A 55,802-nucleotide genomic window follows, 5' to 3' on the forward strand; every position below is an offset into this window, starting at 1 on the left:
CGCCCTCCGGGGCGTGCCTCACCGGCCGTGGTGTCAACCATCTCCGCCCTCGTTCCGTCCGTTCGCCACCAAGTCCCACCCCGTACGGCAGCCCCGTCCGTCTCGCTCGGTCGGACGGCGGACGGGGCTGTTCCACACTCGTGGATCCGCGCGTTCGCGGTGCGGCGAGCATGCGGACCACAGCGAGGCTACCCCACCCCGAGTTGTGTCCCGACTCACTGTTTTCGCAAGGGAATCGGGGGTAGACGGGCCATTTTCGCGCGGTGTTCGGGCGGGCCGGGGCGGCGGTGCGGCGCGGCACGCGTCCTCCGCCGTGCCGCCCGGTGCCGGAGGGCGTCACGGCGTGCTCTGGCGTCCGTCCCTCGGTCCGAAGGCCGCCAGCACCTCGGCGTCCGTGGCGCGCGCGTGCAGGAAGTAGTCGGCCCACTCGGCGACCTCGGGGTAGGAGGACTCCCGGGTGAGGCGGGCGATCGCGGCCTCCACGTCGTACTCGGTGGTCCGCAGCTCGACGCCGGGGCCCAGCAGCGCCCAGTGCGCCCCGGCCCGCCCGTAGGGCATGCCGACGCTGCCGGGGTTGACCACCAGCCGTCCGTGGGCGAGGCGGACGAACGGCATGTGGGTGTGGCCGCAGACCACCGTGCGGACGCCGTCGTCGAGGCCGTCGAAGACCTCCCGCCAGCGGTCGAGCCGGGAGTCGACGAGGACGACCTCCTCGTCGTCGCGGGGCGTGGCGTGGCAGAACAGCACCTCCTCCAGGCCGTGCACGGGCAGGGTCGCCGTCGCCGGCAGTCCGGCGAGGAGGTCGAGGTGCCCCTCCTCCAGTTGCTCGGCGGCCCAGGGGGCGATCGGGTCGGGGATCGTCTCGCGTCCCCCGCGGCGGTACTCGACCAGCTCGCGGTCGGCGTTGCCGCCGATCCACACGGCCCGGTCGCCGAGTCCGGCCAGCAGGTCGAGGACCTGGACCGGCTGCGGTCCGGCGGCGAGGTCGCCGGTGAGGACGACGCGGTCCGCGGCGGCGACCTCGGGCTCGGCGAGCACGGCCTCCAGCGCGGGCAGGACTCCGTGGACGTCGGACAGGACGGCGACTCGGTTCGGCATGGGCGTCACTGTGGCGCACGGCCGGCCTCGGGGCGAGGGCGTTCGCGGGGCGCGTACTCCGCCGGACCGCGCGCGGCCGTCCTCTCCCCCTCCCCCTTCACGCTCCTTCCGCCCCTCTCGGTCCCCACGCTCCCCTCACTCCTCCAACGCGAACGTGCCGTAGCGGGGCCGCCCCGCCGGCCGGTAGGTGTGGATCGCGACGCCGGCGCCGGTCGTCCTGGAGTCCGTCAGCTCCAGCGCGGTCGGCACGGTCCCGTCGGCGAACAGGCGCTTCCCGCCGCCCAGGACGACGGGGTGGACCAGCAGGCGGTACACGTCGATCAGGCCGTGCGTCATCAGGCTCCGGGCCAGGTTCCCGCTGCCGTGGATCTGCACCTCCCCGTCCAGGCGGTCCTTGAGCGCGGCGACCTCCTCCGCCACGTCCCCCTTGAGCAGGGTGGAGTTGTGCCACTCCGCCTTCTCCAGGGTCCGGGAGGCCACGTACTTGGGCAGGGTGTTGAGGCGGGACGCCACGGGATCGTCCTCGTCGGTGACGCGGGGCCAGTGGGCGGCGAAGATCTGGTACGTCCTGCGGCCCAGCAGGAAGCCGGTCGCGGCGCCGAAGACCTCGTCCACGAACCGCCCCAGGTCCTCGTCGGCGTAGGGAACCAGCCAGCCGCCGTGCTCGAACCCGCCGTCGCGGTCCTCGTCGGGGGCTCCGGGCCCTTGTACGACCCCGTCCAGGGTCAGGAACTCGGTCAGTGTCAGCAGTGCCATGGTCCTCCTCCTCTCCGCTCGGCCTCATGGGGGTGGACCCGCCGGCGCGTCGGAACTCATCGGTCCCGCGCACACGTCCTTCCGCGCGCCGCTCTGCGCCGCGAGCGCCCGTCCGGGTGAGGATGGAGTCATGCTGCTGGCCGACGTCGCCCGGGTCTCCCGCCGGGTCTCGGAGACCTCCTCGCGCACGGAGAAGACCGCCCTGCTCGCCGGGCTGTTCCGCGAGGCCGACCCCGAGGACGCCCCGATCGTCATCACGTATCTGGCGGGCAGGCTCCCGCAGCGCAGGATCGGCGTCGGGTGGCGGGCCCTGAGCGCGCCGCCGGCCCCGGCGGCCGAGCCGTCCCTGTCCGTACGGCGGGTCGACCGGGCCCTGGACGGGATCGCCGCCGTGTCGGGCAAGGGCGCCCAGGCCGAGCGCGGGCGGCTGCTGCGAGAGGTGCTGTCGGCCGCCACCGAGGAGGAGCAGGGGTTCCTGATCCGGCTGCTCGGCGGCGAGCTGCGGCAGGGGGCGCTGGACGCGTTCGCCGTCGAGGGGCTGGCCGCGGCGGTGGGCGCGGAGCCCGCCGAGGTGCGGCGCGCGGTGATGGTCGGCGGTTCGCTCGGCGCGGTCGCCGAGGCGCTGCTGGCCCGCGGCCCCGCCGCCCTGGTCGACTTCCGGCTCGACGTGGGGCGGCCGGTGCTGCCGATGCTGGCCCGGACCGCCGGGGACGTGGACGAGGCCGTGGACCGGCTCGGGCCGTGCGCGGTGGAGGAGAAGCTCGACGGCATCCGCGTGCAGGTGCACCGCGACGGCGAGGTGGTGCGGATCTTCACCCGCACCCTGGAGGAGATCACCGACCGGCTCCCGGAGGTGGTCGCCGCCGCCCGGGAGCTGCGGGCCGAGCGGGTGGTCCTCGACGGCGAGGTCGTCGCGCTGGGCGAGGACGGCCGGCCCAGGCCCTTCCAGGAGGTCGCGGGCCGGGTCGGCTCGCGGCTGGACGTGGAGCGGGCGCGGGCGTCGCTGCCGCTGTCGCCCGTCTTCTTCGACCTGCTGTCGGTCGACGGCCGCGATCTGCTGACGCTGCCGGTCGCCGAGCGGTACGCGGAGCTGGCCCGGGTGGTGCCCGAGCCGATGCGGGTCCTGCGCGTGGTCGTGGACGACCCGGGGGACGAGCGGGCCCGGGCCGCGGCCCGGAAGTTCGCCGACGAGGTGCTGGTCCGCGGCCACGAGGGCGTGATGCTCAAGGCGCTGGACTCCCCGTACGGCGCGGGGCGGCGCGGGGCGTCCTGGCTGAAGGTGAAGCCGGTGCACACCCTGGACCTGGTGGTGCTGGCCGCCGAGTGGGGACACGGGCGGCGTACGGGGAAGCTGTCCAACCTCCATCTGGGCGCGCGTCGGCCGGACGGCTCCTTCGCGATGCTCGGCAAGACCTTCAAGGGCCTCACCGACGCCATGCTGGCCTGGCAGACCGAGCGGCTGCTCGAACTGGCCACCGACGACGACGGGTTCACGGTGACGGTGCGGCCGGAGCTGGTGGTGGAGGTCGCCTTCGACGGGGTGCAGCGCTCCCCGCGCTATCCGGAGGGGGTGACGCTGCGGTTCGCGCGGGTGCTGCGCCACCGGGAGGACAAGACGGCGGCGGAGGCGGACACCGTGGAGACGGTCCTGTCCTTCGCCGGGTGAGCCCGGCGGGCCTCCCGGACCGGCCGGGCGGCCGTCCGCGCCCCTACCATGGCCGTGTCGGGTCGAGAGCCACGGCACGGCCGCGTCCAGGGAGGAGCCCACCGTGACCGAACGCAAACCGCCCGGAGTGAGCTTCGAGACGTGGGTGGACCGCCAGATCCGTGTGGCGGCCGAGCAGGGCGAGTTCGACAACCTCCCGGGGGCCGGCAAGCCCCTTCCCGACCTGGACGCCCCGTACGACGACCTGTGGTGGGTCAAGAAGAAGATGGACCGCGAGGGGCTGTCCTTCCTGCTGCCGGCGCTCGCCCTCCGCAAGGAGGCGGAGGACGCCCTGGAGGCCGCCCTCCGCGCCCCCTCGGAGGCCCGGGTGCGGCGGATCGTGGCGGAGATCAACGAGAGGATCCGCGCAGCGCGCAGGATGCCGCCGCCCGGCCCGCCGCTCGGGCCGGCGCCCTTCGACGTCGAGCAGGTGGTGCGCGAGTGGCGCGAGCGGCGCTCCCCGGGCGGGGACTCCCCCGGCACGGGCCGGCCGCACGCGGACCCGCCGCCCCGGCGGTCCCGGTTCAGGCTGTGGCGAGGGCGCCGCTGAGACCGCGGGCGGCCGGCCGGGTGAGGTCCGCCAGGATGCGGGGACGGCGGAAACGGCCCGCCGGGCAGGGGGTGGGCAACACCTTCTCGGGCGGGTCGAGTCCGTCCCGGTGCAGGTGGGCGGCCTCCGGCAGGACACCGCCGTGGCGGAACCTGCCCGTCTCGGCCGGCGCCGGGCCGCCTCCTTCCGGGGTTCCGCGTCCCCCACCCTCCCCGCACGGGCACGGGCACGGGCACGGGCGCGCCCGCGGGCCCGGCCGACGGTTCGGGGCCGGGCCCGCGGGGTCCGCGCGGGGAGGGCGGTCAGGCCCCCGCGCCGGGGTCCGGCGGCAGGGCGCCGTCGCGGACCACACGGGCGTACCAGTGGAAGCTCTGCTTGGGGATGCGCCGGCGGGTGGCGTAGTCGACGTACACCGCGCCGAACCGCTTGCTGTAGCCGTGCCCCCACTCGAAGTTGTCCAGCAGGGACCACAGGAAGTAGCCGCGGACGTCCACCCCGGCCTCGATGGCCCGGTGCACCGCGGCGAGGTGGCCGTGCAGGTAGGAGATCCGCTCCGGGTCGTGCACCCGGCCCTCGGGGTCGACGTAGTCGTCGAACGCCGCCCCGTTCTCGGTGATCACCAGCGGCAGTTCGGGGAAGTCGCCCTTCACCCGCAGCAGCAGTTCGTACAGACCGTCGGGGTCCACCGCCCAGCCCATGGCCGTGGTGGTGCCGGGCGACCGGTGGAACGCCACGTCGTCGGCGCCCGGCCAGGGGCTGTGGTCGCTCACGCCGTGCCCGTCGGCGGTGTGGGAGCCGGGGCCGGAGGCGGCGGAGACGAGGGTGGGGCTGTAGTAGTTGACGCCCAGGAAGTCGAGGGGCCGGTGGATGGTCTCGGTGTCGCCGTCGCGCACGAACGACCAGTCCGTCAGGTGCGCGGTGTCCCGCAGGACGTCCTCGGGGTATTCGCCGCGCAGCATGGGTCCGGTGAAGATCCGGTTGGCCACGCCGTCGATGCGGCGCGCCGCGTCGCGGTCGGCGTCGCCGTCGGTCAGGGACCGCACGTGGTGGAGGTTGAGCGTGACGGACGTCCGCGCGCCCGTGGGCAGCCGGTCGCGCAGGGCGCGGGTGCCCAGGCCGTGGGCGAGGTTGAGGTGGTGGGCGGCGCGCAGCGCGTCCGCCTGGTCGGTGCGGCCGGGGGCGTGGACGCCGGAGCCGTAGCCGAGGAAGGCGCTGCACCACGGCTCGTTCAGCGTCGTCCACGTCGTCACGCGGTCGCCGAGGGCGTCGGCGACCAGCCCCGCGTAGTCGGCGAAGCGGTGCGCGGTGTCGCGCTCCGGCCAGCCGCCGGCGTCCTCCAGCTCCTGGGGCAGGTCCCAGTGGTAGAGGGTGACGACGGGCTGGATGCCCTTGTCCAGCAGTTCGTCCACCAGACGGCTGTAGAAGTCCACGCCCTTGGGCGACGCGGGGCCGCGGCCGGTGGGCTGGACGCGCGGCCAGGAGACGGAGAAGCGGTAGGCGCCCACGCCGAGGTCGGCCATGAGCGCGACGTCCTCGCGCCAGAGGTGGTAGTGGTCGCAGGCGGTGTCGCCGGTGTCCCCGTTGCGTACCCTGCCGGGCGTGTGGGAGTAGGTGTCCCAGATGGAGGGGGTGCGGCCGTCCTCGTCGGCCGCGCCCTCGATCTGGTAGGCGGCGGTCGCGGTGCCCCAGAGGAAGCCGGGCGGGAACGCGCGGACGCCTCGGGTCTCCGGGTCGGGCTCGGCGGTGCGGGATGCGGTGGCCAAGGAAGGTCCTTCCTGGTCGGCGGTGGTACGGATGGAGAACGAGAGGAGGTGCTCGGGGGGAACGCCCGGGGAGGTCAGCCCTTGACCGCGCCCTGCATGATGCCGCCGACGATCTGCTTGCCGAAGACGACGAACACGACCAACAGCGGGAGGGTGCCGAGCAGGGCGCCGGCCATGATGAGCGACTGGTCGCGGATGTAGCCCGAGCTGAGCTGGGTCAGGGCGACCGGGATCGTGGGGTTGGTCATGTCCAGCACGATGAACGGCCAGAAGAAGTCGTTCCAGGCGTGCACGAACGTGATCATGAACAGCACGGCCATCGCCGGTCTGGCGACCGGCAGAACGATGCTCCAGAAGATCCGCAGGCTGTGCGCGCCGTCCACGCGGCCGGCCTCGACGAGTTCGTCCGGCAGCGCCTCGGACAGGTACTGCCGCATGAAGAACACGCCGACGGCGCTCACCAGGGTGGGGAAGATGACCGCGGGCAGCTTCTGCCCCCACCCCAGCTCGGTCATCATCATGAACAGCGGGACGACGCTGAGCTGCGGCGGCACCATCGTCGTCCCGATGACCAGCATCATCAGGATGTCGCGTCCGCGGAAGCGGAGCTTGGCGAAGGCGAAGCCGGCCAGGGTGGCGAAGAGCACGGTGGACAGGGCGATCGTCGTGGCGACGATGAAGCTGTTGATCAGGGCCTTGCCCATCGCCGCGTCCTCCCACGCGGCCGAGAGGTTCTTCAGCAGGTTCGGCCCGGGCAGGAACGGCGGCGGCGTCTGGGAGACGCGGGTGTTGTCGGTCGAGGCCGCCACCATCGTCCAGTACAGCGGGAACAGGGAGAGCAGCGCCGCCACGGCGAGCAGCGCGTAGGCGACGGGCCCGGCCTTGTGCTGTTCTCCGGCCCTCGGCCGCAGGGACAGGCGGAGCCGACGGTTCCGGGGCGGGGCGACGCCCGTGAGCGGCTCGAGTGCGTCCGCCCGGGGGCGGGCGGTGTCGGTGGTCATGGGTTTACCGCTCCCTGGTCAGGACGTACGGGACGTGAGGCGCTTGACGACGCGTTGCAGGGCGAAGACGAGGATCAGCAGGAGGAACATCGCCCAGGCGACCGTGGCGGCCCGCCCCATCTCGTAGTTCTTCCAGCCCTCCTCGTAGAGCAGCAGGCCGAGCGTCTGGTACTGGTTGTCCGCTCCGCCGCTGACGCCGTTCGGGCCCTGGCCGAAGATCAGCGGTTCGCCGAAGAGCTGGGTGGCTCCGATGGTGGACAGCACGATGGTGAAGACGACGGTGGAGCGGATGCCGGGGATGGTGACCTTGGTGAACTGCTGCCAGCGCGACGCGCCGTCGATGGCGGCGGCCTCGTACCGCTCCCGGGGGATGGCCTGCATCGCCGCCAGGTACAGCAGGGCGTTGTAGCCGGTCCACCGCCAGATCACGATGGAGGAGATCGCGAACTGGGCGGGCCACTTGGCGTTCTCCCAGTCGACGTCGTCGACTCCGAACAGGCCGAGGAACCAGTTGATCATTCCGAAGTCGCGCTCGAAGAGCATGGTGAACACCAAGGCGGCGGCGCCGATCGAGGTCGCGTAGGGCGTCAGGGCCGCGACCCGGAAGAAGCCCGAGCCCCGCAGCCTGTAGTTGAGCAGGTGGGCCAGGCCGAGGGCCATCAGGAGCTGCGGGACGGTGGAGATCACGCCGATGGTGAAGGTGTTCGTCAGCGCGTTCCAGAAGCGCTCGTCCCGCCAGAGCTCCGTGTAGTTCCCGAAGCCCTCCCACTGCATGACGTCCATGGTCGCGAGCTCCACGTCGTGGAGGGAGATCCAGGCCGTGTAGAGCAGCGGGTAGAAGCTGAAGGCGGCGAAGACGACGAAGAAGGGGGCGACGAACGCGTAGGGCGCCGCCTTGATGTCGAACCGGTGGAGGAGGGTGCGCCATGCCTGCCGGGGGTTCGCCCGGTCACGGCCGGAGGGCTCCTTGGCGGGGCCGGTCGGGGCGCTCTGCCGCCCACCGACGCCGGGTGCCGGGGTGGAGGTGGCCACGGAGGGCTTCCTTCCTGGAGTGCGTGGTGGAGAGGAAGTCCCCGCCGGCCGCGCGGGGAGGCACCGGCCGTCGGGGACCTCGCGGGTGGGCGGGCCGGGTCAGTCGACCGCCTTCTTGATGCGCTCGTCCGTGGTCTTCCACGCCTCCTCCGGGCTCTTGCCCTGCTCGACGAGCTGGAGGCCCTGGGAGAAGGTGTCCTTGATGGTGCCGTCCTTGGGGCCGAGCACCTGCTCGTCGGGGATCTCCTTGGCCGCGGCCCCGAAGATCCGCCCGATCGGGGCGCCGCTGAAGTACTCGGACGTCGCCTCGGTCACCGTCGGGGACTCCAGGGCCTCCTCGGAGGAGGGGAAGTTGCCGATCTCCTTGAAGATGTGCTCCTGCTGCTCCGGGGCGGTCAGCCAGGCCACCAGCTTCTTGGCCTCCTCCTTCACCGGGCTGTTCTCCATCACCCCGAGGAAGGAGCCGCCCCAGTTGGCGCCCTTGGGGGCCCTGGCCACGTCCCACTTGCCCTTGTTGGCCTCGCCCGCCTTCTCGCTGATGTGGGCGAGCATCCACGCCGGGCAGACGGCGGTGGCGAAGGTGCTGTTGGCCAGGCCGGGGTCCCAACCGGGCTGGAACTGGCGCAGCTTGGCCGTCAGCCCGTGGGTGGCGGCCTCCGAGGCCAGCTCCCAGGCGTCCTTGACGACCGGGTTGTCCTGGTGGATCAGCTCGCCGGCCTTGTTGTAGAACTGCTCGGAGTGGCCGTAGATCATGGCGTTGAACAGGCCGCTGGCGCTGTCCATGTAGGCGACGCCGTCACCCTTGTACCCGGCCTTGAAGTCCCGGCCGACCTCGACGTACTTCGACCAGTCGCCCTCCCACAGCTTGGCGACCTCCTCGCGGTCGGTGGGCAGGCCCGCCTTCTCGAACATGTCCTTGCGGTAGCAGACCGCCATGGGGCCGATGTCCGTGCCCAGGCCGATGACCTTGCCGTCGCCGGTGGTGACCTGGTTCTGCTTCCAGGGCAGGAAGTGGTCGGTGTCCGGGACGGCGGAGAGGTCGACGAACTTGTCCGCGCGGGTGTCGGCGAGCTCCTTGGCGCGGCCGATCTCTATGCCCTGGATGTCCTTCAGTCCGCTGCCGGCCGCGAGCCGGGTCTGCAGCGCCGTGTAGTAGGTCTGCTCGTCGCCGGCCACCTCGGCCTCGATGACGATGTCCGGGTTCTCCTTCATGTACTTCTCCAGGAGCCCGGTCTCCTTGATGCCCATGACGCCGAACAGGCCCATGGTGACGACGGTCTTGCCGTCCTTCGTCCGTCCGCTCGCGTCGTCGTCGCCGCCCGAGCAGCCCGCGACGAGCGTGAGGGCGGCGGCCGAGACGACGGCCACGACTCTGGTGCCGAACAGTGTGCGGGCCCTGCCCATGGCGTCCTCCCTGCGGCGGCGCCGGAGCGCCGCGGTGCGAACTCGTCGGGCCGTCCCCTGCCCGACGATGGTGGTGGGAACGTTCCCATTCGCAGGTGGGAGCGTTCCCATTAGGTTGTGGAAGACTCTCGGTCCGGAAGGTCGATGTCAAGAAGGGGGAGACGATTCCGGTTCGGAGGCGCCGTCGGGCACCTCGCCTCCGAACCGGCCGCGGCTCCGTCTTCTGGCACAATGCGCAGGTGAGCGCTGTACTCGGCGTGACGGGACGAGGAAGGCGGACAGGCCATGGGGGCCACTCGGCGGCCGACCATCAAAACCGTGGCTGCGCGGGCGGGGGTGGGACGCACCACCGTCTCCCGGGTCCTCAACGGCTCTCCTCTGGTCAGCGACGAGGCCAGGGCGGCGGTACAGGCGGCGATCGCCGAACTCGGCTACGTGCCCAACTCCGTGGCCCGCTCCCTGGTCACCAGCAGGACCGACTCCATCGCCCTGGTCGTCCCCGAGTCGGAGAGCCGGCTGGGTTCGGAGCCCTACTTCTCCGCCGTGATCCGCGGGGTGAGCAACGCGCTGGCGGGCACCCAGATCCAACTGCTGCTCACCCTCGTCCGGGACCGGCGCGAACTGGACCAGCTCACCCGCTTCCTCGCCGCGCGCCGTGTGGACGGCGTCCTGCTGGTCTCGGTGCACCGCGACGACCCGCTGCCCGGTCTGCTGGAGGAGTTGGGGCTGCCGACCGTGCTGGCCGGCCGCCGGTCCCCCGCCGAGTCGCTGAACCACGTCCACTCCGACAACGTGGGCGGCGCCCGTGCGGCGGTCCGCCATCTGCTGGAGCGGGGCCGGAGCGGGATCGCCACCATCGCCGGCCCCCTGGACATGGACGTCGGCAACAGCCGGCTGCGCGGCTGGCGGGAGGCCCTGCGGGACGCCGGCCGGAAGGTCGACGAGTCCCTGGTCGAACCCGCCGACTTCACCGAGGAGGGGGGCCGCTCCGCCATGCGCGCCCTCCTGGAACGCCACCCCGGGCTGGACGCGGTCTTCGCCGCGTCGGACGTGATGGCCGCGGGGGCGCTCGCCGAACTGCGCGGACACGGACGACGGGTTCCGGACGACGTGGCGGTGGTCGGCTTCGACGACTCGATCGTCGCCCGGCACACCGACCCGCCCCTGACCAGCGTGCGGCAGCCGGTGGAGGAGATCGGCCGGACGATCACCGAGCTCCTGCTGCGGGAGATCGAGGCGCCCGGGAGCGCCCGGCACCACGTGGTCCTCCCCACCTCGCTCGTCGTCCGCGACTCCACCTGACGGGCCTCGCCGCCCCTCCCCTCCCGGCCCTCGCGGGAGCCCGTCGGCGCGCCCGTCCGGGCGCCGCGCCCCCGCCGACCGGAGCGCCTCGTTCCGCGGCGGACCGTCCACGGTGCGCACAGCCTCTTGACACGCCTTCGAACAGCTCGCAGACTCCCCTGCGCCGGTAGTTTCGAATTAAAGTTCACCAGGCGAACATCTGCCCGCCCCGGTGCGGCCCGGGGCCCTGCCCCGGTGCTGAGCGAAGGAGCTCTCCCATGTCCGTACACCGCAACCTGCTGATCGACGGCAAAGACGTGCCGGCCGCATCCGGGCGCACCACCGAGGACGTCGACCCCTTCACCGGGAAGGTGTACGCCACCGTCGCCGCGGGCGGGCCCGAGGACGTGGAACGGGCCGTGGCGGCCGCCGAGGCGGCCTTCCCCGCGTGGGCCGAGGTCGGCCCGTTCGAGCGGCGTTCGCTCCTGCTCAAGGCCGCCGACCTGCTCCAGGCCCGCGGGGAGAAGGCCGTGGAGCTGATGGCGGGCGAGGCGGGCGGCACCCTGCCGTGGGCGATGTTCAACGTGCGGCTCGCCTCCGACATCCTCCGCGAGGCCGCCGCCTCGGTCACCGCGCCCCGCGGCGAGGTGCTGGCCGCCCAGGAGCCCGGCGCGCTCGGCCTCGCGGTGCGCGAGCCGCTCGGCGTCGTGGCCGCGTTCGCCCCCTGGAACGCCCCGCTGATCCTCGGCGTCCGGGCGGTGGCCGCCCCGCTGGCGGCCGGCAACACGGTGGTGTGCAAGCCCAGCGAGGACGCCCCGCTGGCCTGCGGCTACTTCGTCGCCGACGTGCTGCGCGAGGCCGGACTGCCCGACGGCGTGCTCAACGTGGTCAGCAACGCGCGCGAGGACGCCGCCGCGGTCGCCGAGGCGCTGATCGCCGCCCCGGCGGTGCGGGCGGTGAACTTCACCGGCTCCACCGGCGTCGGACGGATCATCGGGACCCACGCCGCCCGGCACATCAAGCCGGCCGTCCTGGAGCTCGGCGGCAAGAACGCCATCATCGTGTTGGAGGACGCCGACGTCGACTACGCGGTGGACGCGGCCGTCTTCGGCGTCTTCATGAACGCCGGACAGATCTGCATGTCGGGCGACCGGGTGCTCGTCCACGCGTCCCTGGCCGAGGAGTTCACCGAGAAGTTCGTCGCGAAGGTCGCCGCGCTGCCGACCGGCTCGCCCGCCGACCCCGCCACCGTGGTCGGCCCCCTGGTCAGCGCCGACGCCGCACGGCGCGTCGCCGCCCTGGTGAAGGACGCCGTCGACAAGGGCGCGACCGTGCTGACCGGCGGCGGCGAGCCGGACGGCGCCGTCCACCCGGCCACCGTCCTCACCGGGGTCACCCCGGAGATGGACCTCCACCACGGCGAGGCGTTCGGCCCGGTCTGCGCCCTGTACACCTTCGCCGACGACGACGAGGCCGTGGCCCTCGCCAACGACACCGAGCACGGGCTCACCTGCGGCATCCTCACCGAGAACGGCACCCACGGGCTGGCCGTCGCCCGGCGGATCAGGACCGGCATCGTCCACGTCAACGACCAGTCGGTGGCGGACGAGCCGCAGGCGCCCTTCGGCGGCGTGGGGGCCTCGGGCCACGGCCGGTTCGGCGGTCGCTGGGGCATCGAGGCCTTCTCCGCCACCCGTTGGGTCACCCTGGCCGGCCGGCACGCCCACTACCCGTTCTGAGCCGGCCGGGGCCGCACACACCCTCGAACCCGTCGGGGTCGGGACGCCGCAGGTCCGCGCGGCGTCCCGACCCCCGGTCGGCCACACCCTCCTCCCCCCTTTCCTCCCTCTCCCTCCCCCGTCCCCGAGGATTCCCATGTCCACCTCACCCCCGTCTCCCGCGTCCGGCGCCGCGTCCGGCCGCACCCACAGCTTCCGCTCGGTCGCGGTGGTGCTCGCCCTGAGCTGGCTCGCCGTCTTCTTCGACGGCATGGACGTCAACATCTACGGCGCGGTCATGCCGCACATGCTCGACGACCCCGGCCTGGGCCTCACCCCCGGCTCGGCCGGCACCATCGGCAGTTGGACGACGTTCGGCATGCTGATCGGCGCGCTGGTCGCCGGCAACGTCACCGACTGGCTCGGCCGCCGGGCCACGCTGATCACCAGCATCGTGCTGTTCTCGGTCGGTTCCGCGGTGTGCGCGCTGGCCGGCGGTGTCGCCCTCTTCGGCGCCGGACGCTTCCTCGCCGGTCTGGGCCTGGGCGGTCTGATGCCCATCTGCCTCGCCGTGGTGCTGGAGTTCGCCCCGCCGCGCCGGGCGGCGCTGTCCACCGGCCTGCTGATGACCTCGTACCACGCGGGCGGCATGGCCGCCACGGGCCTGGGCCTGGCGATCGCGCCCGAGTACGGCTGGCGTCCGGTGTTCTGGGCCGGTGTGCTGCCGGGTCTCATCGCCGTGCCCCTGCTGCTGCGCTGGTTCCCCGAGTCCCCCGGCGTGCTGCTCGCCAAGGGCCGCCGGGCCGAGGCCGAGGCCATCGCCGACCGGTACGGCATGGAGCGCCCGCGTCCCGCCGAGGCCCCGCCCGGTGGCGCCAAGGGCCGTTGGGCGGCGGTGCTCGCCCTGTTCCGGCCGGGGTCGCGCTGGGCCACCCCGCTGCTGTGGGTCGCCTCGTTCTGCGGTCTGCTGCTGGTCTACGGCGTGAGCACCTGGCTGCCGCAGATGATGCGGGCCTCGGGCTGGGGCCTGACCTCCTCGGTCAGCTTCCTGATGGTCGTCAACGCGGGCGGCATCGTCGGCATGCTGATCGCCGGACGGACCGCCGACCGCTTCGGCGCGGTGCGGGTCTCGGCGATCTGGTTCCTGCTGACGGCCTGCGGCGCCCTGCTGATGGGGGCGCACCTGCCGCTGTGGATCACGTACGTGGTGGTGTTCGTCACCGGCATCTGGCTGTTCAGCGCCCAGACCATGGTCTACGCCGCCACCCACACCGTCTACGGGCCGGCCGAGCGGGCCGCCGGGCTGGGCTGGGTGACCGGCGTCGGCCGCACCGGCGCGGTCGTCGGCCCCTGGTTGGGCGGCATCCTGCTGGCCAACGGCGCCGAGGGGTGGGGCTTCACGATGTTCGCCCTCGCCGGGGTGGCGGGGGCCGTGGTGATCGCCCTGGTCCCGCTCGCCGGACGGCTGGGGCGGACCGCCACGGCGACCGACGCGGCGACCGACGCGGACAAGGCGGCCACGGGGGTGGCGCCCACGTCCTGACGGCGGGCCGGCCGTCCGCGACGTCGGACGGTGCGAGGCGGTGGGGCGGCCGAGCGGGCCGTCCCACCGCCCCGGCCGTGGGGCGACGGCCCGTTTCACACCTGTTTCCGGTGTGCCTTCACAACATCTCCATCACTCCCCGCCCACGAGATGTGGGCTTTCCGCGGTGAGGAAACGTCCCCGCCTGGCAGCATGGTTCCCCACTCGTTGAGTGCCGCCCTGTCCCCAACGCTTCTTCCAGGCGGGAAGGTTGTGAAGGCCCGGATGAGTCAGGCCAAGGAACCGCTGTCCACCAGGATCGACGTCAACGTGCCCACTGCCGCGCGCATGTACGACTACTACCTGGGGGGCAAGAACAACTACGCCGTCGACCGCGAGGCCGCCGAGGAACTCCTCAAGGTCGTCCCCAGCACCCAGGCGCTGGCGCTGAACAACCGCCGGTTCCTGCGGCGCGTGGTGCGCGTCCTGGCCCAGGAGTACGGCATCCGCCAGTTCATCGACCACGGCTCCGGCCTGCCCACCCAGGACAACGTCCACCAGGTCGCGCAGCGGGTGGACGAGGAGTGCCGCGTGGTCTACGTGGACAACGACCCGATCGTCCTGGCCCACGGCCGCGCCCTGCTGGAGGAGAACGAGAACACCACCGTCATCCAGGCGGACATGCGGGACACCGACGGCATCTTCGGCCACCCGGACACCCTCCGCCTGATCGACTTCGACCGGCCCGTCGCCGCGCTGTTCAACTCCGTGCTGCACTGCATCCCCGACTCCAGCGACCCGGCCGGTCTGATGAAGAGGGTGGCCGACCGGCTGGCGCCGGGAAGCCTCCTCGTCATCTGCCAACTGGTCAGCGAGGACCCCGAGACGCGCAGGGCCGTGACCGAGTTCATGGACAAGAGCACCGGCGGCAAATGGGGCAGGGTCCGGGAGCCCCAGGAGGTTCACCGGTTCTTCGAGGGGCTGGAGATCCTGGAGCCCGGTCTGGTGGAGGTGTCCACCTGGCGGCCCGACTCCGACATCGGCCCCAGGCAGCGGACCTGGGAGTGGCAGGAGTACGGGGGCGTCGGCCGCAAGCTCTGAGATGCGCGGCCTGCCGCGCACGCCCGCGGCAGGCCGCGCATCAGTCGAGCCGGTCGAGGAGTTCCTTCAGGAACTCCACGCTGCGCGCGGGTGTCTCGGCCGCGGCGCACAGCCGATCCATGATCGACAGGTAGTGGTCGACGTCCTCCTCCTTGTCCAGGTAGAGGGCGCTGGTCAGCTGCTCCAGATAGACGATGTCGGGCAGGTCCGGCTCCGGGAAGCGGAGTATGGTCACCGGCCCGCCCGCCGCGGCCAGACCGCCGATGTCGAACGGCGCCACCTGGAGCGTGACGTTCGGCCGTCGGGCCATCTCGATCAGATGGCGGAGCTGGTCGCGCATCACCCGGCGGTCGCCCAGCGGGCGGCGCAGTGCCGCCTCGTCGAGGACGGCCCACAGCCGGGGAGCGTCCTTCCGGAAGAGCAGTTCCTGGCGTTCCATCCGCAGCCGGACGCGCCGGTCGTTCTCCTCGGCGGAGGCGCGGGGGTGGCCCAGGAGGATCACGGCGCGGGCGTACTCCTCGGTCTGGAGGAGGCCGGGGACGAACTGCACCTCGTAGGTGCGGATCATCGCCGCGGCCTCCTCCAGACCGATGTGCCGGTCGAACCAGCCGGGCAGGACGTCGCTGTACTGGTGCCACCACCCGCGGGCGCCGGTCTTGCGGGTCAGGGCGAGGAAGTCCGCCCGCTCGTCCTCGTCCAGCACCCCGTAGAGCGTGAGCAGGTCCGCCACGTCACGTTCCTTGCAGGCCCCCTGGCCCCGCTCCAGTCGGCTGATCTTGGCGCTGGAACCGCGGATGGCCTTGGCCGCCTCGTCGAGGCCGATGCCGCGCTCCTTGCGCAGCCGCCGCAGCTGGGCACCGACCACCAGTCGCAGGACCGTCGGGCTCCCCTTGGGATGCTCGATGTAGCGCTTTATCGACAAGGAGTGGCTCGATTCGGCGGCCATGCGTGCTCTCCTGAGTGAAGGGACAGACACTCAGTGTGCCACCGTGGCCACCACCCCGTACAGCGACCTCCCCGTTCGGGTGCCGGTTCGCTCGGCCTTCCGGTCGCCCCCTCGTCCGGGTTCGCCCGGTTCACCCGACCATGTCGTCGAAGTCGCCGTCCTTGGCGCCCTGGAGGAACGCGATCATCTCCTCACGGGTGTAGACGAGGGCGGGCCCGGAGGGGTGGCGGGAGTTGCGCACCGCCACCGCGCCGTCCGGCAGCGCGGCCAGTTCGACGCAGTTGCCGTTGGGATTGCTGCGCCGGCTCTTCCGCCACGTCGCGCCCTCGATCTCCGTGGCCCGCATGCCGTTGACGATCTGCTGCATTGTCGCCCCTCACCGGCCGCGGCCCCGCGCTGCCCCCCTCGGATGCCCCTCAGGCAGAGCCGCGACCATGACGTTCCGTTACCGTGCGTCCAGGTGCCACGGCCGATGCAATTACATCTGTAAGTGCAGATGCGCTTGCAGCGGCGCGTGACAGTCGAGGATGGTAGCCCCAACAGGGCCGTTCTCGTGGGGAGTTCTCGACAGGACCCGTGGGAGGCCGCGATGACGGCGCATCCGACCACTTCGGCGAGTCACCCCTTGTCGGGCTTGTCCCCCGGTGGTCGGCCGGGGTTCGTCGGACGCCGCTCCTCCTTCCCCGGAACCGCCCACGGCGGCCTCCACCGCCCGGTGGGTTCGCGGCGTACGGCTTCGATCCCCGCCTCCGACGGGCCGCCACCGTCCGGGGTCCGCCGCGGGGCGCCCGGGCCGCGATGGGCGGGGACCGGACCTCGTGGCGGTCGGCCGACGGCGGGCGTCGGCGGGGGCGATCGACCGCGAACGCGGCGGCCGGCCCGACGGTGTTCGCGAGGACATGGTGTGAAGTCACCGCCCGGTGGCGCTACTGTCGGAACGGGCGACAGGCCGAGATCGAAACGAGAGGGCCGATGACAGCCGTCGACGGGCTCCACACCGTCGTCTTCTCAGCCAACGGCCGGACGATCGTGTCCGTCTCGGGAGAGGTCGACTTCACCACCGTTCCACGGTTGCGGCGCGCCCTGGACGCCGCGCTGGCCGGCGGACACGGCGCGATCGACGTGGACTTCGGCGCCGTTCCGTTCTGCGACTGCTCCGGGGTGAACGCGCTGCTGCGCGCCTGGCACCAGGCCCACGACGCCGGCATTCCCCTGCGCGTGACCGGGGTGGACGCGCCGGTCGTCGTCAGGCTGTTCCAGGTGCTCGGGGTCGAACGGCTGCTGGGACTGCGCCCGGCCCCCTGAGGCCCCGCGGACCCGTGCGGTTCCGGGGCGTACGCATCCGGGGCGCACGGGTCCGCGGGACGAGGAGGGGGTGCGGGAGGGGGTCAGGCCGCGGTGGCGGCGCAGCCGACGGTCGCCGAGGCGGACCCCGCGGAGGCGATGAATCCGAAGGACGTGCCGCTTCCCACGGCGAGGGCGCCGTTCCACGCGGCGTTGCGCACGGCGCCCGCACCGGCGTCCAGGGTGCCGTTCCAGACCTGGGTGATCCGGCCGCCGTCGGCCAGGGTGATCCGCACCGACCAGCCGGAGACCGGCACGGTCCCGGTGTTGCGGACCGTCACCTCGCCCTGGTAGCCGCCCTGCCAGGTGGACGTCGCGCGGAACGAGGCCGTGCAGGCGGCCTCTCCCTCCCCCGGGTCGCCCGGGTCGCCGGGGTCGCCCGGCTCCTCCCGGTCCAGCAGGTCGGCCAGGGCCGGGTACCAGCGGGCGGCGATCTTCTCGTCGCCGGAGGCGTTGGGGTGGACCCCGTCGTAGGTGTCGCTCGCGGTGCTGAAGCCGGTCCACTGGTCGACCGCGATCACCGGGGAGTTCCCGGTGCTCTTGCTCCGGGCCCAGTCGGGGATCCGCTCGTTGAGCGCGACCACGCGCCGGCCGCACTCGCCGCAGGTGTCGGGGTTCATCGGGATGATCCGCGCGACGAGGACCTTCGTGTTCGGGTTGCTCGCCCGCATCTGGTCCACCAGCGTGCCGTAGGCGGCGAGGATCTCGTCCGGCGACCGGTTGCTCCAGACGTCGTTGGTCCCGAAGTGCATGACAACGATGTCGGGCCGCGTGGCGGAGAGCCATCCGGGAAGCAGGTTCCGGCTCGCCACGTCGGTCACCAGCGCGCCGCCGTGCCCCTCGTTGTCGCCGTCGTGGGGCTGTCCGCAGCCCTGGGGGCCGAGCGTGCCCACGAAGTCGATGTTCGTGTACCCGGTGCTCTGGAGCCGGTTCCACAGCAGCGAGCGCCAGCAGCCCGGAGAGCCGGTGATGGAGTCCCCCAACGGCATGATCCGCACCGGGTCCGCCGCGGCCCTCGCGGGGACCGGGCCGGGGGCGGCGTTCGCGGTCGCCGGCCCGGCGCCGAGGAGCCCCAGGGTCAGCGTCAGGGCGGTCAGGACCGCCCGTAAGAGGTGTCTGTTGCGCATGACGTTCCTTCCGACAGGATGGGAGCGCTCCCATCGGGGAACATCAAGCCACCGCGCCGACGGGGCGTCAAGAAGCCGCGCTCCGGCTCCCGTTTCCGGCCGGCCGCGAGCTCTCCCGGACCACCAGCCGGTGGGGAACGGTGATGCGCTGGGGCGGGACCGTGCCTCCGGGGCTGTAGATGCGGTCGGCCAGGCACTGCAGGGCCCTCTCGGCGATCTGCGCCTTGTCCGGGCTGACGGTGGTCAGCGACGGGTTCGAGAAGCGGCCGTCCTCGATGTCGTCGAAGCCGACCACGGCGAGGTCCTCGGGAACCCGGACGCCGCGGTCGCGCGCGGTGCGCATGATGCCGAGCGCCAGTTCGTCGCTGAAGGCGAAGACCGCGTCGGGGGCCGGGCCGCCGCGGTCGAGCAGCTCCTCCATCGCCCGGGCGCCGGCGGTGCGGTGGAGCGTGGGCACCGGGACCTCCAGCGCGGGGTCGGGGGTCAGGCCGGCCCGGTGCAGCGCCCGGCGGTAGCCGGCCAGGCGCTGTTCGGCGGTGCCGTTGCGCAGCTCCGGCTGGGGCCCGATCGCCGCGATCCTGCGACGGCCGGTCTCCAGCAGGTGGCGGGTCGCCTCGTCGGCCGCCAGGACGTTGTCCACGGCCACGTGGTCCGCGACCCGGCGCGGGTCGCGCTCGCCGAGCAGCACCATCGGCGTGGGGCCCGCCTGCTCCGACAGCTCCGAGGCGTCCAGCGCCCAGGGGCTGATGATCAGGCCGTCGACGATCGGGGCGTGCGTCCCCTTCAACAGCCGGCGCTCCTCGTCGGCGCGGCCGTGCGTCTGGTCGATGATGACCGTCCAGGAGCGGCGCTGCGCGGCCTCCACCAGGAGCCCCGCCAACTCCCCGAAGTAGGGCGAGTGGATCTCGGGTATCACCAGCCCGATCAGCCCGGTGCGCCCCGCCCGCAGGCTGCGGGCCGCCAGGTTGGGGCGGTATCCCAGCTCGTCCAGGGCCTGTTGGACGCGCGCGCGGGTCTTCTCGGAGACGGAAGCCGAGCCGTTGACGACGTTCGACACGGTACGGACGGACACCCCCGCGCGCGCGGCGACATCTTTCAGGCTGCTTCTCACGCGGCCATGTTCCCATGCGCCCGCGGCGCCTCGGGGCGCGGTGCGGAAGTGACGCGCACGTGACGCGAATGTGACGTGGATGACTCCGCCACCCCTATTGCAACGTTGCATGCAACCACGGAATATGGCCTGCAACCCATCACCGCCAAGGGAGGCAGAGATGACGGCAGGAACGGATCACGCCCTGGACGTGGACGTCTCGGCGGACGTCGAGGCGCTCTACCGGGACGGCATCACCGCGCGCAAGGGAGCGTTCTCCCCCGAGTGGGCCGACCGGCTCGGCGAGGACATCGCCGCCGCGTTCGAGGAGGCCCTCTCCCGCCCCGGAGGCGCCGTCGGTCGCGGCCCCAACCGCTACTACGTGGAGATCCACCCCGAGCAGATCCGCGACTTCGTCGGCCTGGTGGACCACCCCTGGGTGCGCTCCCTGTGCACGGCCGTCCTCGGCCCCGACTACCGGATCGTCGAGCTCGGCTTCGACGTCCCGCTGGAGGGCGCCGTCAACCAGCCCTGGCACCGGGACTTCCCGATGCCCGAGGAGACCCGCAGGGAGCGCCGCTACACCTCGCTCGCCTTCAACGTCACCACGGTGGACACCGAGGAGGACATGGGCCCGTTCGAGATCGCGCCCGGAACGCAGTGGGACGACAGTCCCGAGTTCGAGCACGAGATGTTCCCGCCGAAGTCCGACTACCCGCGCTACGAGAAGCTGGCGGTGCGCAAGTACCCCAAGCGCGGCGACATCTCGGCGCGCTCGGCGCTGACCATCCACCGGGGCACGGCCAACCAGTCCGCCAAGTCCCGGCCGGTGCTGGTGCTCGGCGTCGACGGCCCGGAGGCGAACAACGACGAGCGGCACGACATGGCCGTCACCCGGGCCTACTGGGAGTCGCTCCCCCAGCGTGTGCGGGACCACCTCGCCTGCCCCGTGGTGGACGAGCTGACCCCCATCACGCAGAAGCACACCATCGAGGGTCTGGTCATGGGCGATGCCTGAGGCGACGACCGGTGGGGGCGTGCGGACGGCCGTCCCCGCCGCAACCCCGGGCGACGCCGGGGCCGGGCGGAGCCACCCCCTCCTGGTCTACGCCGTCGCCGCCGTCTCCGCCCTCGGCGGTCTGCTGTTCGGCTACGACACCGGCATCATCTCCGGCGCCCTGCTCTACCTGCGGGAGGACTTCGACCTGTCCTCCCGGGAGCAGGAGATCGTGGTCAGCGTCATCCTCGTGGGCGCCATGGTCGGCGCCCTGCTCGCGGGGAGGCTGTCGCAGCGGTACGGCCGCCGCAAGGTGGTGATGGCCGTCGCCGTGGTCTTCGGCGTCGGTGCCGTGGCCGCCGCCCTGGCGCCGGACGTGCCCACCCTGATCCTCTCGCGGTTCGTGCTGGGCCTGGCGGTCGGCGGGGCGTCGAACATGGTGCCCGTCTACATCGCCGAGATGGCGCCCCCGGCCATCCGGGGCCGGCTGATGGTCCTGTTCCAGCTGATGGTCGCCATCGGGCAGCTCATCTCGTTCCTGTGCGGATGGGCGCTGGCCGGCAGCGGCGGCTGGCGGATGATGTTCGGGTTGGCCGTGATCCCGGCGGTCGTGCTGGTCGTCGGCATGGCGCTGCTGCCGGAGAGTCCGCGCTGGCTGGTCGAGCACGGGCGGCGGGAGGCCGCGCGCGCCGTGCTGGCGAGGCTGCGGCGGCCCGGCGAGGACGTCGACGCCGAGATCGAGGACATCGCGGCGGTCAGCCGTGGCGAGGGCCGCGGCGGCTGGCGGGAGCTGCGCCGGCCCTGGGTGCGTCCGGCGCTGGTCGTGGCGATCGGCATCGCGGCGTTCTCCCAGCTGACGGGCATCAACGCGATCGTCTACTACGCGCCGACCGTCCTGGCGGACGCGGGCTTCGGGGACTCGGTGGCCCTGCTGACCGGCATCGGCATCGGGGCGATGCTGGTCGTCGCCGGTGTCGCCGGTGCCATCCTGGTGGACAAGGCGGGACGCCGCCGCACGATGCTGTGGTTCCTGCCCGGTTCCGGTCTGGCGATGGCCGTCCTGGCCCTGGCGTTCCTCGGCGACGGCGGCTCGGCGCTCCAGCGGTGGACGGTCGTCCTGTCGCTGTTCGCCTACATCCTCTTCAACGGCATCGGGATGCAGGCGGTCGTCTGGCTGATCGGCCCGGAGATCCTCCCGCTGTCCGTGCGGGGACCGGCGACGAGCCTGGCCACCCTGTCCGTGTGGGGCTTCGACCTGCTGATCGCGGTGACCGCGCTCACCATGATCGACAACATCGGGCGCAGTGGCACGTTCCTCCTCTACGCGCTGATGAACGTGGTCTGCATCGTCTTCGTGGTGCGCAGGGTGCCCGAGACCAAGGGTCGGAGTCTGGAGGAGATCGAGCGGGAGCTGCTCTCCTCCGGAACCCGGCCGGCCGCCGCGCGGTGACTCCCCCCACCGCGCACCGAGCGGGCCGCCGTACGCCGACGCGTGCGGCGGCCCGCCGCTCTTCTCCCCGTCCGTGTCCCCCCAACCGCGCGCTTCCCGCCCCGCCGTGACGGCGCCGGCGGTACGGTCCGTGGGGGGACACCTCCGTTCGGCCCATCAGCCCCGTCTTCCGGCACGCCTCCGGCCGACACCTGGAGGACCCTGGAATCACCAGTGGGTCGGGCGACGAGTGGGGAGAGTCGTGACGGCGAACGGCAGCGACGGCCGCGGACGGCGGTCTCGGTGGAGCGGACCGATACCCGTGCGGCTGCGCCGCGCGACCGCCGCGATGGCCCGTCCCCGCACCTCCCGCGCCCGGCTGGCGTGGCTCAACCGGGCGAGCACCATGATCGGGACGACGCTCGACCTGGAGCGGACCGCGCGGGAACTGGCCGACTACACCGTTCCGCAGCTGGCCGACGGCGCGGCCGTCGACCTGCTGGAGTCCGTCCTGCGCGGGGAGGGCGGCGCCCGCTGGACGGAGGCGAGGCCACCGGCCACCCGGGCCGTCGCGGTCAGCTCCCTGAAGGAGCTGGAGGACCTGGAGCCCGACGAGGTCGGCACGCCCTCCGTCCACCCCCACACGGTGCTCTCGCTCCACTGCCTGCGCGAGCGGGAACCGGTGCTCATCGGCCGGATGAGCCGCGATGACTACGAGCGGGTGGCGCCCTCCCCGAGCGCGGCGGCCAAACTGCGCGCGGCCGGGGTGCACAGCTACATGGCCGTTCCGCTGATCGCCCGCGGCGTCCTGCTCGGGGTCGCCGACTTCATCCGCGCCCCCGGCAGCCCCCCGTTCACCGAGGCCGACGTCGAGCTGGCGATGCAGCTCGCCTCCCAGGCGGCCGTCTCCATCGACAACGCCCGCCTCTACGGGCGCGAGCGCGAGCACGTCCTCTCCCTCCAGCGCAGCCTGCTCCCCCGCGGCACCCCGAAGACGCCGGGGCTGGAGGTCTTCACCCACTACACGCCGAGCCCCGATCCGAGCGGGGTGGGGGGCGACTGGTTCGACGTGGTGGCCCTGCCCGGCGGACGAACCGCCCTCGTCGTGGGGGACGTCATGGGCCACGGGCTGCCGGCCGCGGCCACGATGGGGCGGCTGCGCACGGTCGGCCGTACGCTCCTGTCGCTGGACATCGCGCCCGAACGCGTCCTGGCCCGGCTGGACCTGGCCGTCCGGGACCTGGAGGACGACCAGACCGCCACCTGCCTGTGCGCCGTCTACGACCCGGCCACCGCCAGTTGCACCATCGCCGGCGCGGGACACATGCCGCCCCTGCTGGTGTCCGCCGACGGCACCGCCACCCGCGTGGAGGTGCCCACGGGGGCGCCGCTGGGCTCCGGGGTGATCCCCTACGACCCGGTCGCCGTTCCGGTGCCCGCGGGAAGCCGGCTGATGCTGTACACCGACGGCCTGGTCAAGACGCGCGAGGGCGACCTCGACGCCCAGCTCGGGCGGTTGCTGGAGGCCGCCCCGACGCTGATGGACCGGCTGCTGGACTCCCGCGACCCGGCCTCGCTCCCCCTGGGGGACGCCGCGCGCCTCGACGAGTCCGTCCTGCTGGTGGCCGCCGCCGAGGACCCCCGGCCCGACGCCGACGTGTGCGTGTGGTCCCTGCCCCCGGACGGCACCGCCGCGTCCGTCGCCCGGAACCTGGTCGCCGACCGGCTCGCCCGCTGGGGCCTGGAGGAGCTGGCCGACGTCGCCGAGCTGATCGTCAGCGAGCTGGTCGGCAACGCCCTGCGGTACGGCAACGGGCCCGGGCAGCTCCGGCTGCTGCGGCACGACAGGCTGACGCTGGAGGTCTCCGACACCGGCCCCGACCTGCCCCGGATCCAGCGCGCGGACCTCAGCGACGAGGGCGGTCGCGGCCTGCAACTGATCAACATGCTCAGCCGCAACTGGGGGTCGTGCCGCACCTCCGTCGGCAAGGTGGTGTGGGTCGAGCAGGACATCCCCGCCTCCCTCGCCCCGGACGCGCCCTGAGACGTGCCGGTCCGCCGTCCCCTGGCGGGGGCGGCGGACGGGGTGGGAGCATGCCCGGCGTCGGCAGGCGGCGGGAGCGGGAAGGGGAGTGCGCGTGGGCGAGTCCGCTTACGTGAGGTTCCAGGCGGCGACCGGGAACGAGCGGGGCGTGTGTCCCGGGATCTTCTTCCTGGTCAACGGACTGGCCCGGGAGGGGAGGCTGACGGAGGCGCAGGAGCGCTTCCGCCGGGCGGCCAACGCCTGGTACGACGCGGCCTACGCCAATCCCGCCGAGGTCGACCCCACCGTCTACGACCCGGCGGTGAACCCGGGCGCGGTGGCGTGGTTCAAGACCTCGGCCCGGCACCTGATCGAGCGCGTGGACGGCTACCTGGAGATCCTGGACGCGCACGGCGTCGCGTACCGGTGTCTGCGCTCCTCGGACCCGGGGCGGATCGTCTACGAGGACGAGGTGCAGGTCGTCGCCGTGCCGCCCCGCGCGGGGTAGCGCGGGGCGGCACGGTGGATTCCGGGCGGGCTCCCGGTCGGTTCGCCGGGCGGTGCGGCCGGGCGGTCAGTACGGCCGGGCGGCGTCTCGGTGGGCGGGGGCGAGCTTGGACGCCCAGGCCCGGGGGAAGCTGATCCGCTCCGGGTCCCCGTCGGAGGTGTACCGCTCGACCTCGCCGTCGCGCAGTTTGTCCAGCCAGACCGTCGAGCCGTACGACGCGTCCGGGCCGGTGGTGTCCTGCGAGCGGATGCGGGGGACGGCCCCGGGGTCGAACCCGGTGGTGTAGGGCGAGGGGGCGGGGCCGGCGCCGGCCAGGTAGACGCCCTGGTGCCGGTAGCGCACGCCGCGGTACTCCCCCTCCAGCGCGAGGTTCCGGTTCCGGGGCATCGAGCCGTACGGGAGGGCCATCGAGACCACCGGCACTCCGGGCAGGGCGTGGGAGAGGGCCCACTTGTTGGCGGCGATGTCCCACCGGACCCACTCGTCGTCGGCCTTCCCCAGGAGGGTGTGTTCGAGGGTGTGGTTGCCGATCTCGAAGCCGTGGTCGTTGAGCCAGTCGAGCGTCTTCCGGCCGCCGGGGTCGTCGAAGGGGTCGGCGTTGACGAAGAAGGTCGCCACGGGGCGGAATCCCGGGTGGCGTTCCGCGACGTCCAGCAGGATGCCGACCGCGGTGTCGGGGTCGGGGCGCCCGTCGGCGCCGAGGCGGAACTGGCTGGGGCTGGAGTCGTCGAAGGTGAGGACCACGGGGTGGGCCCCGGCGGGAAGGTCCATCTCGCCGCCGGTGAACTCGCGGGCGGTGACCGGCACGTAGCCCTCGCGTGCCAGCCGTTCCAGTTCGGCGCGGAAGTCCTCCGGAGTGCGGTCGTCCACGCCCCGGGGGTCGTCGATTATTCGGTGGTACATCAGCACCGGGACCACGCCGAGTTCGTTGGCCCCCACCTCCGCCGGGTCGGCGGAGCCGGACTCCCACTCGGACCCGTCCGAGGGCATCGGAGCCCCGTTCTCGCCGGGCTCCTTGGGGGCTCTGTCGTCCAGCGGTGCCTCCACGGCCCGCTCCCTTGGCTGTCCGGTCTCGGTGGTGCCGGCCGCCGAGCAGCCGGCGAGCAGTACGGCGAGCGCGGCCAGGACCGCGCGGTTTCCCCGGTGACGTATGCGCATGGTGCTCTCCGGGCGTCGAGGAGGACGGCGCCCGGCGGTTGCCGGACCGTCTCCTCAAGACTCCGACAGGAGCACCGGCTTCTCTCGCCGTGTTCGGCCGATCGACGGACGGTGGCCGGCGGGACCGCGGGCCCCGCCGGTTCGGCGGGGCCCGCGCGGGTGTCGGCGGCGAGGGGGTCAGGGCCTCGGCGGGACGGGAGGCACGGGCAGCACCAGGGCCGCGTGGGCGTGCGCCGGCACGGCGGGCCAGCGCGGGGCGACCGGGCGCACCCGGACGTACGGTGTGCCCTGTGCGGGGCGGGGGTCCTCCTCGCCCTTGTTGGGCCACAGGGACATCGCCCGCTCGGCCTGGGCGGTGATGGTCAGGGACGGGTTGACGCCCAGGTTGGCGGAGACGGCCGAGCCGTCGACCACCGAGATCCCGGGATGGCCGTAGAGCCGGTGGTAGGGGTCGATGACGCCCTCCTCGGCGGAGGCCCCGATCGGGCAGCCGCCCAGGAAGTGCGCGGTCAGCGGTTTGCCCATCAACTCGCCGACGTTCGTCCCCGGGAACCCGTTGATCTCCTCGGCGACGAGCCGTGCGGCCTCCGCGCCCTCGGGGATGTGGTCGGGGTTGGGGGCGCCGTGGCCCTGCCGGGCCGTCAGCAGCCCCTTCCCCAGCCCCTTGGGCTTGCGGTAGGTGGTCAGGGAGTTGTCCAGCGACTGCATCACCAGACCGATGATCGTCCGCTCCGACCAGCGGTGGGTGGTGGCGGTGCGCGCCACCAGGATCGGGTGCCGCAGGAACGCCAGGGCCGCCGCGAGCGCCTTGGGCAGGGGTCCGTCCTGCCGGTACTGCGGCACGCAGAGCAGGGCCATCAGGTTGGAGCCCTTGCCGTAGCGGACGTTCTCGATGTGGGTGTTCTCGTTCGGGTGGACGGAGGAGGTGATGGCCACGCCCTTGGTGAAGTCCAGCTCGGCGTCGCGGCCGTGCTTGCGGCGGTAGCGGCGGGGGAAGGTGAGAGCGCCCACCAGCGCCTCGGAGTTGGTGCGGGTCAGCTCGCCCAGCCTCGGGGAGATCCGCGGCAGGACGCCGGTGTCGCGCATCCGGTGGAGCAGGGTCTGGGTGCCGTAGGTGCCGGCGGCGAGGACGACCTTCTCGCAGCGCAGCACCGTCCGCCCGCCCCGGCGGCGCCTGTTCGTCGGCACGGTGGTGACCGTGAAGCCGCCGCGTCCGTCCTCGGCCACCTCGGTGACGGTGGTCATCGGGTGGATGACCGCGCCCGCCTTCTCGGCCAGGTACAGGTAGTTCTCGGTGAGGCTGTTCTTGGCGCCGTGGCGGCAGCCGGTCATGCACGAGCCGCACTCCCGGCACGCCGTGCGGGTCGGTCCCGCGCCGCCGAAGTAGGGGTCGGGGACCTCCGCGCCGGGCGCGGCCTTCACCGTGCCGTCGGCGTCCTCGCCGTCGCCGAAGAAGACGCCGACCGGGGCGAGGCGGAAGGTGTCGCCCACGCCCATCCGCTCGGCGACCTTCTTCAGGTGGCGGTCGGCGTCCGTGGTGGTGGGGTTGGTCCGGACTCCGAGCATGCGCCGGGCCTGGTCGTAGTAGGGCTTCAGCTCCTCCTGCCAGTCGGTGATGTGGCCCCACTGGCGGTCCCGGAAGAAGGCCGGCGGCGGCACGTAGAGGGTGTTGGCGTAGTTGAGCGAGCCGCCGCCGACCCCCGCGCCCGCCAGGATCATGACCTTGTCCATCAGGTGGATGCGCTGGATGCCGTACAGGCCCAGCGCCGGGGCCCACAGGTAGTTCCTCAGGTCCCAGGAGTTCTTCGGCAGCGTCTCGCGGGTGAAGCGGCGGCCCGCCTCCAGGACGCCGACGCGGTAGCCCTTCTCGGTGAGCCGCAGGGCGGACACCGAGCCGCCGAAGCCGGAGCCGACGACGATCACGTCGTAGTCGTACTCGTGGCCGTCCTCGCGGCCGTGGCCGTGCTCGTTCCCGGACGCTCTCGGGGGTGTTTCCGTCATGGCGCAGACCTCCTCGTCCGCTCCGTGCGCCGTCCGCCGCGGCGCGTCACCGGTCGTAGAGGGCGTCGATCCGGTCCGCGTACGCGGCCGCCACGGCATGCCGTTTGACCTTCAGGGACGGCGTCAGCAATCCGTTCTCCTCGGTGAACTCCCCTTCGATCAGGCGGAACGCGCGGATCGACTCGGCCCGGGAGACCGCCTCGTTGGCGTAGTCCACGGCGCTCTGGACGGCGGCGAGGAGTTCGGGGTCGTTCTCCAGCTCGGAGAAGGGGGTGTCGGCGGGGCGCTTGCGCACCGCCAGCCAGTGCTCCAGGGCGTCGGCCTCCAGGGTGATCAGGGCGGCGACGAAGGGGCGGTTGTCGCCGACCACCATGCACTGCCCGATGAGCGGGCGGCTGCGCAGCCGGTCCTCCAGCACGCTCGGGGAGACGTTCTTCCCGCCGGAGGTGATCAGGATGTCCTTCTTGCGGCCGGTGATGGTCAGGTAGCCGTCCTCGTCCAGGCTGCCGAGGTCGCCGGTGGCGAACCAGCCGTCCTTCAGGGCCTTCTCGGTGGCCTCGGGGTTGTTCCGGTAGGCGGTGAAGACGATGCCGCCCTTGATCAGCACCTCCCCGTCGTCGGCGATCCGCACGGCGGTGCCGGGGATGGGCCGGCCCACCGTGCCGGGGCGCGGGTCCAGGGGCGGGACGAGGGTGGCGGCGGCGGTGGTCTCGGTCAGACCGTAGCCCTCGTAGACGATGATGCCGCAGGCGGCGAAGAACAGGTTGAGCCGCCGGTCCAGGGGGGATCCGCCGCTGATGGCGTAGTGGAGCCTGCCGCCGAGCTCCTTGCGGACGCGCCGGTAGACCAGCAGGTCGTACAGGCCCCGGGCCAGGCGGAGGGCGAGGTCGGGGCCGCGTCCGCCGCGGAACGCCTCCATGAACGCCTCGCCGTAGCGCACCGCGATGCGGTCGGCGCGGTCGAAGGAGGCGCCGCGGCCGATCTTCTCGGCCGTGGCCCGGCCGGTGTCGTGGATCTTCTCGAAGAGGTAGGGCACCCCGACGACGAAGGTGGGCCTGAAGTTCTTCAGCTCCGGCCGCAGTTCGTCGGGTTTGATGCCGGGGCAGTGGCCGAGTTCGATGCGCGCCTGGAGGCAGGCGATCTGGATGGTGCGGCCCAGGATGTGGGCCAGCGGCAGGAACAGCAGGGTGGAGGCCGTCTGGTCGGTGACCGCCTCGAACACCGGGTGCAGCAGTTGGACGGTGTTGAGCGCCTCGGCCCGGAGGTTGCCGTGGGTGAGCACGCAGCCCTTGGGGCGGCCGGTGGTGCCGGAGGTGTAGCAGATGGTGGCGGTGGTGTCGGGGGTGAGGTCCGCGCGGCGCTTGGCCACCTCCTCCTCGGCCACGTCCCGCCCCAGGTCGGTCAGTCGGGCGACGGCGCCGGCGTCGATCCGCCAGGTGCGCGGCGGTTCAGGGACGGACACCGCCGCGGAGGCCGCGGTGACGGCGTGCTCGTCGGTCTCGACCACCAGGAAGCGGGCGCCGGAGTCGCGCAGGATCCACTCGACCTGGTCGGCCGAGGAGGTGGGGTAGATCGGCACGGTCTGTCCGCCGGCGGCCCAGACGGCGAAGTCGAACAGTTCCCACTCGTAGCGGGTGCGGGACATCAGCGCGACCCGGTCGCCGGGTTCGAGTCCGGCGGCGATCAACCCCCTGGCCACGCCGGTCACCTCGCGGGCGAAGGCCGCGGCGGTGACCGGCTGCCACGTCCCGGCCTCCTTGCGCCTGAGGACCACCGCGTCGGGGGCCTGTTCGGCGTTGACGAAGGGGATGTCGGCGGTGGTGCCCGGGGCGACGGGAGGCGGTGTGCGCCAGGAGGTCCGCGCCTCGCGGACGACACCGCCTTCCCGGATCACCTCCACCGTCACGCGGTCGGCGAGATCGCCGCGCTGTTTCGCCCTCTTCAGGTCCTTGCGTACGCCCATGGTCGGCTCCTGTTCATGGCGTGGGAGGACTGGCCGGTGTGGGGGGTGGACGTGGCGGTGCGGATCAGCGTTCGAGGATGGCGGTCACCCCCTGGCCGCCGGCGGCGCAGATGGAGATCAGCCCGCGTACGGTCGTCGTGCCGTCGTCGGCCGGGCCGCCGCGTTCGGCGGCCTTCTCGTGCAGCAGCTTCGCGAGGGTGCCCACGATCCGGCCGCCGGTGGCGGCGAAGGGGTGCCCGGCGGCGAGCGAGGAGCCGGCGACGTTGAGCCGGTCCCGGTCGACGCTGCCCAGCGGGCCGGGGAGGCCCAGGCGGCGGGTGCAGAAGTCCTTGTCCTCCCAGGCGGCGAGGGTGGCCAGGACCTGGGAGGCGAACGCCTCGTGGATCTCGTAGAAGTCGAGGTCGCCGAGTTCCAGACCGGCCGCCTCCAGCAGCCTGGGGACGGCGTACACCGGGGCCGTCAGCAGCCCGTCGGGGCCGTCGACGAAGTCGACCGCGGCGGTGCGGGCGTGGGTGAGCCGGGCCAGCACCGGCAGGCCGCGCTCGGCGGCCCACTCCTCGCTCGCCAGCAGCACCGTCGAGGCGCCGTCGGACAGCGGGGTGGAGTTGCCGGCGGTCATGGTCGCGCTCTCGCCCTCGCCGAACACCGGCTTGAGCCGGGCGAGTTTCTCCACGGTGCTGTCCGGGCGCAGGTTCTGGTCGCGCTCCAGTCCCCGGAAGGGGGTGACCAGGTCGTCGAGGAAGCCCCGGTCCCAGGCCGCCGCGAGGCGCCGGTGGCTGGTCGCCGCCAGGGCGTCCTGGTCGGCGCGGGAGATGCCCCACTCGGCGGCGGTGCGGGCGGCGTGCTCGCCCATCGACAGGCCGGTGCGCGGTTCGGCGTTGCGGGGGATGTCGGGGACGACGTGCCGGGGGCGCAGGCCCGCCAGGGCACGCAGCCGCCCGGGGAGGCCGCGGGCCCGACGGGCCTTCAGCAGCAGTTTGCGCAGGTCGTCGTTGAGGCCCAGCGGTGCGTCGCTGGCGGTGTCCACGCCGCCGGCCACACCGCAGTCGATCTGTCCCAGGGCGATCTTGTTGGCGACCAGGATGACGGCCTCCAGGCCGGTGCCGCAGGCCTGCTGGATGTCGTACGCGGGGGTCCGGTGGTCCAGTTCGCTGCCCAGGACCACCTCCCGGGCCAGGTTGAAGTCCCGGCTGTGCTTGAGCACCGCGCCCGCGACGAACTCCCCCAGCACCGCGCCCCGCAGGCCGTAGCGGTCGACCAGTCCGGCGAGCGCGGCGGAGAGCATCTCCTGGTTCGAGGCGGTGGCGTAGGGGCCGTCCGCCCGGGCGAAGGGGATGCGGTTGCTTCCGATGATCGCGACGCGACGCCCGACCGTTGCCATGGCCGCCACTCCTTGTGGTAGGAAACCCCTCTACTTACTTCGGAGTAAACTTACTCATGCGTAAGGAGAAATCAATGGTCGATCGCTACCAGAAACTGACGTCCTCCGGTCCGGGCGCCTTCCTCGCCAAGCGCCTGGGCCTGCCGCGCCCGGAAGTCCTGGAACGTCACCGACCGGGCCGTCCCGTCCTGTCCGGTCCCGTCGTCGTGGAGGGCGCCGACGGCGGCCGGATGACCGAACCGCTGCGCGCGGTGGTGGCCTCGCTGCCGTCCGCCGAGCGTGCCGCCGGTGGCAGCGGCGACTCCCCCGCCGCGCTGGTCTTCGACGCGACCGGCATCACCGACAGCACCGGACTGCGCGCCCTGCACGCCTTCTTCCACCCGCGCGTCCGCTCCCTGGCCCCTTGCGGCCGGGTGGTGGTCGTCGGCACCCCGCCCGAACTGGCCCGCGACGCGCGGGAGGCGGCGGCTCAGCGCGCGCTGGAGGGCTTCGTCCGCTCGGTGGGCAAGGAGCTGCGGCGCGGGGCGACCGCCCACCTGCTGCTCGTGGCGCCGGGCGCGGAGGGGGCCGTGGAGTCCACCGTGCGGTTCGCGCTCTCGGCCCGCTCGGCCTACGTCTCCGGCCAGGTGGTCCGCGTCGCCGAGCCCGTCGGCCCGGTCGCGGTCCCGGCCGACTGGGAGCGTCCGCTCGACGGCAAGGTCGCCGTGGTCACCGGCGCCGCACGGGGCATCGGCGAGGTGGTGGCCGAGACCCTGGCCCGGGACGGGGCGACGGTGGTCTGCCTGGACGTCCCCGGCCAGGCGGAGGAGCTGCGCGCGGTGGCGGAGCGGATCGGCGGGGACGCGCTGCCGCTGGACGTCACCGCCGACGACGCCGGCGACACGCTCGTGGGACACCTGCGCGAACACCACGGCGGACTGGACGTGATGGTGCACAACGCGGGCATCACCCGTGACAGGACCCTGGGCCGGATGGACGCCGACCGGTGGGACGCCGTGGTGGCGGTCAACCTCACCGCCGTGGAGCGCCTGACGGAGCGTCTGCTGGAGGCGGACGACTCCGGCGGGTCCGTGCTGCGCGAGGGCGGCCGGATCGTGTGCACCTCCTCCATGAGCGGCATCGCCGGCAACGTGGGGCAGACCAACTACGCGGCGAGCAAGGCCGGTCTGATCGGTCTGGTCCAGGCCCTGGCGCCGACGGTGGCCGAGCGCGGGATCACCGTCAACGCCGTGGCCCCGGGCTTCATCGAGACGAGGATGACGGCGGCGATACCGCTGTTCGTCAGGGAGGCCGGACGCCGTATGAACAGTCTCGGGCAGGGCGGGCAACCCGTCGACGTGGCCGAGGCCGTCGCCTGGTTCGCCTCGCCCGGCAGCGGCGGGATCAACGGCCAGGTGCTGCGGGTGTGCGGCCAGTCCCTGCTGGGAGCGTGAGGGACGTGGCGACCCCGGAGCACGGAGGCGCCGGAGAGCCCGGGACGCGGGAGCTGCGGTCCGCTCCCCGCACGGCCTCCCTGTACGCCCGCGCGCTGCTGTCCCGGCGCGGCGACGGTCCGGTCCCGGCCCGGCGGCTGGTGCTGCGCGACGTGGCGGCCGATCCGAACCGGCTGCGCCGCTACGCCGACGTCTGCGGCTTCGCCGCCTCCTCCCGCCTGCCGGCGACGTACCCGCACATCGTGGCCTTCCCCCTGGCCATGTCGCTGATGACCGCGGCGGACTTCCCCCTGCCGCTGCTCGGCCTGGTCCACATCGCCAACCGGGTCGAGCGGCTGCGGCCGGTGGAGGCCGGGGAGCGGCTCACCTACCGGGTGTGGGCCGACCGGCTCCGTCCGCACCCGAAGGGCACCGCCTTCGACGTGGTGGCCGAGGCCGAGGACGGCGGCGGCGTGGTCTGGCGGTCCGTCAGCACGTACCTGCGCCGCGAGCGCGGCGCGGAGGGCGCCCGGCCGCGCACCGACGTCTCCACCGGCGGCCCCCGGGAGGCGGACGGTCCGGTCCTGGACGAGCGGTGGGAGGTGCCCGGCTCGGTGGGACGCCGCTACGCCGCCGTCTCCGGCGACCGCAACCCCATCCACCTCCACCCGCTCGCCGCCCGGCTCTTCGGCTTTCCCCGCGCCATCGCGCACGGCATGTGGACCAAGGCCCGCTGTCTGGCGGCGCTGGAGGACCGCCTCCCCGACGCCTACCGGGTGGACGTCGCCTTCCGGGCGCCGATCCTGCTGCCCGCGCGGGTGCGCTTCACCGCCGCCCGGTCCGGCTCGGGCTGGGAGTTCGGGGTGCGGAGGGACGACGGGGGGCGCGAGCACCTGCGCGGCGAGGTCTCACCCCTCGACTGACCCCTCGTCCGACGGGGCCTCCGGGGCCCGCGGCGGTTCCGGAGGTTCCCAGAGCTCTCCCCCGAGCACGTTGCGCATGCCCACCCAGACCATGTTCATCAGGCGCCGGGTGACCCTCTCGGGGGTCTCGCCGGGGTGGCGTTCCATCCAGTCGGTGAGCGAGTCCGCCGCGCCCACGAGCACGTGCGCCACGAAGTCGGCCTCCTCGTCGCCGAGTCGGGCCGATCCGCCGGCCTCCGCGAGGCCGTCGCGGACCAGGCCCGCCACCTCCGCCATGACCGCGCGGCGGGCCCGGGCGACCTCCTCGGTGATGGCCTCGCTGAGCTCCGACGCCTGCCGGTGGAGCACCACCCAGCTGTCCCGGTGCTCGGTGACGTAGGCGAAGAACGCCGAGAGCCCCGCCCACAGCCGCATCTCCGGGGAGCCGACGCCGCGCGCCGCCCCCTGGAAGGCGGCCACCAGCCGCTCCGCCTCGCGGCGCAGACAGGCGAGGAACAGTCCCTCCTTGGAGTCGAGGTAGAGATAGACCATCGGCTTGGAGATCCCGGCCATCTCGGCGATCTCGTCCACCGACGCGGGGTGGTACCCGCGCTTGGCGAAGACCTGGACCGCCATGTCGATGATCTGCTGCTCCCGGACCTGCCGGGGGACCCTCCGCCTGCGCTTGTCGCTCACCTTGCCAGCCTACCTACCATGACGTAATCTTACCCATCAGTAAACTTACTCTAGAGTAAGAAGTGAGGGGTGCCCCATGGCCAACAGCGTCAGGGACGAGCTGGCCGGCCTCGACTTCGCGGCCGTCTCCCCCGAGGAGTTCGCCCGGATCGTCAAGGGCCTGTCCACCAGGGAGATCGACGAGATCATGCGCGGCGAGCTGCGCCGGCGCGTGCTCGGAGAGGTCTTCCGGCGGATGGAGCGGCAGTTCCGCCCGGAGAGCGCCGGCTCGCTCGACGCCCTGATCCGGTGGAAGATCACCGGGGAGAGCGACGTGGTCTACGAGACCACCATCGCCGGCGGGACGTGCACGGTCCGCGAGGGGCGCACCGATGCCGCCCCGCGCACCACGCTGACCATGGGCGACGCCGATTTCCTCAAGCTCGTCTCCGGCAACGCCAACCCGGTGACGATGTTCATCACCCGCAAGCTGAAGCTGGCCGGCGACATCGGCCTGGCCTCCGGCCTGACCCGGTACTTCGACATCCCCAAGGCGTGAGCGGGACCGGGGACACCGACGGCACGGAAGCGAAAAGGGAAACAGCATGAGTGGCTTCTCGCTCGACCTCACCGAGGAACAGAGGGACCTGCGCGACTGGGTGCACGGCTTCGCCGCCGACGTGGTCCGCCCGGCCGCGGCCGAATGGGACGAGAGGGAGGAGACCCCCTGGCCCGTCATCCGGGAGGCCGCCCGGATCGGCCTGTACGGCTTCGAGTCCCTCGCCGACATGTACGGCGACCCCTCCGGCCTCTCCCTCCAGATCGCCAACGAGGAACTGTTCTGGGGCGACGCCGGCATCGGCATGGCGCTGTTCGGCACCTCGCTCGCCGTCGCGGGCATCTTCTCCGCCGGCACCCCCGACCAGCTCGCCGAGTGGGTGCCCCAGTGCTTCGGCGACGAGGACGACCCCCAGGTCGCGGCCTTCTGCGTCTCGGAGCCCGACGCCGGCTCCGACGTCTCGGCCATGCGCACCCGCGCCCGCTGGGACGAGGCCAAGGACGAGTGGGTGATCAGCGGTCAGAAGGCGTGGATCACCAACGGCGGCATCGCGAACGTCCACGTGGTGGTGGCCTCGGTGGAGCCCGAGCTCGGCGCCCGCGGCCAGGCCGCGTTCATCGTCCCGCCCGGCACCCCCGGACTGGAGGGCGGTCGCAAGATCAAGAAGCTGGGCCTGCGGGCCTCGCACACCGCCGACGTCTTCCTGGACGAGGTCCGGGTGCCGGGCCACTGTCTGCTGGGCGGGAAGGAGAAGCTGGACGCGCGCCTCGCCCGCGCCCGGGAGGGCGGACGAGCCAAGGGCCAGGCCGCCATGGCCACCTTCGAGGTCAGCCGCCCCACCGTGGGCGCGCAGGCGCTCGGCATCGCCCGCGCCGCCTACGAGTACGCCCTGGAGTACGCGGGCGAGCGGGTGGCCTTCGGGCGGCCCATCGTCGAGAACCAGGCCGTCGCCTTCGCCCTGGCCGACCTGCGGACCGAGATCGAGGCGGTGCGCCTGCTGATCTGGCAGGCGGCCTGGATGGCCCGCAACGGCCGCGCCTTCGACGCGGGCCAGGGCTCGATGTCCAAGCTGCGCGCCGGGGAACTGGCCGTCACCGCCACGGAGAAGGCCGTCCAGATCCTCGGCGGTGCCGGATACAGCCGGGAGCACCCGGTGGAGCGGATGTACCGGGACGCCAAGATCTACACGATCTTCGAGGGCACCAGCGAGATCCAGCGGCTGGTCATCGCCCGCGCCATCTCCGGCCGGCACATCCGCTGAGCCCGCGCGCCCGCGCCTCCGCGCGCCCGCGCCTCCGTGCGCCCACGCCTCCGCGCCCGGATCGGACGCCTCCGGTCCGGGCGCGGACGTCCCCTCGGCGCCGGGGCCTCCGACGGTGCCGGGTGATCCCGCCGGGCAGGTGCGCGGTCGCGCCCCGGTTCCCGTGCCGGGCCGGCGTCACGTGCGCCCGGCGCGGTGACGGCTCGGAGACGGCGCGCGGCGGTGCGGCAGGATGGCCGGATGGTCGACATGGCGTGCACAGGGGACGTGGAGAGCGGGTTCGACGCGCTGGGCGCACGGGTGCGGCTGCACGCGTGCTGCGTGGACTGCGGGCGCCGGACGGGTGTCCGGCCGGACGAGCCGGCGGTGCTCGCCTCGGTCGTCAAGGTGCCGCTGGTGCTGGAGTTCGCCCGGCAGGCGGCGTACGGCCAACTCGATCCGGCCGAGCGGGTCGTGGTGCGGCGGGAGGACCGGCTGGGCGGGACGGGCACGGCCGGGTGCCGGGACGACGTGGAGATGAGCCTGCGGGACCTGGCGCTGTTCGCCCTGTCGGTCAGCGACAACACCGCCGCCGACGTGCTGTTCCGGAGGGTCGGCGTGGACACCGTGCGGCTGCTGGTGCGGGAGTTGGGCATGGAGCGCACCCGGATCGTCGGATCGCCCCGCGCCCTGCTGGAGAGCGTGCTGGAGGACGTCGGCGCCGCCGATCCGGCCGCGTTCGCCGCCGTCTACCCGACGCTCTCCCCCGAGCGGATACGGGCCCTGCCCACCCTGGACCCGCTCAGGACGAACAGCGGCACCGCCCGGGACGCCACCCGGCTCCTCACCCTGATCTGGACCGACCGCGCGGGCCCCGCGGAGGCCTGCGCCCGCGTGCGGGAGGCGATGGGCTTCCAGGTGAGCCGGCACCGGCTGGAGGCGGCGTTCCCCGAGGAGGTCGCCGTCGCGGCCAAGTCGGGCACCCTGCCCGGCGTCCGCAACGAGATCGGGGTGGTCTCCTACCCGGACGGCGGCCGGTACGCGGTCGCCGTGTTCGCCGAGACCCGCTCCCTGGGCCAACGCCGCCCGGACCTCGACGCGGCGATCGGCGCGGCGGGACGCGTGGCGGTGGAGGAACTGCGCGGCTGCTGCGGTCAGTCGTCGTCCCGCCGCACCGCGTAGACCACGTCCCAGGGGCGCGGTACGCCGTCCGGCTCCGGCGTGCCCGACTCCCCCGAACCACCGTGCGCGCCCGGCGGGTTCGGGGAGACGGCGCCGCCGGGAGAGAGTTCCGCGGCCTCGGCGCGCAGCACCGCGGTGGCGGTGGCCGCCAGGCGACGGGCGGCCGGGTGGGGCGCGGCGGCGGGCCGTACGAAGGAGACCGGCCAGGCGAGCGCGTCCGCCTCCAGCGGGCGCCACAGGACGCGGGGCTCCTTCCGCGCCACGGCGGCGTGCGCGAGGGCGACGCCGCGGCCGGCGATCACCAGCCCCAGCACCACTTCCGGGCTGCCGGCGTGCACCACCCGGGGCGGGTGGTAGCCCCGGGCGCGGCAGGCGCCGAGGGTGGCGTCGTACAGGCCCGGCGCGGCCGGTCGGGGGAAGAGGACCAGGGGGATGCCGTCGAGGGAGGCCAGGGTCAGCGGGCCCGTCCCGGCGAGCGGGGAGTCGCGGGGCAGGACGACCCCCAGCGGCAGGTCGGTGACCGGCTCGCTCACCAATCCGGCCGTTTCCACCGGGTGTTGGAGGAAGCCGGCGTCCAACTCCCGGCCCGTCAGCAGCCGCACCTGCTCGGCGGTGCCGAACTCCCGCAGCTCCACCTGCACGTCGGGGGCCTCGGCGGCGAAGGCCGTCAGGACGCGGGCCAGTACGCGCCCGGGCAGTTCCGGCGGCACGCCGACCCGCAGGACGCCGTACTCGCCGCGGTGGGCACGGGCGACCAGGCTCCGGGCGCGTTCCACCCGGGCCAGCAGCTCCTCCGACTCGGCCAGCAGCACCTCCCCCGCGGGGGTCAGCCGCACACCGCGCGAGGTGCGGTCGAACAGCCGCGCGCCGAGTTCCTCCTCCAGGCCGCGGATGTGCCGGCTCAGCGGCGGCTGTGCCATGCCGAGCCGTTCGGCCGCCCGTCCGAAGTGAAGTTCTTCGGCCACGGCCCGGAAGTACCTCAGGTGTCGCAGCAGGTCCACGCAGGGACGATACCGATTCCGGTATCGCCGGGAGCGGTTTTCGATCTTGGACGGTCCGCCGGTCCGCGTGCTCTGATGCCCCGCATGCGATCCCTTTTCCGATCTTCGCCCTCCTCCTCCGTGTCCCGGCGCGGGCTGCTCGGCGCCTCGGCGGCCGGTCTGTCCGCCGCCGGGCTGACCGCCGCCGGCGTGGCGGTCGCGTCCGACGCGCCGGCCGACCGGGCGCGGCCCCGCTCCGCCCGCACCGAGCCGGGGACCTCGGGCGTGCGGCTGCGCTGGCTGGGCAACAACGGCTGGGAGATCCGCGTCGCGCGGCCGGGCAAGCGCCCCGCCACCGTGCTGATCGACCCCTGGCTGACCCGCTTCCGCACCGGCACGTACACCGAGGCGGGCGCCGACCCGACGACGGAGCTGGTCGTCGACAAGGACGCCATCGACCGCCACCGGCTGCGGGCCGACCAGATCCTGGTCACCCACGGCCACTACGACCACCTGCCCGACGTCCCCCACCTGGCGGCCACCACCGACGCCACCGTCCTCGGCACCGAGAGCCACGCCAACCTGCTGCTCGCGCTGGCCGAGCCCGAGGAGCGGGACGCCCTGGAGGGGCGGCTCTCCGTGGTGAGCGGCGGCGAGCACCTGCAACTGGAGGGCTACTCGATCCGGGTGCTGCGCTCCCTCCACTCCATGACCGGCGCGCGGGCGCGGGTTCCCTTCCCCGGCACCCGGCCCGGCGGCCCGCCGCCCCGGCCGAAGACCATCGCCGACCTCGTCGAGGGCGGGACCCTGGCGTACGCGATCACCTGTGACGCCACCGGTTTCACCGTGGTGAACTTCGGCGGGTCCAACTTCAGCGCCGCCGACCTCGCCGGCCTGTCCCCGGACCTGGCGATGATCCAGCCCGGCGGCGCCACCGTGCACGACTACGTGCCGCGCCTGCTGTCCTGCCTGGACCACCCGCCGTACGTCGTCCCCACGCACTGGGACGACGTCGACGAGCCGCTGGACGAACCCGCCGTGGACTGGGGCGGCCTGACGGGCCTGCGGAACGCGGTGCGGGCGGCGAGCCCGAGCACGCGCTTCGTGGTCGTCGACCACCTGGAGACGTTCACGCCCTGAGGCGCCGCGACGTTCCGCCGTCCGCACCGGGACGGGCCGGTGGTCGCGGCCGTCCGGTCCCCACCGGGCGGTCGCGGCCCCGGGCGCCGGGCGTCAGTCGTGCGGGACGACGGCGACGGGGGCGGGCGAGTGGTGCATGACCGCGTGGGCGACCGGTCCGACGTGGAAGCCCACCGGCGAGCGGCGGTTGCGGCGGCCGACGACCACCAGGGAGGCGTCCTTGGCGGCCTCCAGCAGATGGCGGGCGGGCCTGCCGACCACGGCCTCCGCCCGCACCTCGACGTCGGGGTACTCGCCCCGCCAGGGGCGCAGCGCGTCCTGCAGCGCCCGGGAGCTCTCCCGGGCCAGGTCCGTGGCCATTTTGGGGTCGACGGCGATGGGGTCGATGCCGTAGACCAGCGGCGGGTTCCAGCTGTGGACGACCCGCAGCGCGGCACCGCGCCGGGCGGCGGCCTCGAAGGCGAAGGAGAACAGGTCGTCGCGGGGCCGGTACAGCTCCACCCCCAGGACGACGTCGCGGTAGGGGCCGTGGGCGGCCGCGTCCCCGGTCTCCTTCCGCGCGTGCTCGTCGGTCGTCCCGGCCCGCACCAGGACGACCGGGCACGGGACGCGGGCCACGGTGGTCAGGGCGACGGAACCGATCAGGAAACCGGCGACGACGCCCAGCCCCCGGGTGCCGATGACCAGCAGCTCGGCGTCCTTGGCCACCTCGGCGAGGACCTCGGCCGCGTGGCCGGTGAGCTGCTCGGTGGTGACCTCCAGCGCCGGGTGCAGGGCCGCGAGGTCGTTCGCCGCCTCGCGCGGGATCCGCCGGGCCCAGTGCTCCCGGGTCTCGGGATCGGCGAAGGAGTCCGGAGTGGTGAAGGGGTCGGGTTCCCTCACGTGCACCAGCCGCAGCGGCACCTCGCGCCGCAGCGCCTCCCGGGCCGCCCAATCGGCCGCCGCCAGGCTCTCGCCCGAGCCGTCCACGCCCACGGTGACCGTACGCGCCATCACACACCTCCGTTTCCGGGACGGCTCTCCGCCGCTTCCGTGCCCACGATCGCCCCGGGTACCCAGGAAGAGCAGGGGCCACAAGTCCCGCTCCGCGGGCCGAACGGCTCGCGGCGGTCCCGGGCCGCCCTCCGCAGGGGGCGGGCGGCCCGGAATCAGCCCGCCGTTCGGGCGCATCCCCTCCGTCCCGCGGTGGTACCGCGGGACGGAGGGGCCTGCGGGCCCGGACGCGGGGGCCGAAGGTCCCGCGGCCGGCACCCGTCCGGCCCTGCCCCGTCGGGCGGAGCCGCTCGACGATGACGGTGGGCCCCGCCTCCCACCCGGGACGCGAGCGCCCCCCGCGTACGGCAACCGATCGGACGGGAGGCCCACCATGATCTCCACCCCCACGAGCCTGTTCGGCGCGTTGCCCCCCGAGGGACGCGCGCGGCTGATGGAGTTCGCCCGCGAGGTGTCCTTCCCCGCCGGCGCCCGGATCTTCGAGGAGGGCCGCCGCGCCGACCGGTTCTGGGTGATCCGGACCGGTTCGGTCACGCTCGACCTCCACGTGCCCGGCCGCCGCGCGGCCGTCGTCGAGACCCTCTCGCCCGGCGACCTGCTGGGCTGGTCGTGGCTCTTCCCGCCCTACACCTGGCACCTGGGCGCCGAGGCGCTCAGCCCGGTGCGGGCGGTGGAGTTCGACGCCGCCCGGGTGCGGGAACTGTGCGAGGAGGACCCGGTGCTGGGGCGCGCGATCTCCACCAAGGTGGCCGAGATCGTCGCGCACCGGCTGCAGAGCGCCCGCACCCGGCTGCTGGACCTGTACGGGCCGCACGGCAGCGGCCCGCGTCCGTGAGGCGCGCGGACATCCGGACCGTCCCGGCCGTGACCGGACCCGAGGAGGACACCATGGACGGCACCCCGTGGATCGTCGACGACGTGACGACCCACACCGTCGTCGCCATCGGCCGGAACGCCCCCTTCAAGCAGATCGTGGCGCTCATGGAGCAGTGGGGGATCGGCGCCCTGCCGGTCCTGGAGGGCGGGAGCCGCGTCGTCGGCGTGGTCTCCGAGGCGGACGCTGCCCAAGGAGGCGTGCCGCGGCAGCGCCCCCGGCCGCATGGAGCAGGTGCGGCACCCGCAGGAGCAGGCCCGGGCGGGGGCCGTGACCGCGGGCGAGTCGACGACGGCGCCCGCGGTCTGCGTCCGCGCCGGGGCGACCCTGGCCGAGGCGGCCCGGATCATGGCGCGCAGGCGCGTCAAGCGGCTGCCCGTGGTGGACGCCGGGGGCGCGCTGGTCGGCGTCGTCGGTCGCGGCGACCTGCTCCGGGTCTTCCTGAGGCCCGACGAGGACATCGCCCGGGAGGTGCACCGTGAGGTGTCCGTCCCCCTCTTCCCGGACGGGGAGGTGGGGGTGCGGGTGTCGGAGGGCGTGGTCGTCTTCACCCGCCGCGTCCGCGACACGGCCCTGGTACCGGTGGCGGCCCGGATGGCCCGCGCGGTCGAGGGGTCGTGGACGTCGGGTTCGACCTCGTCCGCCCCTCCGTTCCGGAGCGCCGTCCGGCGCCGCCCGTGGCGGGCCCGCCGTCCTGAGCCCGCGCTTCCGAGGCCCGCCGGTCCCGCGGTTCCGCCGGCTCCGCTCCGGGGCGTTCCGGAACACGCGGGGGACGGGCCGTTCGGCCCTGGCGTCGGACGGACCCCGGAGGGCACGATCGGGGGTCGGGGACGCGTGCGCCCCGACCGACGGCGTGAAGGAACGGTATGACCCAGGCCCGGCAGTTCTCCCCCCGGTCACCGATCCGGGTGTTCCTCCTGGACGACCACGAGGTGGTGCGGCGCGGCGTGCGCGACCTGTTGGACGCCGAGCCCGACATCGAGGTGGTCGGCGAGGCGGGCACGGCCGAGCAGGCACTGACGCGCGGCCCGGCCCTGCGCCCGCACGTCGCCGTGCTGGACGTGCGGCTGCCGGACGGCGACGGGATCACCGTCTGCCGCGAGCTGCGGTCCCGCATGCCCCGGCTGGCCTGCCTGATGCTCACCTCCTTCGACGACGACGACGCCCTGCTGGACGCGATCATGGCCGGCGCCGCCGGCTACGTCCTCAAGCAGATCAAGGGCTCGGACCTGGTGTCCGCCGTCCGCACGGTCGCCTCCGGGCAGTCCATGCTCGATCCGGCCACCACCGCCCGGCTGATGAACAGCCTGCGCGTCCAGGAGACCCAGGGGGCCGCCGAGGAACCGCGGGACGCCGTGCCGGCCTCGCTGACCCCCCGCGAGCGCGACATCCTGGCCCTGATCGGCGAGGGGCTGACCAACCGGCAGATCGGCCAGAGGCTCTACCTGTCGGAGAAGACGGTCAAGAACAACATCTCCCGGCTGCTGGCCAAGCTCGGGGTCGAGCGGCGCGTCCAGGCCGCCGTCATCGCCACCCGGGCCGCCCCGCCGCCGCACGGTCCGTCCTCCGCGCGCCCCTCCCGCTGACGCCCCCGGCCGGCACACCGCCGGCTCCGCTCCGGCACCGCCCTTCCTCGGCGTCCGCGCGGAGGGGCGGTGTCCTCTTTCGTCCCGGATGGGGATTTCCGTCCCGGATGGGGACCGACCGGCCCTATCCGCGCCCTCGGCGGCGTCCGCACCATGGGGACGTGCACCGACACGACGGCTTCCGCGAACTCGCCCGGCGGGAGTGCCTGCGCCTGCTGCCGCAGGTCCCTCTGGGACGTGTGGTCTACACCGAGAACGCGCTGCCCGCCGTCCTTCCCGTCCACTTCTTGGTGGACCACGACCACGCGGTGGTCCTGCGCACCTCGGCCGCCTCCCGGATGGCCCGGGCGGTGGACGGCGGCGTGGTCGCCTTCGAGGTGGACTCCTTCGACGAGGCGACGCGCTCCGGGTGGAGCGTGGTCGTCACCGGACGCGCCGCCCTGGTGACCGACCCCGACGAGGCCGAGCGGCTCGCCCGGCGCGGACCCGTCGCCTGGGCGCCCGTCGAGGACGGGATCCACGTACGGATCGAACCCGAGCTCGTCACCGGACGCGTGCTGCAGGGCGTGGCGGCGGCCCGTCCCGTCTCCCCCGACACGGCCGGGGAGGCCCGGCCCGGCCACCGCCCCGGCGTCCGGGCGTGCGGGAGCGCCGGGTCCGCGACGAGGTCGTAGGCGTCACCGGCCGCGGGGACGGGAGGGGCGGTCCTCCTTCTCCCGGATCTTCTCCCGGGTCCGCTCGTCGAGCCGCTTCTCGAACCAGTGCTCGGCGTACCGCGCGCCGTTGTAGTCCGGGATCTCCGCGTATCCGCTCCGCGCGTACAGGGCGCGGGCCTCGACCAGGTCGCCACGGGTGTCCAGGCGCATCACCCGCGCGCCGAGGACCTCGCGGGCGGCGCGTTCGGCCGCCTCCAGCAACCTCCGCCCCCCGCCGGTGCCCCGCGCCTCGGGGCGTACGAACAGCCTGGTCAGCTCGGCCGTCTCGGCGTCCAGCACGCGCAGCCCGACGCATCCGGCGGGCCGGCCCCCGTACCGGCCCACCAGGAAGTGCCCGGTGGGGGCGGTGAGGTCGTCGCTGGGCTCCTCGGCGAGCACCTCGTCGAGCTCCGCGTCCGTGACCGGGCGGCCGTGATGGCGGCCGACGATGTCGTCGTAGTACGCGCGCAGCAGGGCGGCCGAGTCGGGGTGGCCGACGGGCAGGGGCGCGATGTCCCACGAGGCGTTGTTCCACAGGGCGTCCACGCCCCACATGCTCACAGGCGCGTCCCGGCGTGTCCCCCGGTTTTCTCCGCCGGCCCGTCGTACCCGGCTCCGGTGTCGCACCCCGGCCCTAGGGTGACCGCATGTCACAGCCGAACACACCGCCGCGGGTGCGGATCGAGCCGTGGGGCGAGGACGACCTCCCCCTGCTGCGGCGCACCAACACGCCGGAGATGACGGAGCACCTGGGCGGCCCGGAGACCGAGGCGAAGGTCCTGGACCGCCACCGGCGGTACCTGGCCATGTCCGCCGGCGCCGCCACGGGCGCGGGGTGCATGTTCCGCGTCGTCCTGCTCCCGGAGGGGCGGGCGGAGGGGTGGTCGGTGGGCACCATCGGCTACTGGGAGCGCCCCTGGCGGGGCGGGACGGTCTACGAGACCGGCTGGAAGGTCCTGCCCGAGTTCCAGGGCCGCGGCATCGCGACCGCCGCCGCCCGGGCCGTCGCGTCCCGTGCCGGGGCGGAGCGCAGGCACCGGTTCCTGCACGCCTTCCCCTCGGTGGACAACCCCGCCTCGAACGCGACCTGCCGCAAGGCGGGTTTCTCGCTGGTCGGCGAGTGCGACGTCGAGTTCCCACCGGGCCGCCTCATGCGCGGCAACGACTGGCGTCTGGACCTCGCCGCGCACCGCTGAGGGAGGGCGCCGGTCAGGGTTCGGCGGTGGCTCGGGGCGGTTCAGGCCGACAGCGCCCGTTGTTCGTCGTGGCCGGTGTCCTCCGGCACGCAGGCGGCGGCCAGTTCGTCCAGGGACGTCCCCAGCACGGCGGCCAGGGCGGCCACGGTGAAGAAGGCCGGGGTGGGCGCCCGGCCGGTCTCGATCTTCCGCAGGGTCTCCGCCGACACCCCGGCCGCCGCGGCGACCTCGATCATGCTGCGTTCACCGCGGGCCCGGCGCAGCAGCGCGCCCAGGCGTTCCCCCCGCGCGCGTTCCCACGGGGTCAGGGGAGTTCTCACCATGACCGTGATACTAATACCGGTATAAGAATTGGATTCCGTCGCGGGTGCGGCGGCGAGGGACGCGGGGAGCGCGGCACATGGTGGAGATCAAGACCGACACGGCACTGGAGACCATGCGGGAGGCCGGGCGCGTCGTGGCCCGCGCGCTGGCCGCCGCGCGGGACGCGGCCGGCGTCGGGGTGTCCCTGCTGGAGTTGGACGAGGCGGCGCGCGCCGTCCTGGACGAGGCCGGCGCGCGTTCGCCCTTCCTGGGCTACCGGCCCTCCTTCGCCCCCACCCCGTTCCCCGCGGTGATCTGCGCGTCGGTCAACGACGCGATCGTCCACGGCGTCCCCGACGGCCGCCGCCTGCGCGACGGCGACCTGGTGAGCATCGACTGCGGCGCGGAGCTGGACGGCTGGACGGGCGACGCCGCCGTCAGCTTCGTCGTCGGCACCCCGCGCCCCGCCGACCTGGAGCTGATCAAGGCCACCCGGGAGGCCCTCGACGCGGGCATCGCCGCGGCGACCGTCGGCAACCGCGTCGGCGACATCTCCCACGCCATCGGCTCCGTCGTCCGGGCGGCCGGCTGCGGCACGCCACGGGACTTCGGCGGTCACGGCATCGGCCGCCGCATGCACGAGGACCCCTCCGTGCCCAACCGGGGGCGTCCCGGCCGGGGTTTCCCGCTGCGCCACGGCCTGGTCCTGGCCATCGAGCCGATGCTCATGGCGGGCGGGAGCGACGACTACCGCACGGACGCCGACGGCTGGACGCTGCGGACGGTCGACGGCAGCAGGGCGGCCCACTTCGAGCACACCGTGGCGATCACCGAGGAGGGCCCGCGCGTCCTCACCCTGCCCTGAGCCCCGTCTCGGGCCGGGCTCGCTCCTCGCCGGGGCGGGCCGGGGACCTCGCGGACGACCGCCCGGAGCGGTCGGGCGGTGTGCTCGTGGGCGCGGGCCGGACGGCGCGGGACCTCGGGTACGGGGCGGGTGGACGCCCGGCCGCGGAGAGTCGCCGGGTGTCCACCGGGGAGAACCGTCAGAGGGTGGCCAGGAGTTCGTTGCACGCCTGCTCGCAGCGGCGGCACGCCTCGGCGCAGATCCGGCAGTGCTCGTGCATGTCGGCGTGGCGCTCGCACTCCTCCGCGCAGGACTTGCAGACCATGGCGCAGGCCTGGAGCTGGGTGCGGGTGATGTTGGCGTCGTAGCCGGTGTGCCGGGAGAGGATCTTGCCGGTGGCCTCGCAGATGTCCGAGCAGTCCATGTTGGTGCGGATGCACTTGCGCAGCTCGGCGACCATGTCCTCGGACAGACAGGCGTCCGCGCAGGCCGTGCAGGCCTGCGAGCAGTCGAAGCACTCGGAGATGCAGCGCTCCATGGCCCCGCGGTTGACGCCGCCGAGATCGGCCGGATAGGTCCGCAGCATGTCCTTGACCATCGTGGTCATCGCCATCGCCTCTCTTCCGTCCACCGGGCCGGCGACCGTGCCGCACCGGCCCGTGCGTGTTACGCCCCCCCGGGTGACCCGGCCTCCGCGTGGACAAACACGTCACCGGCCGGAGTCCGCGACCGACGTCGTACCGGGGCCGCGGCAGCGGGCGTGAGCCCCGCCCGGACCGCTCCGCGCCCCCCCGGACCGCCCGGGTGCGCGGACGGCCCGTGCGCCGGCCCGGTCTACGAGGCCTCCCGGTAGGCGTGCGGCGCGATGCCGGTGACCTTGCGGAAGACGCGGCTGAAGTAGGCGCGGTCGTGGAAGCCGACCGCGCGGGCGACGGCCTGGACGCTGTCGCCGCTGTGCCGCAGCCGCTCCTTGGCCCGTTGGACGCGCAGCCGGGTCAGGTACTCCCACAGGGGCACCCCCAGTTCGCGGTGGAAGAGCCTGCTGAGGTGGTCCTCGCTGATTCCGACGGCCCGGGCGACCTGCCAGCGCGAGATGCGGTGGCGGTAGTGCTGCTCCAGGTAGGCCAGGGCGTGGCGGACCGGGGCGCGGGTGCGGGAGGTCGCCGGTTCGGGGCGCCGCACCATGGCGGTCAGCAGGGCGGCGGTCTCCGCCTCGGTCAGGATGTCCCGGCCGAGGAAGACCATGCCCGGGTGCGGCTCCGCGCGGCGGACGTCGTCGTCGGTGAAGCCCCGGTCGCCGACCATCAGGACGGGCAGGTCCGAGCGGCCCGCGCCGTCGCACATCCCCTCGACCGTCCCCTCCACGACGTCGAAGCCGTCCATGTCCGGCAGGTCCCGGGAGACCACGAGCAGGCAGGGGGCGTCCTCCGCCAGCAGGGCCAGGGCGGCGGTGCCGTCCGCGGCGGTGCGCACCGTGCGGCCCGGCAGCACCCCGGCCAGCAGCCGCCGCCACCGTTCGCGGCCGGCGGCGGAGGCGTCCACGACCACCGCGGGCCGGGTCGGGCCCGGCGGCCGCAGGGCGCGCAGCGCCTGGTCCAGGTCCGGGCCGGAGACGGGGCCGTAGAGGAGGAAGGGCGTGTGCCGCAGCGCCGGGTGGTCGTGCAGCCGCTGGACGGACGCCCACTCCTGCGGACGGGCCCCGTCGGCGTCCCAGACGACGGCGCAGGGCCTGCTCCGCGCGACCAGGGAGGCCAGGTCGTCGTCCGGGCCCAGCCGGCGCAGCCGCAGCCCCTGCCGCCGGGCGAAGGCGGTGACCTCCGGGGGCGGCGCGGTGGTGGCGGCGACCAGCACGGTGCGGGCGCCCGGATCGTTCCCGGCGGCGGGGCCGGTGGGCTCCACCGGCGTGGGCAGCGGCAGGTCGAGCCGGAAACCGCCGCCGGCGGGGCCGCGGTCGAGGGTGACCGATCCGCCGTGGAGGACGGCGAGGCGCCGGGCGATGGCCAGGCCGAGCCGCGATCCGGGCTCGCCGGAGGCGAAGGGCTGGAAGAGGTGCTCGGCCTCCGCCGGCGGCACGGACAGTCCCCCGGCGACGACGCGGACGCGCAGCAGCGTGGGCAGGACCTCGGCGGTCAGCCGCAGCCGTCCGCCGTCGGCGAGGTGTCCGGCGGCGGTCAGCAGGTTGAGGACGATCTGGCGCAGCCGGGGGGCGTCGGCCCGGATCGCGGGGAGGCGACCGGGCAGCGCCAGGTGCCAGTCGGCGCCGGCGGGACGGTTCCAGGCGGCGTTGTGGAACGCCTCGGCGAGCACCGGGCGGGGGTCCAGCAGCCGCCGGGACAGGTCGAGGGCGTCGATCTCGGAGCGGGACAGGTCCAGCAGGTCGTCGATCAGCCGCAGCAGGCGCGAGGCGTCCTCGTGCGCGCGGCGCAGCGCGGCGGCCCCCGCGTCGGCGCCCGCGTCGGCACCCGCGTCAACGCCGGGGGCGGGATCGTGGGCGGGGTCGGGGGGCCGGGTGTGCCGCAGGATCGCCTCGACCGGTGTGCGCAGTTCGTCGGTGGCGTTGTCCAGCAGTCGGGTCTTGAGCCGGCTGGCCTGCTCGGCGGCGTCACGGGCGCGGCGCACCTCGTCGAACAGCCGGATGCCCTTGAGCGCGGCGCTGATCTGGTCGCCCAACGCCCGGTAGAGGGCGCCCCGGTGCGCGGCGCTTCCCCCGGTCCCCCCGTCGAAGAGGGCGACGCCGAGGTGCTCGTCGCCGATGTGGAGCGGTTCGGCGATCAGGGTGAATCGGCGGTCCTCGGGCAACAGCCCGTCCGGTAACAGCAGTTCGGCCGGGTAGGGGACGGCGTACGGGTCGTCGGGGGCCGTGCCGTACGGGCCCGGCCGGGGCCGTGGGCGCTCGCCGGGCGCGGGCACCGGCCGGGCGAGCGGACGGCCCTCGCCGCCCGCGGCGGGCCGACCGTCCTCGTAGAGCACCAGGCGGCACCCGGGCACGCCGGTGCCGGGCAGGTGGCGGGCCAGCGCCCCGGTGAGGTCGTCCAGGTCCACGGCGGTGGTCAGCGCGGTGCCCAGCTCGCGCAGTCGGCGGGAGTTCTGCTGGTCGGTCCAGCGGTCGTACTCCAGCAGCCGGTGGGACTTGTCGGCCACCATCAACCGGGCCTGGCCCAGCAGCCGCTCGGCCCGGACCCGCGCTCCGGGGGGCAGGGCGGGGACGGCCAGGTCCCGGGCGCGCAGCAGCGAGCGGTCCCAGTCGGCCGCGTCCTCGGCCGTCCGCACCCGGTTCCCCACCAGGCGTTCGACCAGGCAGAGGAAGGCGCTGCCGGACCTCCCGCCCGGGTCGGCCGCGCCGGCGAGGTCCGCGCGCAGCGCCGCGGAGAGCGCCGGGCCGTGCCGCGGCAGGTCCGGGAACAGCTCCTCGGGCAGGGTGCCGTCGCCGGGCGGCGCCTCCGGTCCGGCCCCCTGGGCGACCAGGGGCGAGTGGCAGCCGCAGGAGCGGCGGACGACCAGGGTGCCCGACACCGCGCTCCGCGCGGGCGGCGGGGTGCCCCGCAGCCGGGCGAGGAGGGTGTCCACGGCGAGCGCGCCGAGTTCGGCGAAGGGCAGCGCGACCGAGGTCAGCGGCGGGTCGGCCAGCCGTGCCTCCAGCGAGTCGTTGAAGCCGACGACCGCCACGTCCTCGGGCACCCGCACCCCGCGCCCGGTCAGGAACCGCAGGGCGTCGGCGGCCAGGACGTCGCTGCAGGCGACCACCGCGTCGAAGTCGCGGCCCGGCAGCAGCCCGCGGACGTCGACCAGGACCCGCATCGCGGCGGCGCCGGCCCCGCCGCCGAAGTCCGCCGAGGCGACGACCAGCGACCGGTCCTTGGGGATGCGGTGCCGGGCCAGGGCCTCGGTGTAGGCGCGGTGGCGGTCGCGGGAGACGGGGTTGGCCAGCGGTCCCCGCACGCAGGCGAGTCGGCGGCGGCCGTGGTCCTTCACCAGGTGGCTGACGGCCGCCCGCATGCCCGCGTAGCTGTCGAGTTGCAGCGTCTCGTGGCCCTCCAGGGCCCGGTTGAGGCTGACGACCGGTAACTCCCCCAGCCGTGCCACCAGCCGCGCGGCCCGCTCGTCGTCCGCGGCGGGCAGGCCCAGGGTGGAGGTCCAGCAGATGACGCCGTCCAGCCGCTCGGGGCCGACCAGGTCGTACAGCGCGGTGCGCGGCGCCCCGGCGGGCCGCAGCGGCCCGCCGGGGAAGCACACCAGGTTGACGTCGTTGCGTTCGGCCGCCGCCAGGACCCCGGACCACAGGGTGGCGCCGACGCCCAGGTGGATGTTGGCCGTGACCAGCCCGATGGTGGGCCGGTCCCGCTCCGCTTCGTCCCGCCACGCCGGTGCGGGTCCGCGTTCCGCCATGGACAGCCTCGTTCGTCGGTCGGAGACGGCCCCCCTGCCGCGTCGGTACGTGCCCGTCGGGTCGCAGGACGATAGCGGCGGGTACGCGTTCGGGCAAGACAGACGGCACGTCTGCCTTGCCCGAGCGGTGTGGGGGGAATCCGGTCAGATCTTGCCGACGCCCGCCCCCGCGGTCACGATCGACTTCACGCCGGACGCCGCGTCGGGCGTGTAGCCGTAGGGGATGGGGGCGACGGAGCCACCGGTCTCGCCCGAGCCGGAGTTGACGAAGTGGTTGTTCTTCGCCTGGAGTCCGCCGACGTCCGAGGAGCCCTCACCGCGGTGGAAGGGGTCCTCGACGTTCTCGAAGTAGTTCCCCTCGACCAGCACGCCGGCGTTCTCGGTGGAGGCCACGCCGTAGCTGCCGATGTTGCTGTAGTAGTTGTTCAGCACGTGGACCGGGTTGCCGAAGCGGACCCGCGGGTGACGCTGGTTCGTCCCGTCGAACCAGTTGTGGTGGTAGGTCACCCGCAGCTTGCCGGTGTCCTCGCCGCCGTTGCTGTCGGAGTGCCCCAGCAGGAAGGTCTTGTCGTGGTCGTGGACCCGGTTCCACGACACGGTGATGTTGTCCGACGCGCGCTTGATGTCGAGCGCGCCGTCGTTGGCGTCGGAGATGTCGTTGTGGTCGATCCAGACCTTGGTGGAGTACTCGACGTTGATCGCGTCGTCGTTCGACCCCGAGAACGTGAGGTTCCGGATGATCACGTTGTTGACCTTGCTGACGTTGAGGCCGCTTCCGGTGATCCTCCCGGAGGTGCCCACGCCGATGATGGTCTTGTTCGACGTCACCTTCGTCATGCTGCTCAGGTTGACGGTCCCGTTGACCTGGATCACCAGCGGCTCGGTGCGCTTCACGGCCTCGGTGAACTGACTGGCGTTCGACACGGTGACGGTGGCACCGCCCGCGCCTCCGGTGGTGCCGGCGCCGAAGCCGATGGGCTGGTTGGCCGCCAGGGGACGCGGCGACTCGGCCTCCGCGGCCACACCGTTGAGAGCGTTGACGCCGGTGAGGGTCAGCGCGGCGGCCGTGGCGGCCAGGGCGCTGGCGATCTTGACCCGTGCGCTCGTCCTGCGCATGGCAATCTCCGTCCGAAGAGGGGGGTGGGGGACTCGCATGCATGCGTCTGTGCCGGTACCGCGCGGCGACTCGAGACGATGCTAGGAAGCCCCCTGTGGACGATGACGGGGACCGTGTGGACTATGGCGCGCACACGACGGAACGCGCTCCGCCGACCGAACTCTCGGCGAACACGGCGGAGTACACACCCCTCCGCGTCCGCCGCTCCGGCGGAGGCGGCGGTTTCTCCGTGTCGGTGACGGTGTCTCCCCGGCCGCACCGGGCCGCGCACCGGCCGGTCTCGGACCGGTGGGATCGCCGGGATGTCGGCGACCGTCCTCACGAGGCGGCCGCGACATCCCGGCGGGCGAGGACGGACGCTCGGGACGCCCGGCCACCGGCGGTCACGGTCCGCCGGGACCGCTCACGCCACGGACGTCGGGGCGTCCGGCGCCGGCCCCGCGTCCGACCGGGCTCCGGCCACGGCTCGTGGCCGCCTCGGGTCGGGGATCGGGTCAGGCCCAGAACTCGTCGAGCTCGTCGAGGTCCTCGACGCACTCGTCCAGGTCGGTGATCTTGTCGCCCACGACGCGGAAGACGATCCCGCCCGTCGCGTCGAGGGTCCTGCCGTTGCGCTCGCCGGTCATGCGGTGGTGGGAGACCACGTGCCCGCGGCCGTCGACCAGCAGGTGGCGCAGTTCCACCCGGAACGTGCCGTCGGTCTCCTCGCCCAGACGTCGGTACATCCGCAGGATGGCGTCCTGCCCCTTGAAGTCGCCGGACAGCGAGTTGTTCCCCGGGACGTGGTGCGTGGCGTCCTTCGCCATGATGTCGCGCAGGGTGTCCATGTCCTGTCGGCCGAAGGCCTCGTACCCCCTGCGGACCAGCGCGGCGTGCGGGTGCTCTGCCATGATCGTCGCCACCCCTCGCACATCGATCACGTGTGCCCTGACACGTCCCATTCTCCCTCTTCGGTCGCGCCCCGCACAGCGCGACCGCGGCGCGGGCCGTGTACGGCGGTGCTCCGGGGCGAGGACGCCGTCGACCCCGTCGAACGCCCGGAGACCTGCCGGTCGACCTCGGCCGCCCCCTTCCGGTGGGCCGGTGCCGGCCCACCGGAAGGGGGGCGACCCTACGTCCGGTCCCCCGCCTCCTCCGCCTCCTCCGCCGGCGGGCGAGTGCGGCGGGAGAACCAGGCCGCGGCCAGGGCGCCCGAGACGTTGTGCCAGACCGAGAAGACCGCGGCGGGCAGGGCCGCCGCCGGGCTGAAGTGCGCCGACGCCAGGGAGGCGGCCAGGCCGGAGTTCTGCATCCCGACCTCGAAGGTCAGGGCCCGGCTCGCCGGATCGCCGAGCCGGCCGAGCCTGCCCACCGCGTAGCCGAGGGCCAGGCCGAGACCGTTGTGCAGGACGACGGCGAGGAACACCGTCCCCGCCGCCGATCCGAGGGCGTCGGCGCTGCCCGCCACCACGATCGCGACGATGACCCCGATGGCCAGCACCGACAGCCACGGCAGCGCGGCCTGCGCGCGGGTGACGAGCCGGCCGGCCGACAGCCGTACGAGCAGGCCGGCGAGGACGGGCAGCAGCACGGTCTTGAGGATGGAACCCACCATCGACCCGGTGTCCACGGGCAGGTACTCGCCGGCCAGCACGAGCGTCAGCGCGGGCGTGAGGAGCGGCGAGACGACGGTGGAGACGCTGGTCAGCGACACCGACAGGGCCACGTCCCCCCGCGCCAGGTACGTCACCACGTTCGACGCCGTGCCACCGGGGGCGCAGCCCACCAGGATCACCCCGGCGGCCAGTTCGGGAGGGAGGCCGAGCGCCTTGGCGACCAGCCAGCCGGTCCCCGGCATGATCACGTACTGGGCGGCCAGGCCCAGCGCGACCGCCCCGGGGCGCCGCAGCACCTCCTTGAAGTCCGGCGGCGTCATGGTCAGCCCCATGAAGAACATCACCACGCCCAGCAGGTACGGCACCGAGGGCGCCCATCCGACGAAGGACGACGGGCTCAGCAGTCCGGCCACGCCCGCGAGCAGCACGAACAGCGGGAAGAGGGTGACGGCCCGGCGGGCGCCGCGGTCCTCGGCGGCGGTGGGGGCGGTGGCGCCGCGGTCCGCGGCGGGGGCGGTGGTGTCGAGGGTCGGGGCCGGCTCCGTGCCGGCGCCCCGACCGTCCTGGTCCTCTGATCGCATTCGCTCGATGGAACTCCCCCGGCGTGTTCTCCGCAAGCGCCGTTCTCCGCGAGCGCATTCCGCACCCCGCCCCGTCCCGTCCGTCGAGGTCCTGTGCCAGGGTGGCGGGTGTGAACACGACACCGGACGGCCGCCCCGTCCCGCCCCCGCGCGCCGACGAGCGCACCATGCTGGAGAGTTGGTTGGACTTCCACCGCGCGACGCTGGAACTCAAGTGCTCGGGGCTCGACGACCAGCGGCTGCGCCAGGCCTCGGTGCCGCCGTCGTCGATGACGTTGCTGGGGCTGGTCCAGCACCTGGCGGAGATCGAACGCAACTGGTTCCAGCGGGTGTTCGCCGGCCTCGACGTGCCACCGGTGTTCGAGGAGGGCGGGCGGGACGGCTTCACGCTCGTCCCGGACCGCGGGATCGACGAGGCGCTGGCCGCCTGGCGCGCGGAGGTCGCGCGGAGCCGCGAACTGATCGCCGACGCCTCGCCGGAGGACTCCGGCCGGCTCTCGGAGCAGGAGGCGGAGCACGTCGGCGGCCGGGAGGTCTCCCTGCGCTGGATCCTGATCCACGTGATCGAGGAGTACGCGCGTCACAACGGCCACGCGGACCTGCTCCGGGAACGTCTCGACGGCGCCACGGGGCCGTGAGGCGCGGCGCCCGGCGTGCGCGGGGCTCCGGACCGCCGGGCGCCACGGCACCCAAATCGCACAGAAGCGCGCTTTTGATCAACCCCTAGGCAGCAGGGACATTGGCCGGTATTTTTCGCTCTCTGCCGCCTGGACGCGGCACGGCGGAGTACGTCGATGGGGGTGCCGTGCGCGACTTCAGTCTTCCTCCTCTGGTGGAGCCCATGCGAGCGGGAGGTCTCGCGGACTCGGTCTACGACAGGGCCGAACGCGAGCCGGGGTTCGCTCAACTCGCCCGGCGCGACGGTCCGGGCGACGAGTGGACCACGGTCACCGCGTCCGCCTTCCGTGACGAGGTGTTGGCCCTCGCCAAGGGCCTGCTGGCCGACGGCGTGCGGTTCGGCGACCGGGTCGCCGTGATGGCGCGGACCCGCTACGAGTGGACGCTGTTCGGCTATGCGCTGTGGTCGATCGGCGCGCAGGTCGTGCCCGTCTACCCCACCTCCTCCCCCGAGCAGGTGCGCTGGATCCTCTCCGACGCGCGGGTGGTGGCGATCGTGGTCGAGCACGAGGACCACGCCATGACGGTGGGCGCGGTGTGCGACGCGGCGCCGTCGCTGCAGCGCATCTGGCAGCTCGACACCGGTTGCATACGGCACCTGGTCGAGCAGGGGCGGGAGGTTCCCGACGATCTGGTGGACGGTCACCGCCGCGCGGTGACACCGCGGACGGTCGCCACCGTCACCTACACCTCCGGCACCACCGGGCGGCCCAAGGGGTGCGTGATCACCCACGCCAACCTCGCGGCCGAGTGCGACATCCTGTTCGCCGGGTGGTCCGACATCCTCGCCGAGCCGGGCGAGCGGCCGTCGATCCTCGCCTTCCTCCCGCTGTCGCACGTCTACGGCCTGATGGTGCAGGTGTTCTGCATCCGCTGCGGGGTGCTGCTGGGGCACCAGCCGGACATCACCCCCACCGAGCTGCTGCCCGCCCTGGCGTCCTTCCGTCCGACCTTCGTCTTCGCGGTGCCGTACGTCTTCGAGAAGATCTTCCGCAAGGCGCGGCAGGTCGCCGTGGAGGCCGGCAAGGGCGACCTCTTCGACCGCGCGGCGGACGTCGCGGTGCGCTACGCCGAGGCCGTGGAGCGGCGGGACCTGGGCGAGGGCTCCGGCCCGGGCGCGGGGCTCCGGGCCTCGCACGCGTTCTTCGACCGTCTGGTGTACCGGAAGCTGCGGGCGGTGCTGGGCGGGCGGGTGCGGTACGCCGTGTCGGGCGGGTCGACGCTCCGGCGCGAGCTCGGCCTGGTCTTCGCGGGGGCCGGGGTCACGGTCTACGACGGCTACGGCCTCACCGAGACCACCGCCGCGGTGACCGGTCAGCCGCTGGGGCGCGTCAGGTACGGCACCGTGGGCCGGCCGCTGCCCGGGCACGCCGTCCACATCGCCCGGGACGGGGAGATCTGGGTGCGCGGCGACGTGGTCTTCGCCGGGTACCTCGACGACCCCGAGGCGACCGGTGCCGTGTTGCGCGACGGCTGGTTCGCCACCGGCGACGTGGGCTGCCTCGACGACGAGGGGTATCTGGTCATCACCGGGCGCAAGAAGGACATCATCATCACCAGCGGCGGCAAGAGCGTCGCCCCCCAGGTGCTGGAGGAGCGCGTCCGCGCCCATCCCCTGGTGTCGCAGTGCCTGGTGGTCGGCGACAACCGTCCCTACGTCGCGGCGCTGATCACCCTGGACCCCGAGGCGCTGGAGCACTGGTCCCGGCTGAACGACGAGAACCCGTCCGACCCGCGGGGGGCGCTGCGCAACGAGGAGCTGTGCGCGGAGATCCAACGGGCGGTGTCCATGGCGAACAACGCGGTGTCGCGGGCCGAGTCCATCCGGGCGTTCCGCATCCTGCCGGCGGAGTTCAGCATGGAGCAGGGGCTCGTCACGCCGTCGCTGAAGATGCGGCGGGCGGCGATCGTGAAGATGTACGCGGCGGAGATCGAGGAGCTCTACACGTCCTGAGACGTGTGCCGG

At 73.7% G+C, this 55,802-nt stretch carries 49 protein-coding genes and 1 pseudogene (1 of these 50 cut by a window edge); 25 read left to right on the forward strand and 25 right to left on the reverse strand.

Annotation, left to right across the window (positions count from 1 at the left end; all coding sequences use genetic code 11):
* The 3 genes from ABD335_RS08765 to ABD335_RS08775 all read right to left on the reverse strand — a co-directional run.
* On the reverse strand, window positions 1-41 hold the 5' end (the start) of the coding sequence (locus tag ABD335_RS08765) for a HAMP domain-containing protein (RefSeq protein WP_344321556.1). Its footprint begins 3,985 nt before the window's first position; 41 of the gene's 4,026 nt are visible here — the first part of the coding sequence; it begins with the start codon at window positions 39-41; its stop codon lies beyond the left edge, outside the window.
* 295 nt (window positions 42-336) lie between these two features.
* Entirely contained in the window at window positions 337-1,098 is a 762-nt protein-coding gene (locus ABD335_RS08770; protein WP_344321557.1) for a metallophosphoesterase family protein, read from the reverse strand.
* A 135-nt stretch (window positions 1,099-1,233) separates the two neighbouring features.
* Window positions 1,234-1,854: a dihydrofolate reductase family protein gene (locus ABD335_RS08775; protein WP_344321558.1), complete on the reverse strand. Its 621-nt coding sequence runs from the start codon at window positions 1,852-1,854 to the stop codon at window positions 1,234-1,236.
* 130 nt (window positions 1,855-1,984) lie between these two features.
* On the opposite strand from ABD335_RS08775, the gene ABD335_RS08780 reads away from it, so the two are divergent.
* On the forward strand, window positions 1,985-3,520 hold the full coding sequence (locus ABD335_RS08780; RefSeq protein WP_344321560.1) for an ATP-dependent DNA ligase: 1,536 nt from the start codon (window positions 1,985-1,987) through the stop codon (window positions 3,518-3,520).
* A gap of 103 nt (window positions 3,521-3,623) precedes the next feature.
* On the forward strand, window positions 3,624-4,109 hold the full coding sequence (locus ABD335_RS08785) for a DnaJ family domain-containing protein (RefSeq protein ID WP_344321561.1): 486 nt from the start codon (window positions 3,624-3,626) through the stop codon (window positions 4,107-4,109).
* A 302-nt stretch (window positions 4,110-4,411) separates the two neighbouring features.
* On the opposite strand, the gene ABD335_RS08790 is transcribed toward ABD335_RS08785, so the two are convergent.
* From ABD335_RS08790 to ABD335_RS08805, 4 genes are all read right to left on the reverse strand, one after another.
* Window positions 4,412-5,872 (reverse strand): GH1 family beta-glucosidase, encoded by a 1,461-nt coding sequence (locus ABD335_RS08790; protein ID WP_344321562.1) that lies wholly within the window; start codon window positions 5,870-5,872, stop codon window positions 4,412-4,414.
* A gap of 74 nt (window positions 5,873-5,946) precedes the next feature.
* A complete protein-coding gene (locus ABD335_RS08795) occupies window positions 5,947-6,873 on the reverse strand; it encodes a carbohydrate ABC transporter permease (protein ID WP_344321563.1) in 927 nt (308 codons plus the stop codon).
* A gap of 18 nt (window positions 6,874-6,891) precedes the next feature.
* On the reverse strand, window positions 6,892-7,905 hold the full coding sequence (locus ABD335_RS08800) for a carbohydrate ABC transporter permease (RefSeq protein ID WP_344321564.1): 1,014 nt from the start codon (window positions 7,903-7,905) through the stop codon (window positions 6,892-6,894).
* Window positions 7,906-8,004: 99 nt separating this feature from the next.
* On the reverse strand, window positions 8,005-9,309 hold the full coding sequence (locus tag ABD335_RS08805; RefSeq protein ID WP_344321565.1) for an ABC transporter substrate-binding protein: 1,305 nt from the start codon (window positions 9,307-9,309) through the stop codon (window positions 8,005-8,007).
* Window positions 9,310-9,594: 285 nt separating this feature from the next.
* Here ABD335_RS08805 and ABD335_RS08810 point away from each other — a divergent pair, with 285 nt between their 5' ends.
* The 4 genes from ABD335_RS08810 (at window position 9,595) to ABD335_RS08825 (ending at window position 14,931) form a co-directional block, all read left to right on the forward strand.
* The gene (locus tag ABD335_RS08810) at window positions 9,595-10,611 is read left to right on the forward strand and encodes a LacI family DNA-binding transcriptional regulator (protein ID WP_344321566.1); all 1,017 of its coding nucleotides are present in this window, start codon (window positions 9,595-9,597) and stop codon (window positions 10,609-10,611) included.
* Between the two features lie 257 nt (window positions 10,612-10,868).
* Entirely contained in the window at window positions 10,869-12,329 is a 1,461-nt protein-coding gene (locus ABD335_RS08815; protein ID WP_344321567.1) for an aldehyde dehydrogenase family protein, read from the forward strand.
* A 136-nt stretch (window positions 12,330-12,465) separates the two neighbouring features.
* Window positions 12,466-13,851 carry an MFS transporter gene (locus ABD335_RS08820; protein ID WP_344321568.1) on the forward strand — a complete coding sequence of 462 codons (1,386 nt, stop codon included), beginning with the start codon at window positions 12,466-12,468 and terminating at the stop codon, window positions 13,849-13,851.
* 264 nt (window positions 13,852-14,115) lie between these two features.
* Window positions 14,116-14,931, forward strand: coding sequence for an SAM-dependent methyltransferase (locus ABD335_RS08825; RefSeq protein ID WP_344321569.1), 816 nt, complete (start codon window positions 14,116-14,118; stop codon window positions 14,929-14,931).
* Between the two features lie 40 nt (window positions 14,932-14,971).
* On the opposite strand, the gene ABD335_RS08830 is transcribed toward ABD335_RS08825, so the two are convergent.
* On the reverse strand, window positions 14,972-15,877 hold the full coding sequence (locus ABD335_RS08830) for a helix-turn-helix domain-containing protein (RefSeq protein WP_344321570.1): 906 nt from the start codon (window positions 15,875-15,877) through the stop codon (window positions 14,972-14,974).
* A 130-nt stretch (window positions 15,878-16,007) separates the two neighbouring features.
* The gene (locus ABD335_RS08835) at window positions 16,008-16,244 is read right to left on the reverse strand and encodes a DUF397 domain-containing protein (RefSeq protein WP_344321571.1); all 237 of its coding nucleotides are present in this window, start codon (window positions 16,242-16,244) and stop codon (window positions 16,008-16,010) included.
* A gap of 605 nt (window positions 16,245-16,849) precedes the next feature.
* Here ABD335_RS08835 and ABD335_RS08840 point away from each other — a divergent pair.
* Window positions 16,850-17,182, forward strand: a complete 333-nt coding sequence (locus ABD335_RS08840) for an STAS domain-containing protein (RefSeq protein ID WP_344321572.1) — start codon at window positions 16,850-16,852, stop codon at window positions 17,180-17,182.
* Between the two features lie 83 nt (window positions 17,183-17,265).
* On the opposite strand, the gene ABD335_RS08845 is transcribed toward ABD335_RS08840, so the two are convergent.
* Entirely contained in the window at window positions 17,266-18,348 is a 1,083-nt protein-coding gene (locus tag ABD335_RS08845; protein WP_344321573.1) for a GDSL-type esterase/lipase family protein, read from the reverse strand.
* Between the two features lie 67 nt (window positions 18,349-18,415).
* Window positions 18,416-19,459 (reverse strand): LacI family DNA-binding transcriptional regulator, encoded by a 1,044-nt coding sequence (locus ABD335_RS08850; RefSeq protein WP_344321574.1) that lies wholly within the window; start codon window positions 19,457-19,459, stop codon window positions 18,416-18,418.
* A gap of 160 nt (window positions 19,460-19,619) precedes the next feature.
* Between ABD335_RS08850 and ABD335_RS08855 the strand changes: the two genes are divergently transcribed.
* From ABD335_RS08855 to ABD335_RS08870, 4 genes are all read left to right on the forward strand, one after another.
* Window positions 19,620-20,456 carry a phytanoyl-CoA dioxygenase family protein gene (locus ABD335_RS08855; RefSeq protein WP_344321575.1) on the forward strand — a complete coding sequence of 279 codons (837 nt, stop codon included), beginning with the start codon at window positions 19,620-19,622 and terminating at the stop codon, window positions 20,454-20,456.
* Window positions 20,449-21,885, forward strand: a complete 1,437-nt coding sequence (locus ABD335_RS08860; RefSeq protein ID WP_344321576.1) for a sugar porter family MFS transporter — start codon at window positions 20,449-20,451, stop codon at window positions 21,883-21,885. The genes ABD335_RS08855 and ABD335_RS08860 overlap by 8 nt, the downstream gene beginning before the upstream one ends.
* A gap of 328 nt (window positions 21,886-22,213) precedes the next feature.
* Window positions 22,214-23,908, forward strand: coding sequence for an ATP-binding SpoIIE family protein phosphatase (locus tag ABD335_RS08865; protein ID WP_344322103.1), 1,695 nt, complete (start codon window positions 22,214-22,216; stop codon window positions 23,906-23,908).
* Between the two features lie 94 nt (window positions 23,909-24,002).
* The gene (locus ABD335_RS08870) at window positions 24,003-24,395 is read left to right on the forward strand and encodes a hypothetical protein (protein WP_344321577.1); all 393 of its coding nucleotides are present in this window, start codon (window positions 24,003-24,005) and stop codon (window positions 24,393-24,395) included.
* A gap of 66 nt (window positions 24,396-24,461) precedes the next feature.
* Here the strand turns inward: ABD335_RS08870 and ABD335_RS08875 are convergent, their stop codons facing one another.
* The 4 genes from ABD335_RS08875 to ABD335_RS08890 form a co-directional block, all read right to left on the reverse strand.
* Window positions 24,462-25,553 (reverse strand): polysaccharide deacetylase family protein, encoded by a 1,092-nt coding sequence (locus ABD335_RS08875; RefSeq protein ID WP_344321578.1) that lies wholly within the window; start codon window positions 25,551-25,553, stop codon window positions 24,462-24,464.
* 177 nt (window positions 25,554-25,730) lie between these two features.
* On the reverse strand, window positions 25,731-27,554 hold the full coding sequence (locus ABD335_RS08880; RefSeq protein ID WP_344321579.1) for an FAD-dependent oxidoreductase: 1,824 nt from the start codon (window positions 27,552-27,554) through the stop codon (window positions 25,731-25,733).
* Window positions 27,555-27,600: 46 nt separating this feature from the next.
* Complete coding sequence (locus ABD335_RS08885) at window positions 27,601-29,517, reverse strand: AMP-dependent synthetase/ligase (protein ID WP_344321580.1); 1,917 nt, start codon at window positions 29,515-29,517, stop codon at window positions 27,601-27,603.
* A gap of 64 nt (window positions 29,518-29,581) precedes the next feature.
* Window positions 29,582-30,898, reverse strand: coding sequence for an acetyl-CoA C-acetyltransferase (locus tag ABD335_RS08890; RefSeq protein WP_344321581.1), 1,317 nt, complete (start codon window positions 30,896-30,898; stop codon window positions 29,582-29,584).
* A 74-nt stretch (window positions 30,899-30,972) separates the two neighbouring features.
* Here ABD335_RS08890 and ABD335_RS08895 point away from each other — a divergent pair, with 74 nt between their 5' ends.
* Together ABD335_RS08895 and ABD335_RS08900 are read left to right on the forward strand one after the other, a co-directional pair.
* On the forward strand, window positions 30,973-32,331 hold the full coding sequence (locus ABD335_RS08895; protein ID WP_344321582.1) for a 3-oxoacyl-ACP reductase: 1,359 nt from the start codon (window positions 30,973-30,975) through the stop codon (window positions 32,329-32,331).
* A 5-nt stretch (window positions 32,332-32,336) separates the two neighbouring features.
* A complete protein-coding gene (locus tag ABD335_RS08900) occupies window positions 32,337-33,233 on the forward strand; it encodes a MaoC family dehydratase (RefSeq protein ID WP_344321583.1) in 897 nt (298 codons plus the stop codon).
* Here ABD335_RS08900 and ABD335_RS08905 read toward each other — a convergent pair.
* Window positions 33,219-33,908: a TetR/AcrR family transcriptional regulator gene (locus ABD335_RS08905; RefSeq protein ID WP_344321584.1), complete on the reverse strand. Its 690-nt coding sequence runs from the start codon at window positions 33,906-33,908 to the stop codon at window positions 33,219-33,221. The two genes, ABD335_RS08900 and ABD335_RS08905, sit on opposite strands and share 15 nt — an antisense overlap.
* A 76-nt stretch (window positions 33,909-33,984) precedes the next feature.
* Between ABD335_RS08905 and ABD335_RS08910 the strand changes: the two genes are divergently transcribed.
* The 3 genes from ABD335_RS08910 to ABD335_RS08920 all read left to right on the forward strand — a co-directional run bounded on the left by ABD335_RS08910 (window position 33,985) and on the right by ABD335_RS08920 (window position 36,868).
* On the forward strand, window positions 33,985-34,446 hold the full coding sequence (locus ABD335_RS08910; RefSeq protein ID WP_344321585.1) for an SCP2 sterol-binding domain-containing protein: 462 nt from the start codon (window positions 33,985-33,987) through the stop codon (window positions 34,444-34,446).
* Between the two features lie 46 nt (window positions 34,447-34,492).
* Window positions 34,493-35,707 carry an acyl-CoA dehydrogenase family protein gene (locus ABD335_RS08915; protein WP_344321586.1) on the forward strand — a complete coding sequence of 405 codons (1,215 nt, stop codon included), beginning with the start codon at window positions 34,493-34,495 and terminating at the stop codon, window positions 35,705-35,707.
* A gap of 240 nt (window positions 35,708-35,947) precedes the next feature.
* On the forward strand, window positions 35,948-36,868 hold the full coding sequence (locus tag ABD335_RS08920) for a serine hydrolase (protein ID WP_425583579.1): 921 nt from the start codon (window positions 35,948-35,950) through the stop codon (window positions 36,866-36,868).
* Here the strand turns inward: ABD335_RS08920 and ABD335_RS08925 are convergent.
* Window positions 36,841-37,869 (reverse strand): LysR family transcriptional regulator, encoded by a 1,029-nt coding sequence (locus ABD335_RS08925; protein ID WP_344321588.1) that lies wholly within the window; start codon window positions 37,867-37,869, stop codon window positions 36,841-36,843. The two genes, ABD335_RS08920 and ABD335_RS08925, sit on opposite strands and share 28 nt — an antisense overlap.
* Window positions 37,870-37,953: 84 nt before the next feature.
* On the opposite strand from ABD335_RS08925, the gene ABD335_RS08930 reads away from it, so the two are divergent.
* A complete protein-coding gene (locus ABD335_RS08930; RefSeq protein ID WP_344321589.1) occupies window positions 37,954-38,988 on the forward strand; it encodes an MBL fold metallo-hydrolase in 1,035 nt (344 codons plus the stop codon).
* Window positions 38,989-39,081: 93 nt separating this feature from the next.
* Here the strand turns inward: ABD335_RS08930 and ABD335_RS08935 are convergent, their stop codons facing one another.
* Entirely contained in the window at window positions 39,082-39,981 is a 900-nt protein-coding gene (locus tag ABD335_RS08935) for a universal stress protein (RefSeq protein WP_344321590.1), read from the reverse strand.
* A gap of 373 nt (window positions 39,982-40,354) precedes the next feature.
* Here ABD335_RS08935 and ABD335_RS08940 point away from each other — a divergent pair, with 373 nt between their 5' ends.
* The 4 genes and pseudogenes from ABD335_RS08940 to ABD335_RS08955 all read left to right on the forward strand — a co-directional run bounded on the left by ABD335_RS08940 (window position 40,355) and on the right by ABD335_RS08955 (window position 43,115).
* Window positions 40,355-40,816 (forward strand): Crp/Fnr family transcriptional regulator, encoded by a 462-nt coding sequence (locus ABD335_RS08940; RefSeq protein ID WP_344321591.1) that lies wholly within the window; start codon window positions 40,355-40,357, stop codon window positions 40,814-40,816.
* A 53-nt stretch (window positions 40,817-40,869) separates the two neighbouring features.
* Window positions 40,870-41,553: pseudogene (locus ABD335_RS08945) on the forward strand (CBS domain-containing protein).
* A gap of 168 nt (window positions 41,554-41,721) precedes the next feature.
* The gene (locus ABD335_RS08950; protein ID WP_344321593.1) at window positions 41,722-42,441 is read left to right on the forward strand and encodes a response regulator; all 720 of its coding nucleotides are present in this window, start codon (window positions 41,722-41,724) and stop codon (window positions 42,439-42,441) included.
* 161 nt (window positions 42,442-42,602) lie between these two features.
* Complete coding sequence (locus tag ABD335_RS08955; protein WP_344321594.1) at window positions 42,603-43,115, forward strand: pyridoxamine 5'-phosphate oxidase family protein; 513 nt, start codon at window positions 42,603-42,605, stop codon at window positions 43,113-43,115.
* Between the two features lie 3 nt (window positions 43,116-43,118).
* On the opposite strand, the gene ABD335_RS08960 is transcribed toward ABD335_RS08955, so the two are convergent.
* Entirely contained in the window at window positions 43,119-43,682 is a 564-nt protein-coding gene (locus ABD335_RS08960) for a GNAT family N-acetyltransferase (protein WP_344321595.1), read from the reverse strand.
* Window positions 43,683-43,783: 101 nt separating this feature from the next.
* Here ABD335_RS08960 and ABD335_RS08965 point away from each other — a divergent pair, with 101 nt between their 5' ends.
* Complete coding sequence (locus ABD335_RS08965) at window positions 43,784-44,332, forward strand: GNAT family N-acetyltransferase (protein WP_344321596.1); 549 nt, start codon at window positions 43,784-43,786, stop codon at window positions 44,330-44,332.
* Between the two features lie 41 nt (window positions 44,333-44,373).
* Here ABD335_RS08965 and ABD335_RS08970 read toward each other — a convergent pair whose 3' ends face one another.
* The gene (locus tag ABD335_RS08970; protein WP_344321597.1) at window positions 44,374-44,655 is read right to left on the reverse strand and encodes a helix-turn-helix domain-containing protein; all 282 of its coding nucleotides are present in this window, start codon (window positions 44,653-44,655) and stop codon (window positions 44,374-44,376) included.
* Window positions 44,656-44,732: 77 nt separating this feature from the next.
* Here ABD335_RS08970 and map point away from each other — a divergent pair, with 77 nt between their 5' ends.
* Entirely contained in the window at window positions 44,733-45,500 is a 768-nt protein-coding gene (gene map, locus ABD335_RS08975) for a type I methionyl aminopeptidase (protein ID WP_344321598.1), read from the forward strand.
* A 178-nt stretch (window positions 45,501-45,678) separates the two neighbouring features.
* Here the strand turns inward: map and ABD335_RS08980 are convergent, their stop codons facing one another.
* From ABD335_RS08980 to ABD335_RS09000, 5 genes are all read right to left on the reverse strand, one after another.
* Entirely contained in the window at window positions 45,679-46,086 is a 408-nt protein-coding gene (locus ABD335_RS08980) for a four-helix bundle copper-binding protein (protein ID WP_344322104.1), read from the reverse strand.
* Window positions 46,087-46,313: 227 nt separating this feature from the next.
* Window positions 46,314-49,865, reverse strand: a complete 3,552-nt coding sequence (locus ABD335_RS08985) for a substrate-binding domain-containing protein (protein ID WP_344321599.1) — start codon at window positions 49,863-49,865, stop codon at window positions 46,314-46,316.
* A 144-nt stretch (window positions 49,866-50,009) separates the two neighbouring features.
* Complete coding sequence (locus ABD335_RS08990; protein WP_344321600.1) at window positions 50,010-50,981, reverse strand: pectate lyase family protein; 972 nt, start codon at window positions 50,979-50,981, stop codon at window positions 50,010-50,012.
* Between the two features lie 495 nt (window positions 50,982-51,476).
* Window positions 51,477-51,872, reverse strand: a complete 396-nt coding sequence (locus ABD335_RS08995) for a nuclear transport factor 2 family protein (protein WP_344321601.1) — start codon at window positions 51,870-51,872, stop codon at window positions 51,477-51,479.
* 221 nt (window positions 51,873-52,093) lie between these two features.
* Window positions 52,094-53,158, reverse strand: a complete 1,065-nt coding sequence (locus ABD335_RS09000; RefSeq protein ID WP_344321602.1) for a bile acid:sodium symporter family protein — start codon at window positions 53,156-53,158, stop codon at window positions 52,094-52,096.
* 110 nt (window positions 53,159-53,268) lie between these two features.
* Here ABD335_RS09000 and ABD335_RS09005 point away from each other — a divergent pair, with 110 nt between their 5' ends.
* Both ABD335_RS09005 and ABD335_RS09010 read left to right on the forward strand, forming a co-directional pair.
* Window positions 53,269-53,796, forward strand: a complete 528-nt coding sequence (locus ABD335_RS09005; protein WP_344321603.1) for a DinB family protein — start codon at window positions 53,269-53,271, stop codon at window positions 53,794-53,796.
* 203 nt (window positions 53,797-53,999) lie between these two features.
* The gene (locus ABD335_RS09010; protein ID WP_344321604.1) at window positions 54,000-55,790 is read left to right on the forward strand and encodes an AMP-dependent synthetase/ligase; all 1,791 of its coding nucleotides are present in this window, start codon (window positions 54,000-54,002) and stop codon (window positions 55,788-55,790) included.
* The last annotated feature ends 12 nt before the right edge of the window (window positions 55,791-55,802 follow it).

The sequence above is a fragment of the Streptomyces macrosporus genome, from assembly GCF_039533145.1.
Taxonomy (GTDB): Bacteria; Actinomycetota; Actinomycetes; order Streptomycetales; family Streptomycetaceae; genus Streptomyces; species Streptomyces macrosporus.

Bases quoted from the DNA above. Each gene is read 5' to 3' on its own strand.
- ABD335_RS08770 (WP_344321557.1), bottom strand. From the start codon at position 1,098: ATGCCGAACCGAGTCGCCGTCCTGTCCGACGTCCACGGAGTCCTGCCC.
- ABD335_RS08775 (WP_344321558.1), bottom strand. From the start codon at position 1,854: ATGGCACTGCTGACACTGACCGAGTTCCTGACCCTGGACGGGGTCGTA.
- ABD335_RS08780 (WP_344321560.1), top strand. From the start codon at position 1,985: ATGCTGCTGGCCGACGTCGCCCGGGTCTCCCGCCGGGTCTCGGAGACC.
- ABD335_RS08795 (WP_344321563.1), bottom strand. From the start codon at position 6,873: ATGACCACCGACACCGCCCGCCCCCGGGCGGACGCACTCGAGCCGCTC.
- ABD335_RS08805 (WP_344321565.1), bottom strand. From the start codon at position 9,309: ATGGGCAGGGCCCGCACACTGTTCGGCACCAGAGTCGTGGCCGTCGTC.
- ABD335_RS08810 (WP_344321566.1), top strand. From the start codon at position 9,595: ATGGGGGCCACTCGGCGGCCGACCATCAAAACCGTGGCTGCGCGGGCG.
- ABD335_RS08815 (WP_344321567.1), top strand. From the start codon at position 10,869: ATGTCCGTACACCGCAACCTGCTGATCGACGGCAAAGACGTGCCGGCC.
- ABD335_RS08820 (WP_344321568.1), top strand. From the start codon at position 12,466: ATGTCCACCTCACCCCCGTCTCCCGCGTCCGGCGCCGCGTCCGGCCGC.
- ABD335_RS08825 (WP_344321569.1), top strand. From the start codon at position 14,116: ATGAGTCAGGCCAAGGAACCGCTGTCCACCAGGATCGACGTCAACGTG.
- ABD335_RS08830 (WP_344321570.1), bottom strand. From the start codon at position 15,877: ATGGCCGCCGAATCGAGCCACTCCTTGTCGATAAAGCGCTACATCGAG.
- ABD335_RS08835 (WP_344321571.1), bottom strand. From the start codon at position 16,244: ATGCAGCAGATCGTCAACGGCATGCGGGCCACGGAGATCGAGGGCGCG.
- ABD335_RS08840 (WP_344321572.1), top strand. From the start codon at position 16,850: ATGACAGCCGTCGACGGGCTCCACACCGTCGTCTTCTCAGCCAACGGC.
- ABD335_RS08845 (WP_344321573.1), bottom strand. From the start codon at position 18,348: ATGCGCAACAGACACCTCTTACGGGCGGTCCTGACCGCCCTGACGCTG.
- ABD335_RS08855 (WP_344321575.1), top strand. From the start codon at position 19,620: ATGACGGCAGGAACGGATCACGCCCTGGACGTGGACGTCTCGGCGGAC.
- ABD335_RS08860 (WP_344321576.1), top strand. From the start codon at position 20,449: ATGCCTGAGGCGACGACCGGTGGGGGCGTGCGGACGGCCGTCCCCGCC.
- ABD335_RS08865 (WP_344322103.1), top strand. From the start codon at position 22,214: ATGGCCCGTCCCCGCACCTCCCGCGCCCGGCTGGCGTGGCTCAACCGG.
- ABD335_RS08875 (WP_344321578.1), bottom strand. From the start codon at position 25,553: ATGCGCATACGTCACCGGGGAAACCGCGCGGTCCTGGCCGCGCTCGCC.
- ABD335_RS08880 (WP_344321579.1), bottom strand. From the start codon at position 27,554: ATGACGGAAACACCCCCGAGAGCGTCCGGGAACGAGCACGGCCACGGC.
- ABD335_RS08885 (WP_344321580.1), bottom strand. From the start codon at position 29,517: ATGGGCGTACGCAAGGACCTGAAGAGGGCGAAACAGCGCGGCGATCTC.
- ABD335_RS08890 (WP_344321581.1), bottom strand. From the start codon at position 30,898: ATGGCAACGGTCGGGCGTCGCGTCGCGATCATCGGAAGCAACCGCATC.
- ABD335_RS08895 (WP_344321582.1), top strand. From the start codon at position 30,973: ATGGTCGATCGCTACCAGAAACTGACGTCCTCCGGTCCGGGCGCCTTC.
- ABD335_RS08910 (WP_344321585.1), top strand. From the start codon at position 33,985: ATGGCCAACAGCGTCAGGGACGAGCTGGCCGGCCTCGACTTCGCGGCC.
- ABD335_RS08915 (WP_344321586.1), top strand. From the start codon at position 34,493: ATGAGTGGCTTCTCGCTCGACCTCACCGAGGAACAGAGGGACCTGCGC.
- ABD335_RS08920 (WP_425583579.1), top strand. From the start codon at position 35,948: ATGGTCGACATGGCGTGCACAGGGGACGTGGAGAGCGGGTTCGACGCG.
- ABD335_RS08930 (WP_344321589.1), top strand. From the start codon at position 37,954: ATGCGATCCCTTTTCCGATCTTCGCCCTCCTCCTCCGTGTCCCGGCGC.
- ABD335_RS08935 (WP_344321590.1), bottom strand. From the start codon at position 39,981: ATGGCGCGTACGGTCACCGTGGGCGTGGACGGCTCGGGCGAGAGCCTG.
- ABD335_RS08940 (WP_344321591.1), top strand. From the start codon at position 40,355: ATGATCTCCACCCCCACGAGCCTGTTCGGCGCGTTGCCCCCCGAGGGA.
- ABD335_RS08950 (WP_344321593.1), top strand. From the start codon at position 41,722: ATGACCCAGGCCCGGCAGTTCTCCCCCCGGTCACCGATCCGGGTGTTC.
- ABD335_RS08965 (WP_344321596.1), top strand. From the start codon at position 43,784: ATGTCACAGCCGAACACACCGCCGCGGGTGCGGATCGAGCCGTGGGGC.
- ABD335_RS08970 (WP_344321597.1), bottom strand. From the start codon at position 44,655: ATGGTGAGAACTCCCCTGACCCCGTGGGAACGCGCGCGGGGGGAACGC.
- map (WP_344321598.1), top strand. From the start codon at position 44,733: ATGGTGGAGATCAAGACCGACACGGCACTGGAGACCATGCGGGAGGCC.
- ABD335_RS08980 (WP_344322104.1), bottom strand. From the start codon at position 46,086: ATGACCACGATGGTCAAGGACATGCTGCGGACCTATCCGGCCGATCTC.
- ABD335_RS08985 (WP_344321599.1), bottom strand. From the start codon at position 49,865: ATGGCGGAACGCGGACCCGCACCGGCGTGGCGGGACGAAGCGGAGCGG.
- ABD335_RS08990 (WP_344321600.1), bottom strand. From the start codon at position 50,981: ATGCGCAGGACGAGCGCACGGGTCAAGATCGCCAGCGCCCTGGCCGCC.
- ABD335_RS08995 (WP_344321601.1), bottom strand. From the start codon at position 51,872: ATGGCAGAGCACCCGCACGCCGCGCTGGTCCGCAGGGGGTACGAGGCC.
- ABD335_RS09000 (WP_344321602.1), bottom strand. From the start codon at position 53,158: ATGCGATCAGAGGACCAGGACGGTCGGGGCGCCGGCACGGAGCCGGCC.
- ABD335_RS09010 (WP_344321604.1), top strand. From the start codon at position 54,000: ATGCGAGCGGGAGGTCTCGCGGACTCGGTCTACGACAGGGCCGAACGC.